Annotated in this window: 46 protein-coding genes and 15 pseudogenes (1 of these 61 running past the window's edge); 35 read left to right on the top strand and 26 right to left on the bottom strand. The window is 59.6% G+C overall.

Going from position 1 to position 57,671, the window contains the following annotated elements:
- From JZM24_RS13430 to JZM24_RS13405, 5 genes and pseudogenes are all read right to left on the bottom strand, one after another.
- Positions 1 to 129, bottom strand: the 5' portion of a protein-coding gene (locus JZM24_RS13430; protein WP_215670275.1) for a PTS sugar transporter subunit IIB. Its footprint begins 189 nt before the window's first position; the window shows 129 of its 318 coding nt (coding positions 1–129); its start codon is at positions 127 to 129; its stop codon lies off the left edge, out of view.
- A gap of 283 nt (positions 130 to 412) precedes the next feature.
- Complete coding sequence (locus JZM24_RS13425) at positions 413 to 670, bottom strand: HPr family phosphocarrier protein (protein ID WP_215670273.1); 258 nt, start codon at positions 668 to 670, stop codon at positions 413 to 415.
- Between the two features lie 71 nt (positions 671 to 741).
- Positions 742 to 1,095: a PTS lactose/cellobiose transporter subunit IIA gene (locus JZM24_RS13420; RefSeq protein ID WP_215670271.1), complete on the bottom strand. Its 354-nt coding sequence runs from the start codon at positions 1,093 to 1,095 to the stop codon at positions 742 to 744.
- A 765-nt stretch (positions 1,096 to 1,860) separates the two neighbouring features.
- Positions 1,861 to 3,190, bottom strand: a pseudogene (locus JZM24_RS18765) (GH1 family beta-glucosidase).
- Between the two features lie 29 nt (positions 3,191 to 3,219).
- Positions 3,220 to 4,593 (bottom strand): annotated as a pseudogene (locus JZM24_RS13405) (ABC transporter substrate-binding protein).
- Positions 4,594 to 5,472: 879 nt separating this feature from the next.
- On the opposite strand from JZM24_RS13405, the pseudogene JZM24_RS13390 reads away from it, so the two are divergent.
- The 16 genes and pseudogenes from JZM24_RS13390 to JZM24_RS13315 all read left to right on the top strand — a co-directional run bounded on the left by JZM24_RS13390 (position 5,473) and on the right by JZM24_RS13315 (position 17,379).
- Positions 5,473 to 7,008 (top strand): annotated as a pseudogene (locus JZM24_RS13390) (ABC transporter substrate-binding protein).
- Between the two features lie 50 nt (positions 7,009 to 7,058).
- Positions 7,059 to 8,003 carry an ABC transporter permease gene (locus JZM24_RS13385; RefSeq protein WP_215670260.1) on the top strand — a complete coding sequence of 315 codons (945 nt, stop codon included), beginning with the start codon at positions 7,059 to 7,061 and terminating at the stop codon, positions 8,001 to 8,003.
- Positions 8,000 to 8,854, top strand: a complete 855-nt coding sequence (locus tag JZM24_RS13380) for an ABC transporter permease (RefSeq protein WP_215670258.1) — start codon at positions 8,000 to 8,002, stop codon at positions 8,852 to 8,854. Before JZM24_RS13385 ends, JZM24_RS13380 begins: the two co-directional genes overlap by 4 nt.
- Positions 8,854 to 10,047 carry an amidohydrolase/deacetylase family metallohydrolase gene (locus JZM24_RS13375; RefSeq protein ID WP_215670256.1) on the top strand — a complete coding sequence of 398 codons (1,194 nt, stop codon included), beginning with the start codon at positions 8,854 to 8,856 and terminating at the stop codon, positions 10,045 to 10,047. The genes JZM24_RS13380 and JZM24_RS13375 overlap by 1 nt, the downstream gene beginning before the upstream one ends.
- Complete coding sequence (locus JZM24_RS13370) at positions 10,044 to 11,063, top strand: ABC transporter ATP-binding protein (RefSeq protein ID WP_215670254.1); 1,020 nt, start codon at positions 10,044 to 10,046, stop codon at positions 11,061 to 11,063. Before JZM24_RS13375 ends, JZM24_RS13370 begins: the two co-directional genes overlap by 4 nt.
- Positions 11,060 to 12,034 carry an ABC transporter ATP-binding protein gene (locus tag JZM24_RS13365; RefSeq protein WP_246580060.1) on the top strand — a complete coding sequence of 325 codons (975 nt, stop codon included), beginning with the start codon at positions 11,060 to 11,062 and terminating at the stop codon, positions 12,032 to 12,034. Before JZM24_RS13370 ends, JZM24_RS13365 begins: the two co-directional genes overlap by 4 nt.
- Complete coding sequence (locus tag JZM24_RS13360) at positions 12,031 to 12,522, top strand: RidA family protein (RefSeq protein ID WP_215670252.1); 492 nt, start codon at positions 12,031 to 12,033, stop codon at positions 12,520 to 12,522. Before JZM24_RS13365 ends, JZM24_RS13360 begins: the two co-directional genes overlap by 4 nt.
- 110 nt (positions 12,523 to 12,632) lie before the next feature.
- Positions 12,633 to 12,788: a hypothetical protein gene (locus JZM24_RS13355; RefSeq protein ID WP_215670250.1), complete on the top strand. Its 156-nt coding sequence runs from the start codon at positions 12,633 to 12,635 to the stop codon at positions 12,786 to 12,788.
- A 15-nt stretch (positions 12,789 to 12,803) separates the two neighbouring features.
- Positions 12,804 to 13,403: an aminotransferase class V-fold PLP-dependent enzyme gene (locus tag JZM24_RS13350; protein ID WP_215670248.1), complete on the top strand. Its 600-nt coding sequence runs from the start codon at positions 12,804 to 12,806 to the stop codon at positions 13,401 to 13,403.
- Between the two features lie 2 nt (positions 13,404 to 13,405).
- Entirely contained in the window at positions 13,406 to 13,630 is a 225-nt protein-coding gene (locus JZM24_RS13345) for a hypothetical protein (protein WP_215670246.1), read from the top strand.
- A gap of 35 nt (positions 13,631 to 13,665) precedes the next feature.
- Positions 13,666 to 14,292, top strand: a complete 627-nt coding sequence (locus tag JZM24_RS13340) for an IclR family transcriptional regulator (RefSeq protein WP_215670244.1) — start codon at positions 13,666 to 13,668, stop codon at positions 14,290 to 14,292.
- A gap of 61 nt (positions 14,293 to 14,353) precedes the next feature.
- On the top strand, positions 14,354 to 14,515 hold the full coding sequence (locus JZM24_RS13335) for a hypothetical protein (protein WP_215670242.1): 162 nt from the start codon (positions 14,354 to 14,356) through the stop codon (positions 14,513 to 14,515).
- A 166-nt stretch (positions 14,516 to 14,681) separates the two neighbouring features.
- Entirely contained in the window at positions 14,682 to 15,476 is a 795-nt protein-coding gene (locus JZM24_RS13330) for a MipA/OmpV family protein (RefSeq protein ID WP_215670240.1), read from the top strand.
- Between the two features lie 4 nt (positions 15,477 to 15,480).
- Positions 15,481 to 16,173, top strand: coding sequence for a response regulator transcription factor (locus JZM24_RS13325; protein ID WP_215670238.1), 693 nt, complete (start codon positions 15,481 to 15,483; stop codon positions 16,171 to 16,173).
- 185 nt (positions 16,174 to 16,358) lie between these two features.
- Positions 16,359 to 16,610, top strand: coding sequence for a hypothetical protein (locus tag JZM24_RS13320; RefSeq protein ID WP_215670236.1), 252 nt, complete (start codon positions 16,359 to 16,361; stop codon positions 16,608 to 16,610).
- Positions 16,594 to 17,379: a sensor histidine kinase gene (locus tag JZM24_RS13315; RefSeq protein ID WP_215670234.1), complete on the top strand. Its 786-nt coding sequence runs from the start codon at positions 16,594 to 16,596 to the stop codon at positions 17,377 to 17,379. The genes JZM24_RS13320 and JZM24_RS13315 overlap by 17 nt, the downstream gene beginning before the upstream one ends.
- Before the next feature lie 364 nt (positions 17,380 to 17,743).
- Here the strand turns inward: JZM24_RS13315 and JZM24_RS13310 are convergent, their stop codons facing one another.
- From JZM24_RS13310 to JZM24_RS18745, 6 genes and pseudogenes are all read right to left on the bottom strand, one after another.
- A complete protein-coding gene (locus tag JZM24_RS13310) occupies positions 17,744 to 18,604 on the bottom strand; it encodes a ketose-bisphosphate aldolase (RefSeq protein WP_215670232.1) in 861 nt (286 codons plus the stop codon).
- A gap of 5 nt (positions 18,605 to 18,609) precedes the next feature.
- Positions 18,610 to 19,631: pseudogene (locus JZM24_RS19475) on the bottom strand (PTS fructose transporter subunit IIC); the annotation flags it as partial.
- 95 nt (positions 19,632 to 19,726) lie between these two features.
- A pseudogene (locus tag JZM24_RS19775) lies at positions 19,727 to 20,015 on the bottom strand (PTS fructose transporter subunit IIB); the annotation flags it as partial.
- Between the two features lie 174 nt (positions 20,016 to 20,189).
- Positions 20,190 to 20,663 (bottom strand): PTS sugar transporter subunit IIA, encoded by a 474-nt coding sequence (locus JZM24_RS13300; protein ID WP_215670230.1) that lies wholly within the window; start codon positions 20,661 to 20,663, stop codon positions 20,190 to 20,192.
- Positions 20,660 to 21,325, bottom strand: a complete 666-nt coding sequence (locus tag JZM24_RS18750; RefSeq protein WP_312885015.1) for a BglG family transcription antiterminator — start codon at positions 21,323 to 21,325, stop codon at positions 20,660 to 20,662. The genes JZM24_RS13300 and JZM24_RS18750 overlap by 4 nt, the downstream gene beginning before the upstream one ends.
- 18 nt (positions 21,326 to 21,343) lie before the next feature.
- A complete protein-coding gene (locus JZM24_RS18745) occupies positions 21,344 to 22,192 on the bottom strand; it encodes a BglG family transcription antiterminator (protein ID WP_246580057.1) in 849 nt (282 codons plus the stop codon).
- Positions 22,193 to 22,989: 797 nt separating this feature from the next.
- Here JZM24_RS18745 and rikA point away from each other — a divergent pair.
- From rikA to JZM24_RS13250, 9 genes and pseudogenes are all read left to right on the top strand, one after another.
- Positions 22,990 to 24,207: pseudogene (gene rikA, locus JZM24_RS13290) on the top strand (putative transcription factor/ribokinase fusion protein RikA).
- Between the two features lie 555 nt (positions 24,208 to 24,762).
- On the top strand, positions 24,763 to 25,716 hold the full coding sequence (locus JZM24_RS13285; RefSeq protein WP_215670229.1) for a siderophore ABC transporter substrate-binding protein: 954 nt from the start codon (positions 24,763 to 24,765) through the stop codon (positions 25,714 to 25,716).
- 6 nt (positions 25,717 to 25,722) lie between these two features.
- A pseudogene (locus JZM24_RS13280) lies at positions 25,723 to 26,688 on the top strand (ABC transporter permease).
- Positions 26,678 to 27,655: pseudogene (locus tag JZM24_RS13275) on the top strand (iron chelate uptake ABC transporter family permease subunit). The pseudogenes JZM24_RS13280 and JZM24_RS13275 overlap by 11 nt, the downstream one beginning before the upstream one ends.
- Positions 27,652 to 28,410, top strand: a complete 759-nt coding sequence (locus JZM24_RS13270) for an iron ABC transporter ATP-binding protein (RefSeq protein WP_215670228.1) — start codon at positions 27,652 to 27,654, stop codon at positions 28,408 to 28,410. Before JZM24_RS13275 ends, JZM24_RS13270 begins: the two are co-directional and overlap by 4 nt.
- Before the next feature lie 296 nt (positions 28,411 to 28,706).
- Entirely contained in the window at positions 28,707 to 29,498 is a 792-nt protein-coding gene (locus JZM24_RS13265; RefSeq protein ID WP_215670227.1) for an ArnT family glycosyltransferase, read from the top strand.
- Positions 29,499 to 29,618: 120 nt separating this feature from the next.
- Positions 29,619 to 30,047: a hypothetical protein gene (locus JZM24_RS13260; RefSeq protein ID WP_215670226.1), complete on the top strand. Its 429-nt coding sequence runs from the start codon at positions 29,619 to 29,621 to the stop codon at positions 30,045 to 30,047.
- Positions 30,048 to 30,089: 42 nt separating this feature from the next.
- Complete coding sequence (locus tag JZM24_RS13255; protein WP_215670225.1) at positions 30,090 to 30,566, top strand: hypothetical protein; 477 nt, start codon at positions 30,090 to 30,092, stop codon at positions 30,564 to 30,566.
- A pseudogene (locus JZM24_RS13250) lies at positions 30,520 to 30,816 on the top strand (Rdx family protein). Before JZM24_RS13255 ends, JZM24_RS13250 begins: the two are co-directional and overlap by 47 nt.
- 164 nt (positions 30,817 to 30,980) lie before the next feature.
- Here the strand turns inward: JZM24_RS13250 and JZM24_RS13245 are convergent.
- From JZM24_RS13245 to JZM24_RS13225, 5 genes and pseudogenes are all read right to left on the bottom strand, one after another.
- Complete coding sequence (locus tag JZM24_RS13245; RefSeq protein WP_215670223.1) at positions 30,981 to 32,303, bottom strand: MFS transporter; 1,323 nt, start codon at positions 32,301 to 32,303, stop codon at positions 30,981 to 30,983.
- A gap of 51 nt (positions 32,304 to 32,354) precedes the next feature.
- On the bottom strand, positions 32,355 to 33,551 hold the full coding sequence (locus JZM24_RS13240) for an MFS transporter (RefSeq protein WP_215670221.1): 1,197 nt from the start codon (positions 33,549 to 33,551) through the stop codon (positions 32,355 to 32,357).
- Between the two features lie 55 nt (positions 33,552 to 33,606).
- Positions 33,607 to 34,779: an FAD-dependent oxidoreductase gene (locus JZM24_RS13235; RefSeq protein WP_312885014.1), complete on the bottom strand. Its 1,173-nt coding sequence runs from the start codon at positions 34,777 to 34,779 to the stop codon at positions 33,607 to 33,609.
- A pseudogene (locus JZM24_RS19215) lies at positions 34,779 to 34,991 on the bottom strand (FAD-dependent oxidoreductase); the annotation flags it as partial. The pseudogene JZM24_RS19215 and the gene JZM24_RS13235, both read right to left, overlap by 1 nt.
- Before the next feature lie 11 nt (positions 34,992 to 35,002).
- Entirely contained in the window at positions 35,003 to 35,545 is a 543-nt protein-coding gene (locus tag JZM24_RS13225) for an MFS transporter (protein ID WP_215670215.1), read from the bottom strand.
- 1 nt (position 35,546) lies between these two features.
- Between JZM24_RS13225 and JZM24_RS13220 the strand changes: the two genes are divergently transcribed.
- The 4 genes and pseudogenes from JZM24_RS13220 to JZM24_RS13205 all read left to right on the top strand — a co-directional run bounded on the left by JZM24_RS13220 (position 35,547) and on the right by JZM24_RS13205 (position 39,650).
- A complete protein-coding gene (locus JZM24_RS13220; protein WP_246580056.1) occupies positions 35,547 to 36,176 on the top strand; it encodes an ABC transporter ATP-binding protein in 630 nt (209 codons plus the stop codon).
- A gap of 21 nt (positions 36,177 to 36,197) precedes the next feature.
- A pseudogene (locus JZM24_RS13215) lies at positions 36,198 to 37,155 on the top strand (ABC transporter substrate-binding protein).
- Complete coding sequence (locus JZM24_RS13210) at positions 37,152 to 38,165, top strand: FecCD family ABC transporter permease (RefSeq protein ID WP_215670213.1); 1,014 nt, start codon at positions 37,152 to 37,154, stop codon at positions 38,163 to 38,165. Before JZM24_RS13215 ends, JZM24_RS13210 begins: the two are co-directional and overlap by 4 nt.
- Before the next feature lie 39 nt (positions 38,166 to 38,204).
- A pseudogene (locus JZM24_RS13205) lies at positions 38,205 to 39,650 on the top strand (EmmdR/YeeO family multidrug/toxin efflux MATE transporter).
- A 253-nt stretch (positions 39,651 to 39,903) separates the two neighbouring features.
- Here the strand turns inward: JZM24_RS13205 and JZM24_RS13200 are convergent.
- Complete coding sequence (locus JZM24_RS13200) at positions 39,904 to 40,542, bottom strand: transglycosylase SLT domain-containing protein (RefSeq protein ID WP_215670211.1); 639 nt, start codon at positions 40,540 to 40,542, stop codon at positions 39,904 to 39,906.
- A gap of 492 nt (positions 40,543 to 41,034) precedes the next feature.
- On the opposite strand from JZM24_RS13200, the gene JZM24_RS13195 reads away from it, so the two are divergent.
- A complete protein-coding gene (locus JZM24_RS13195; protein WP_215670209.1) occupies positions 41,035 to 41,787 on the top strand; it encodes a response regulator in 753 nt (250 codons plus the stop codon).
- On the opposite strand, the pseudogene JZM24_RS13190 reads toward JZM24_RS13195, so the two are convergent.
- From JZM24_RS13190 to JZM24_RS13175, 4 genes and pseudogenes are all read right to left on the bottom strand, one after another.
- Positions 41,719 to 42,330, bottom strand: a pseudogene (locus JZM24_RS13190) (PfkB family carbohydrate kinase); the annotation flags it as partial. The gene JZM24_RS13195 and the pseudogene JZM24_RS13190 overlap by 69 nt on opposite strands.
- Positions 42,331 to 42,515: 185 nt before the next feature.
- Positions 42,516 to 43,457: an ABC transporter substrate-binding protein gene (locus JZM24_RS13185; RefSeq protein ID WP_215670206.1), complete on the bottom strand. Its 942-nt coding sequence runs from the start codon at positions 43,455 to 43,457 to the stop codon at positions 42,516 to 42,518.
- A gap of 71 nt (positions 43,458 to 43,528) precedes the next feature.
- On the bottom strand, positions 43,529 to 44,518 hold the full coding sequence (locus JZM24_RS13180; protein WP_215670205.1) for an ABC transporter permease subunit: 990 nt from the start codon (positions 44,516 to 44,518) through the stop codon (positions 43,529 to 43,531).
- A 10-nt stretch (positions 44,519 to 44,528) separates the two neighbouring features.
- Positions 44,529 to 46,047 (bottom strand): annotated as a pseudogene (locus JZM24_RS13175) (sugar ABC transporter ATP-binding protein).
- A 157-nt stretch (positions 46,048 to 46,204) separates the two neighbouring features.
- On the opposite strand from JZM24_RS13175, the pseudogene JZM24_RS13170 reads away from it, so the two are divergent.
- Positions 46,205 to 48,689: pseudogene (locus JZM24_RS13170) on the top strand (ATP-binding protein).
- A gap of 92 nt (positions 48,690 to 48,781) precedes the next feature.
- Here the strand turns inward: JZM24_RS13170 and JZM24_RS13165 are convergent.
- A complete protein-coding gene (locus tag JZM24_RS13165; RefSeq protein ID WP_215670203.1) occupies positions 48,782 to 49,789 on the bottom strand; it encodes a PfkB family carbohydrate kinase in 1,008 nt (335 codons plus the stop codon).
- A 526-nt stretch (positions 49,790 to 50,315) separates the two neighbouring features.
- On the opposite strand from JZM24_RS13165, the gene JZM24_RS13160 reads away from it, so the two are divergent.
- Positions 50,316 to 51,593 carry a cupin domain-containing protein gene (locus JZM24_RS13160; RefSeq protein ID WP_312885044.1) on the top strand — a complete coding sequence of 426 codons (1,278 nt, stop codon included), beginning with the start codon at positions 50,316 to 50,318 and terminating at the stop codon, positions 51,591 to 51,593.
- Positions 51,594 to 51,936: 343 nt separating this feature from the next.
- Here JZM24_RS13160 and JZM24_RS13155 read toward each other — a convergent pair whose 3' ends face one another.
- Genes JZM24_RS13155 through JZM24_RS13145 form a run of 3 tightly spaced genes read right to left on the bottom strand, consistent with a single transcriptional unit; the run spans position 51,937 to position 53,997 of the window.
- On the bottom strand, positions 51,937 to 52,704 hold the full coding sequence (locus JZM24_RS13155; RefSeq protein WP_215670201.1) for a molybdopterin-dependent oxidoreductase: 768 nt from the start codon (positions 52,702 to 52,704) through the stop codon (positions 51,937 to 51,939).
- The gene (locus JZM24_RS13150; protein ID WP_215670199.1) at positions 52,691 to 53,323 is read right to left on the bottom strand and encodes a cytochrome b/b6 domain-containing protein; all 633 of its coding nucleotides are present in this window, start codon (positions 53,321 to 53,323) and stop codon (positions 52,691 to 52,693) included. The genes JZM24_RS13155 and JZM24_RS13150 overlap by 14 nt, the downstream gene beginning before the upstream one ends.
- Positions 53,324 to 53,382: 59 nt before the next feature.
- Positions 53,383 to 53,997 (bottom strand): hypothetical protein, encoded by a 615-nt coding sequence (locus JZM24_RS13145; protein ID WP_215670197.1) that lies wholly within the window; start codon positions 53,995 to 53,997, stop codon positions 53,383 to 53,385.
- Between the two features lie 206 nt (positions 53,998 to 54,203).
- Here JZM24_RS13145 and JZM24_RS13140 point away from each other — a divergent pair, with 206 nt between their 5' ends.
- The 3 genes from JZM24_RS13140 to JZM24_RS19465 all read left to right on the top strand — a co-directional run bounded on the left by JZM24_RS13140 (position 54,204) and on the right by JZM24_RS19465 (position 56,275).
- A complete protein-coding gene (locus JZM24_RS13140; RefSeq protein WP_215670195.1) occupies positions 54,204 to 54,875 on the top strand; it encodes a heavy metal response regulator transcription factor in 672 nt (223 codons plus the stop codon).
- Between the two features lie 222 nt (positions 54,876 to 55,097).
- Positions 55,098 to 55,658, top strand: a complete 561-nt coding sequence (locus JZM24_RS19470) for a hypothetical protein (RefSeq protein WP_312885013.1) — start codon at positions 55,098 to 55,100, stop codon at positions 55,656 to 55,658.
- A complete protein-coding gene (locus tag JZM24_RS19465; protein ID WP_312885012.1) occupies positions 55,568 to 56,275 on the top strand; it encodes a heavy metal sensor histidine kinase in 708 nt (235 codons plus the stop codon). Before JZM24_RS19470 ends, JZM24_RS19465 begins: the two co-directional genes overlap by 91 nt.
- Positions 56,276 to 56,309: 34 nt before the next feature.
- On the opposite strand, the gene kdoO is transcribed toward JZM24_RS19465, so the two are convergent.
- Positions 56,310 to 57,209, bottom strand: a complete 900-nt coding sequence (gene kdoO / locus JZM24_RS13130) for a Kdo hydroxylase KdoO (protein ID WP_215670194.1) — start codon at positions 57,207 to 57,209, stop codon at positions 56,310 to 56,312.
- Positions 57,210 to 57,671: the final 462 nt, after the last annotated feature.

Here is a 57,671-nt window from a genome sequence, read left to right as displayed (position 1 = left end):
TTCGGCCTCGCTACGGGCAACGATATTACAGTCAAGCTGCCGCTTTGCCGCCTCTTTGCTGATATTTGCGGCGAGAAACCCGCTGGATGCGCCTGAACCACAAATCAATAATATGTTTAATTTTTTCATAGCGTCCTGGACCTTTGAATAAAATGACCTCGGTAAGGTAGTTTATTGTGACTCACCTGCCTTTACGTACAAATACCCCGTTTCACCTCCGCAGTGAAAATATTTACTCTTGGCCCGGCCAATCCCAATACGTCTATTACCCCAGGCGTGCTTTTTCAATTCGGGTCGAGCTGTTGTGTTTTTTTTGGGCGGTAACCCGCACGCCGACGCCTGTAAACAGGAGGCCGGCTCGGTCCGAACAGCTATTCCTGTCGCTATCTGCATCAGAGTTTTCTCCCGGGCGTTAAAGGTGTTGCCGGAAAAAGGCGTGCAGCGCGGCGATAGCCTGGTGCTTATCCTCACCGTTGGCGGATACCGTCACCGTATCGCCGCATTTCACATTTAGCCCCATGACGGTGAAGATCTTCTTAAGGCTCACGTCATCGTCATTTTTGGCAATAAGCAACGCCGAACGAAAGCTCAATGCGAGACGAACCAGCAGGCCGGCAGGACGGGCGTGGATCCCGAGGTCGTCTTGGATAGTGTATTGAAACTGTTGCATATATTTTTCCTATTGCGGGTAATCCGGCAGGTAACGGGTTGTTGGCGCCAGCCTGGTGGTGGCGGCGACGATCAGGGTAATTTCTGCAGCGTCAGCCCGCTTATGCGTTTATCCAGGGCGCGGAAAATCTTGAGCAGATGCCGACTCATCAGCAATTCACTGTTAATGGTCATCAACGTATCTTGCGCATGGGTAAAGAGCAGCGAGGCCGGAAATAATTCACCGTGTATTTCGCGTTGCACAATATCCGTCTGGTTGCCGTGGGCGGATTTTACTTTTTGCTGCGCCTGGTGGATTTTTTCTTCAGCAAGGCTGAACTGGTTGTTTTCAATGGCTAAAAGGGCATCGGTAATCAATGCTCGCGCATCGCCGGCATCCATAATAATAGCCATCGCCACGCCGTTTATTTTTTCAATTTGATCCATATATTGTCCTATGCAGTTAATTTCGCCGCTGTCCTGAAGCCAACGATGCGCTATTCGCGACGAAAAGTAACACTAATTAAGTGCTGCTATGCAGTTCATTACAGAGCATCGCGGCGTAACAAATAAATAATTTCCCCCCTGTGGGGAAACCATTTACTCAGGCCATTTTCCAGCGGATAAAGATATTACTAACCACCTGATTGTATTAATCTTTTTGTTTATCATATTTTTTGGTTATGATTAAATACGCTGGCTAATCCCTGATATTTTCTCCGCTCCACTTATTTCCTCGTTTTGCAATGTGACGTAATTCACAACAATGTCTTCGATTATTGGCGTTGTCGTATCACCCATAGGTCGCGAGGACAGAGATGCGGGGATGACGTTATGTTGCGGACGCCATACAACCTTATTGGCGGTGGCCGATACAGGACCACACAATGAAGCGAAAGCGTGAGGAAGACGGGGGTATTAGAGGCAGTGCCGCGGCGAACCGGGGTTTGGCATAGCGCCAGGGCGTGAAGGGTCTATCACGGGCAACGCCACAGGCGGGGCAAATGCGCGAGCGTCCCCCTTTCTGTTTGCGACCTGCTTTGACAATAAAGGGAGCGCACCTTGACGCTTTTCCTTTAGGCGCTTTTCCGCCCGCTAAGCGCTATTCCTCCCGGGACCTTGCTGTCCAGCGTTTATTCAGCGTCACGCCTTCCCTGGAGGGCGTTTGTACCGGGGATTGTTCAGCTCAGCACCTTTCAAGCGTATGGCGCTTTAGCGCAAGGCGTTTTGCTTAATTACCTGCTGCAACCAATAATAGGATTGTTTGTGAATGCGTTGCAGGGTGGGATAATCGGTATACACCAGCCCGAAACGCTTGCTGTAGCCGCGCCACCATTCAAAATTATCCATCAGCGACCAGGCGAAATAGTCCCGGACGTCGCAGCCATCGGCTATTGCCTGGTGCATCGCCGCCAGATACCCCTCAAAGTAGCGAATGCGGTCGGTATCCACCACGCGGCGATCGGGAGGCAGCGCGTCGGGGAAGGCGGCGCCGTTTTCAGTGATATACATCGGCGGATTGCCGTAGCGCCGGGCGGTATCCTGAATTTGTTCCAAAAACGCCGAGGGATCGATGAACCAGTTGACGTCGGTTAACGGCAGGCCGGGCGGCGGCGCGGTTTCCGCCACGCCCCAGCTGGCGTTGGCGTTGGGGCAGACGTAAACCCGGTTGTAATGATTAAGGCCGAAGAAATCCATTTTCTGGTGAATGCAGGCCATATCCCCCGGGCTTAACCAAGGGCGCCAGCTGGCTGGCCAGCGGCTCAGGATAACGGCCGAGCCACAACGGATCCACCATCAACCGCCGCCACAGGCACTCCCCCAGCACCTGCGCCTCACGGTGAGGCCCGTCGTCGTTCTGGGGATGTACCGGCCAGAGGGAAATAATGCTACCGATGTGCGCGCCGGACACTTCGGCGCGCAGGGCTCTGACGGTCATGCAGTGGGCCAGATTCAGGTGATGCACCGCGCGCAGGCACGCGTCACGGTTTTGCCGCCCCGGCGCATGCCGTCCCAGGTTATAGGCCACCCAGGGAATGACATTGGGCTCGTTAATCGGCGCATAAAACTTCACCCGATCGGCGAAATGACGCGCCACTACCGCGGCGTAATCGGCAAAAACGGCGGCGGTGTCCCGCGTGCGCCAGCCGCCCGTCGCTTCGACCGCCACCGGCATATCCCAATGGTGCAGGCAAATCCACGGCGCGATACCCTCATGCAACAGCAAATCGATAACCCGGTCATAAAAATCCAGCCCCAATGGATTAACCTTTCCCCGGCCCTCGGGCAAAATACGCGGCCAGGCAATGGAGAGGCGGTACGCCTTTACCACCAGTTGCCGCATCAGGGCAATATCTTCCGGATACCGGTGATAATGATCGCAGGCAATATCGGCGGTGTCGCCGTTAACCGTATTGCCCGGGGTGTCGCTGTATTCATCCCACACGCTCTGCCCGCGGCCGTCCTCGCGCGTGGCCCCTTCGGTCTGAAAGGCGGATGCCGCGACGCCCCAGAGAAAATCCGGCGGAAATGGCTTACTCATGGCCCGTGTTCTCGTTTAATAATAAAAGGTTATGGTTGCCGGGTGTCGACGTCCCAAAAAAACGGCCACGGCGAAGGCGTGAAGTGTTGCAAGGTGCGTGCTTTGGCGGACAGGGTATTGAAATTGCCTACCTTGTAGACCGGCGCCTGTTCATAGAACAGCTGTTGAATCGCGACAAACAACGCCAGGCGCTTTTGTGCGTCCGGCTCGCTGATATAGGCTTCTACCGCCCGCTTTTTCTCAGGCGTCGCCCACCAGCCGGGATAATCATCGGACATCCAGCTGTTGAGAATAGGCTCAGGCGGAAACGGGCCGTGGGTGACAAACATATCCCACAGGCCGGGGTCGGCGCGCCGGGTGGTCAAGGTGGCCCAGTCGTAGATATCCAGCTTGACCTTCATGCCGGCGGCCTTGAGATATTCCGCCGCCACCAGCGCCATTTTATAGTGAAATTCATACTGACGGCTGGTCAGGATACGCACCGTCTCGCCACGATAACCGCCTTTTTTCAGCAAGGCCGCCGCCTCAGACGGCGACGCGGCATTGTAGCGTGCGACCCCCTGCTCGCTGTGCCAGACGTAGTTCGCTGGATACAGCGCCCCTTCGGCGCTGAAAAACGCCGGCGTGCCGAACGCCGCCATCAGCATATCCTGCGGGTTCAGCGCCGCCTGCACCGCCTGACGGATCCATTGATTGGCCATCACGCCTTGGCGCGTGTTCATCACCATCACCGCCAGGCCGAACGGCTGTTGGAATACTGGCTCCGCTTTGGCGGCATTTTTCAGGCTGGGGTAATTTTCCGGCGGTAGCGAATCGGCGTAGTCGAATTGCCCTGAGAGGATGCCGTTCAAGCGGGTGTTCTCATCCACTATCGGCACGAAGCGGATCTCACGCAGCAGCGGATGGCGCGCGCCGCTAAAGCCGTCCGGCGCCTCGCTGCGCGGTTGATAACCCTCAAATCGCACCAATTGGATATACTGATCGGGCCGATGTTACTTTAGACGATAAGGCCCGGTGCCAATAAAGTGCGTCAGCGGACTGGACAATTGCGCCGCTGGCATGGTAGCTGCGGCGGAGTTGTTGAACGCCAGTAGGGACAGTAGCGGCGAATAAGGGCGATGGAGGGTGATACGCACGCCGTGCTCGCCGTGGGCGGTGACGGCGGCAATAAAGGGCGCGACCTGTTTTCCGCGCGAAGCGATGTGCAACCAGCGCTCCAGGGACGCCACCACATCCGCCGGCGTCATTAGCTTACCATTATGAAAATGAATATTGGCGCACAGCGGAATATCATAGTTTTTGCCGTCGGCGGAAACGGTCGGCAGCGATTGTGCCAGCAATGGCACCACCTCCCATTTTGCGTTGAAGGTGTAAAGGGTTTCAAACAGATGCTGAGAAATCATCGCCACCAAATCCGTGGTAGTCGCCATCGGATCGAGCGTGGGCGGCTCGCCGATAGTGGCAACATTTATTACGCCGTTGCCGGTGTCTGCCGCCTGTAATGGATTTACACTTAGCGCCAATAACACCGTTCGGGTTAATTTTTTCATTGCGCCCATTTCATCTGCAATAATGGAATAGCCTAAAATAAGTGACTCGCGCCAGACGGATTAATATATCTCTGTTAATGCAGCAGCAAAAAGATGTCAGCCGCGCGGCCGGCATGCGTTCTGTAATTATGGAATGGGATAATGAAATCTTATATTTAACCCATCGCCTTGAATAACGGGCGCGGCAGCGAAACCGCGAGAGAACAGCCATGAATGGGCACTATTTTCAATACATTACCTATAACCTCTAAACTGGCAGCGCTGGTGTTACCCTACTTTCATCCTATGCGGCATAAAACTTTTTTGTCAACCCGCAATATTCTCAGGTTTGCCATTTTCGCCATATTCTTCTTCCACTCCAGCGGCGAGGCATCTTCTTTATTGGAAATAAACGTAACGGCAAAACGTTAATTTTATGCCGCTGCAAAATTAATTATCGCAGCCTGGCTGGACCACTGATGCTTAATTTGTGATGAAACCCTGGTTTTCCCCTCCCTGCCAGTGCCACATTATGATTTTCCCCTTTTATCTTGCCCGATAATAACGAAAAGCGTGCAAAAAAAGAACGTATCGCCGGAAAAATAAAGTGGAACCTGTGAGAAAGGCGGCAAAAACCGATGCTGAAAAACAAAGAGGGTTGACGATTAATTGCCGCTGTGTCATTACAAAAAAAGCAATCACTTAGTTACGTCATATATTCCATTATAATGTAATACTGAATGAGGCAAAATAATGTCGAAGCTGTTGCGAACGATTTTGTTGGCCTGTTTGACGGTGGGCGCTTTCAGTAACGGTGCCCTGGCAGCGGCGTCAAAAGGCGGCGTTATTGATGTCGCCACTATCGGCGAGCCCCCCACGCTCGATCCCATGGTCTCAAGCGCCGATTTGGTCGGCACGATTTCCCAGCATATTTTTGAAACTCTTTACACTTTCGACAGCCAATGGGGACTGGTGCCACTGCTGGCGCAAAGCATGCCCACGATTTCCCCCGATGGTAAAACCTATTTGATCCCCCTGCGCCACGGGGTGAAATTCCATGATGGCAGCGCGATGACCGCCCGGGATGTGCAGGCTTCGCTCGAGCGCTGGATGCGCATCGCCAACCGCGGTCGGCAAACCGCCAACGTCGTCGACAGTCTGAGCGTCCCCGATGATTTCAGTATCAAGATAACCCTTAAGCAGCCTTACGCGCCCTTGCTCGCTCTGCTGGCGCTGAACAACTCGGCGGCGGTTGTCCTGCCCGCGCGTCTGACCACCCAGGATCCGCTGCGCGAGTTCATCGGTACCGGGCCCTATCGGCTGCAGGCGCACGTCACCGACCAGTATATCTAACTGGCGCGCTTCGACGGTTACACCTCGCGCACCGAGGCGCCCAACGGCTATGGCGGCGCGCGCCATCAGTATCTTGACGAGATCCGTTTTGTGCCGGTCCCTGACGCCAACACCCGCGTGGAAGGCGCGGTTTCAGGACCATTCGCTTATATCGATTCGCTGCCGGTACAGTCCCTGGCGCGCATTCAGCAGGGCAAAAGCAAGCCGGTTATTTTGAAACCGTTCGGCTGGCCGGTGTTGATGATGAATATGCGCCAGGGGGAAATGGCCAACCTCGCCTCGCGCCGGGCGGTACAGGCGGCGCTGGCGCCGCAGGATATGCTGATGGCCGCCTTCGGCACGGCGGATTTCTTCACCGTGGACGGTGCCATGTATCAACCGGGTTTTGTCTGGCATACCACGGCCGGCACCGAGCCTTATAAACCGATGGGCGATAACGCCAAGGCCAGCTCTCTACTGAAGCAGGCAGGCTATGACGGCAAGCCGATTCGTATTTTGACCAGCCGCCAGTATGAGTTTCACTACAAAATGGCCCAGGTGGCACAAGCCTATCTAGAAGCGGCCGGCTTCAAAGTGCAACTGGACGTGGTGGAATGGGCGACGCTGACCCAAAACCGCGCCGATCCGGCCAAATGGGACATTTTTATTACCCATAGCCCTTTCCTGCCGGAACCGTCGCTGACGGGGATGTTGTCCGACGACTCGCCGGGCTGGTGGAGTAGCGAAACCAAACACGCCGCGGTCGATGCGTTTAATCGCGAGGCAGACCCGAAAAAACGCGTCGCGCTGTGGGCCTTGGTACAACAGGCTATCTACAACGAGGTACCGGCGTTCAAAGTGGGCGACTTTAATAGCCTTATCGCCCAATCGCCGACGCTGGCGGCGGTCGTGCCCTCCCCCTGGCCCTATTTCTGGAATGCGTATTTGGAGAAGTAATTCACCCTGGGCGGCATCCGGCGACGGTTGCCCAAGACGGAGGATCCGCCGTGTTTCGTTCAACACTGAAGCGCATTATTGGCATGCTGGTGGTAATGGCGCTGGTGGTGACGATTGTCTTTATCATCGTCCGCGTCACCCCCGGCGATCCGGCCGCAGTCATGCTGGGCCCCGACGCCAATGCCGCCGACATCGCCGCGCTGCGCGAGCGGCTCGGCCTTAATGCCCCGTTGCCGGTGCAGTTTATGCATTACCTCGCCGGCATCGCGCAGGGGGACCTGGGCCAGTCGATCTTCTTAAATATTCCGGTCACCGAAGCGTTAACCCAACGCGCAGAGCCGACGTTTTTTCTCACGCTGTTCGCGCTCGTTATTGCCTCGTGCATCGCGCTGCCTATCGGCGTGCTCTCCGCTTATTACCGGGGCAGTTGGTTCGACCAGGTTACCACTACGGTGTCGATGTTGACCGCCAGCATCCCGTCATTCTGGCTGGGCCTGCTGTTAATCCAGTTTTTCGCCGTCAGGCTCGGCTGGTTCGATACCTCTGGCTATGGCGGCCCGGGCGCCGGTTTCGGCACGCGTCTGCACCATCTGGTGCTGCCGGCGCTGTCGCTGGACGCCGTGAGCTCGGCGCTTATTCTGCGCTTCACCCGCGCCAGTATGCTGGATGTCCTTAACGATGATTACGTGCGCACCGCGCGCGCCAAAGGGATGAGCGAGTGGCGGGTCGTCATCCGCCACGCCTTCAAAAACGCCTTGATCCCGGTATTGACCGTGCTCGGTCTGACCGCCGCGCTGCTGGTGTCCGGCTCCATTGTGACCGAAACGGTTTTCGGGCTGCCGGGCGTCGGCAGCCTGATGGTATCGGCGGTGCTGCGCCGGGATTATCCGGTCATTCAGGGTACGCTGCTGGTGATTTCCGGGCTATATGTCCTTATCAATTTTCTCATCGACATGCTTTATCTGTGGGTGGACCCGAGGGTGCGCTTCTCATGACGTTAACCGTTTCCACCGCCGCCAGACGGGACAATTTTTTCTGGCAACTGCTCAACCGGCCCGCCTGCGCCGCCGCGCTGGTGCTGTTGCTTTTGATCATGGCGACGTCGCTGGCCGCCCCTTGGCTTGCGCCATACCCGCCGGCCAAGCTGTCCATCATGAGCCGGCTGTCGGCGCCGGGGCTAAGTCACTTCTTCGGCAGCGATGAGCTGGGGCGGGATGTGTTCACCCGCATGTTGTATGCCGGCCAAACCTCGGTCATGGTCGGGGCGGCGGTGGTAGTTTTTGCCACCCTGGCGGGTATTGTGCTCGGCCTGGCCGCCGGCTACTTCCGCCGGCTGGATACCCCTGTTTCGCGCCTTATCGACGCCATGATGTCCTTCCCCGATATCCTGCTCGCGATTGCTTTGGTGGCGGCGCTGGGGCCGACCGCCGTGAATGTCATCATTGCACTCGGCACGGTCTACATGGCGCGGGTGGTGCGCGCCTCGACGCTGGTGGTGCGCGAGCTGCCCTATGTGGAGGCGGCCAAAGCGCTCGGCGTCCCCACGCCGATGATCCTGCTGCGGCATATCCTGCGCAATATCGCCTCGCCACTGCTGGTGCAGGCTACGTTCATCTTCGCCAACGCCATTCTGGCCGAAGCCGGATTGTCTTTTCTCGGCGTCGGCATTTCGCCAGATATTCCCACCTGGGGCACCATGATTAGCCAGGGGCGGCAATATATGGATGATGCGCCCTGGATAATGCTGTTTCCCGGCCTGGCTATCTTGCTGACGGTGATCTCCCTGCAATTGCTGGGCGACGCGCTGCGCGATTGTCTCGATCCCCGATTGTCAAAAGGTGCCTGATGACTGTCTTCGCTAATGCTCCCCTTACGCCATTACTGCTGCGCGCAGTCCGACCCATCGGCTTTGACCGTGCCGCAACGCCCGCCAATGCCCAGATGGATATCCTTATCGGCGCCGACGGTTGTGTTGAGGCGTGCGCGCCGCGGCTTGACACCGTCGCGGCGCAGACGCGGATCATTGACGGCGACGGCGCCTGGATTTCCCCCGGTTGGACCGATCTGCATACCCATGTGTGGTACGGCGGCACCGATATTTCCATCAAGCCGACGCTGGTGGACGCCGGTTCGGCGGGTGAAGCCAATTTTCACGGGCTGCGAGAGTGGATCATCGACCGGGCCGATGAAGAAATTTACGCGTTTTTGAATATCGGTTCCATCGGACTGGTGGCCTGCAACCGCATCAGCGAGCTGTCGACGATGAACGACATTGACGTCGACCGCATCGCCGCCACCGTTGAGGCCAATCGCGACCGTATCGTCGGGTTGAAAGTGCGCGCCAGCGGCGTTATCAGCAAAGGCTGGGATCTGGCGCCGCTGAAACTCGGCAAGAAACTTGGCCGGGTGCTTAAGCTGCCGGTCATGGTTCACGTGGGCGAACCGCTGCCGCTGTATGACGACGTGCTGAGCCTGTTGGGCGAGGGGGACATCATCACCCACTGCTTTAATGGAAAAATCGGCGGCTTCATTCTGGAGGATGAGGATCTGTTCCGGCTGGTCGAGCAGGCGCGCGACCGCTGGATTGTCCTCGATGTCGGACACGGCGGCGCGTCCTTCTCTTTTGAGGTAGCGCGCGCGGCGCTCAGCCGCCAGCTGTTGCCGCAGACCATTTCCACCGATATTCATGGGCATTCTATCGACGGCTCGGTGTGGGATTTTCCCACCACCCTGTCCAAACTGCTGGCGCTTGGCATGCCGTTGGAGCAAGTGATTATCGCCGCCAGCACCGCGCCGCGCCGGGCCATCAACCGTCCCTACGGCGAGCTGCTGGCCGTCGGCAGCCGCGCCAATTTTACCCTGTTCCATTTGCTTGACGATACGCTGCGGGTGAAGGATTCCAAAGGGGTGGAAAGCGTATTGCATCAGGTGTTCGACCCGCGCTATGCGGTCATCGGCGCCCGCGCTTGGCCGTCCAGCCGCTATCGGCCGCAGGTAAAAGCGCATGCCGCCTGCCCTCATTGCGGATGGAAGGCATGAGCACCGGTCTGGCCGCCGATACCCTGCTCGCCGTCAGGGATCTGCGCACCCTCTTCAGCACCCGCCATGAGACGGTGACGCCGGTCGATGGCGTCACCTTCAGCCTTAAACGCGGGCAAACGCTGGCGGTGGTGGGGGAATCCGGCTCTGGCAAATCCGTCACCAGCCTGTCCATTATGGGGCTACTGGGGCGCAACGGCCGCGTCAGCGGCGGCGAGATACTGTATCGCGACCGCCAACAGCAGGTACACAACCTGCGCACACTAACCCATGCGGCCTATCGGCGTATCCGCGGCGCCGAAATTGCCATGATTTTCCAGGAGCCGATGACCAGCCTGAATCCGCTGTTTACCGTAGGGGATCAAATAGCGGAAATGCTGCGCCTGCATCAGCCCATGGAGCGACGCCAGGCCCGTGAACGGGCGCGGCAAATGCTGGAACGCGTGGAAATCCCGGCCGCCAGCGCCCGGCTGGACGATTACCCGCATCATCTTTCCGGCGGCATGCGCCAGCGGGTGATGATCGCCATGGCGCTGGCCTGTAATCCGTCATTATTAATTACCGACGAACCCACCACCGCCCTGGACGTAACTATCCAGGCGCAGATTTTGGACTTACTGCGCCGGCTGCAGGCGGAGCTGGGCATGAGCATCGTTTTCATCACCCATAATCTGGGGGTGGTGGCGGAGATAGCCCATGATGTGGTGGTGATGTACGCCGGGCGCGTGGTAGAGCACGCCCCGGTGGAAAAGATTTTTCGCCATCAGCGCCACCCTTATACCCGCTGCCTGATGGCCTGCACCCCCAATCCGCGGCGCGATATCGGCGCCGACGTGCTACGCCGCCGGCTGGATGCCATTCCCGGCAGCGTGCCAACACTTAGCCAACTGCCCCCCGGCTGCGCCTTTGCCACGCGCTGCCCGTTGCGGCAAGCCGCCTGTCAGCAAGAAGTGCCGGCGCTATTGCCGGTAGGCGAGACCACCTTTTCCCGCTGCCTGCGAAGAGAGGAACTATGACCCGCGATGAACGGTGGATGGCCCCCGACCAGGATCCGGTCCTGCTTGAGGTCGACGGACTGTCTAAAACCTTCCCCACCCGCCACGGCGCCAAGGTATATGCGGTGCAGGATCTCTCGTTTAGCGTGCGCCGCGGCACCACCGTCGGGCGCAGCCTGCTGCGCCTGATTGAACCCAGCGGCGGCCGCATCCTATTTGATGGGGTGGATTTGCTGCGCCTCAGCCGGCGCCAAATGAACCGGTACCGGCGCGATATGCAGATTATTTTCCAGGATCCCTATTCCAACCTGAATCCGCGCCTGCGGGTAAGCGACATTCTCGGCGAGGCGCTCAATACGCGCGGGTTTCCCCGCGGTGCGCGCCTGGCGCAGCGGGTCGCGGAGCTTTTAACGCTGGTGGGCCTGCAGCCGGAACAGGCGAACCGTTTCTCCCACGAATTTTCCGGCGGCCAGCGCCAGCGCATCGGCATCGCCCGCGCGCTGGCGGTAGAGCCGAAATTTATCGTCGCCGACGAGCCGGTCTCGGCGCTGGATGTGTCGGTACAGGCGCAGGTGCTTAATTTATTGGGCGATCTGCAACGCGCCCTCGGCCTGACGGTACTGTTTATCGCCCACGATTTAAGCGTGGTGGAGTACTTGTGCGATGAGGTGATCGTCATGTATTTGGGTCGCATTATGGAAAGCGGCCCCTGTAGCGAGGTCTATGCACGGCCGCGCCATCCGTATACCCAGGCGCTGCTGTCCGCCGTGCCGGATCCGGCCGCCCGCCGGCAGCGTATCCCGCTTTCCGGCGATATTCCCAGTCCTGCCAACCCGCCAAGCGGCTGCGTTTTCCGTACCCGTTGCCCCCACGCCGAGGCGCGTTGCGCCGAAAATATGCCCCGGCCCGAAACGCTGGGCAACGGCCACCGGGTCAGTTGTCTTCGCCATAGGGAAATCAATCAGTCCGCTTTTTTGGAGCACGCGTTATGAATCAGGTTACCTCTTCCCTGCCGCCGGCAGTGACCCCTTATCAGCGCCTGGCGGCCAGGGGAATTACTTTGCCCGCCTCGCCGGCCCCCGTCGCCAATTTCGTCTCCCATGTCATCGTCGGCAACCTGCTGTTTTTATCCGGTCAGGGGCCCGTCGAGGCCGGCGGGGTGAAACACACCGGCAAAGTGGGGCACGACGTCAGCGTCGGCGATGCCTACCGGCATGCCCAGCTTACCGGCGTCAATCTCTTGGCGGTGATCCACGAGGCTCTTGGCGATCTGGGCCGCCTCACCCGGGTGGTGAAACTGTTCGGCATGGTGAACGCCGCCAGCGACTTTCATGCCCATCCGCAGGTGATCAATGGCTGCTCGGACCTGATGGTGGATGTGTTCGGCGGCACGGGCGTGCATGCCCGTTCCGCCGTGGGTTTTGCCTCTCTGCCCGATCAGATTACCGTCGAGATCGAGGCGATTATCGCTTTTGAATAAGCGGGCGGGCGTGAGCACACAGCCGATGTCAATAATGGGTCAGGCGTGAGCACACAGCCAATTTGAAGAATGGGTCGAGCGTTAGCACCCAGCAAAAAAAGGAGCGTTCCGTGAGCAGCAACGATAATCAGTCACCCCGTCCCTTGCGGCCGGCCATCAATGTCTCGGGCACCATGACGTCGCTGGGAGCATCTATCGTGGTCCCGGAGGCTATCGCAGCTATGACCCGCATTTTGCCGCAGTTCGTTGAAATGGCCGACCTGTAGCGCCACGCCAGCCAGGTGATTGCCCGGCTTACGGGCGCCGAGGCGGGCTTCATTACCGCCTCCTGCGCCTCGGGCATCTCGCTCGCGGTGGCCGGCTGCATGACCGGCGATGATCTGGCCGCCATCGAACGTCTGCCGCAGGCGCCGCTCGACAAAAACGAGGTGATCATCCAGGCCGGACATTTGGTGAATTACGGCGCGCCGGTGGCGCAGTCGATTTGCCTGACCGGCGCCAAAGTGGTCAGTATCGGCCAGGCCACCAGCGCCTATCCCTATCACCTGTCGGGGGCCATCAATGAACGCACCGCGGCGGCGGTGTATGTCGTCTCCCATCACGTGGTCGAATATGGCCAGATCCCGCTGGAGGTGTTTTGCCAGGTCGCTCATCAATACGGCGTGCCGGTGATTGTCGATGCTGCATCGGAATACGATCTGCAAAAATTTTTGCGTCAGGGCGCGGATATCGTGCTGTATTCCGGCCATAAATTTCTCGGCGGTCACACCTCGGGCATCGTGGCCGGCGACAAACAGAGAGTACGCAGCGCCTGGCTGCAAAATCGCGGCATAGGGCGTGGCATGAAGCGGATCCCACCGCCAATCCCCTGCATCGTCTGAAAGTGAGCATTGACCCCAGCGCCGCGCGCATCAGCGCCTGGGATCTGGCCGACGCGCTGGCGGCCGGCGCGCCGCCGGTCATTGTGCGCGATCACCTGGTCGAGCATGGGTTTTTCTACCTTGACCCCTGTAATTTGCACGATGATCAAGCGCAGCAAGTGCTGGCGCGGATCCAGGCGGAACTGACGTGGGCGCAGCAGGCGGCCATCACCCGCTGGCCAGATTGACCGCCGCGCAGACCCTTTCCCCACAGGAGGCCGCTATGAGTAAACCCGTACCGCTGTCCAATCTCGATGGCGCCAAGCGCCGCGTGCGCACCAGCGGCGTCGATCGTGCGCTGCAGATCCTCGATTGGCTACAGCGGCAACAGCACCCCGCCACCTCCTATGAAGTGGCGAAGGGCGTCGGCGCGCCGCTCTCCACCATTTATTCGGTGGTAGACGATCTGGTGGCAAAAAACCTGCTTGAGCGCCAGGAAAACGGCACCGTCTGGCTGGGCGCGCGCCTGTATCATTATGGCCTGACCTATGCCCGCAACCTCAATCTGCTGAGCGTCGCCACCGAGGAAATGCTGGCCCTGAGCGCCTTGTGCGGCGAAACCGTGCAAATTTGCGGTCGTGACGACGATAAAATGGTGGTGCTGGCGATGGCCGAAGGGCGCGATCATTTTCAGGTCAGTTCCCGCGTGGGTACCCGCATTCCGCTTAACTGGTCGGCGTCGGGCCGGCTGCTGGCAGGGCATTTGCCGCTGGCGTACCGTTTGGCGTTGTTCAAGCGATCGGCCCAGACGTTCGCCGACCGGCAGCGCCGAAACCAGCGCGGCGACGCTGGCAACAAGTGCGCCGAAGGCCCTGGCGAACCGGTTATCGGTGCAGTTCGGGGAGTCTGATTTCTCCGTCGCTTGCATCGCGTCGCTCATTTGCGATCCGGCCGGCGTTTGCCATGCCACTGTGTCAATCGTGGTGCCGGCCAATAAAGTAGCCCAGACGGAATTGGATTTGGCCAATCGCGTGTGCCGCAGCGCCCAACAGGTGAAAATTCGTCTCGTCTGGCGCCAGCCGGTCTGGGCCGACGGCCGACGGCGTATCTTGCCCTTCACGCCCGGCGGCTAACAACACGTCCAGTCCTCCGCCCCACCGGCTGACGACGCGTCTTGCCCTCACGCCCGGCGGCCGCGCGCCGGGCGTTTCTTATATTTACCTTTCCACTGCACTAGTAAGGAACCGGTAAGGAAAGCCACAGGATAATCGGCTTTTTGGAACAGGGAATGAGGACATCATGTTACTTTCTCGCGCAGATCCACGCCGCTGGATGGCCGTTATATTGCTTACCGGCACCGGCGTTTTGCCGGCCCATGCCGCCGACGCAAACGGCAGTCCGGCGGCGGCGGAAGACGAATCGCATTGGGGCCTGGGCCTGGGAAACAGTCTTAAGCGCAGCCCTTATCGCGGGGTCGGCACTGACGCCGGCGTGTTGCCGCTGCTGAGCTATGAAAACCGTTACCTGCGGTATTTCGGCACCACGCTGGACGCTAAACTCCCCTCCGCCGGACCGGTGGATTTCGCCGTGCGCGCGCAATATCGCCTGGGCGAGGGGTATAAAGCCTCGGACGCGGATTATCTTGACGGGATGGCGGAGCGAAAAGGCGGCCTCGCGCTGGGTTTGGCGACCACCTGGCACAACCCTTTCGCCGAAGTCTCGCTGGAATGGCTGCGCGCCACCGACAACAGCAAAGGCAACCGCGTAACGGTCGCGGTCGAGCGCACATTCGATTATGATAGTGACTTACACTTTACACCTTATATCGAAGTGCAACGCGCGGACCTCAAGGATGTTGATTACTACTTCGGCGTCAGGGACAGCGAAAGCCGGCCCGATCGCGCGACCTACGACGGTAAGGCCAGCACCAACATCAACGGTGGCCTGCGAATGGCTTACGCCCTCACCCGGCATCAGCATCTGTTACTCGACGTCGGTATCCGCTATTGGGGGTCCGGCGTCACCGACAGTCCTCTGGTCGATCACGATGCATCCCCTTCGCTGCGCCTGGGCTATCTCTATCGCTTTGAGTGAAATTATGTCAACCAATCGGGTGGCGCTGTTGGAAGATAATGCACGTATGGCGCTGCTCATAGGCCGGGCCCTGGCCCATGCCGGTATTCAGGCCGATGTGTTCGGCCGGATTGAACACGCCTGGCAGGCCATCACTCAGGGCGCCTATGCCGTAATCATTGTCGATCGCAGCGTGCCGGACGGTGACGGTCTGGATTTGGTCAAACGGCTGCGCACGCTGGGCGTTGCCGTTCCCTGCCTCATGGTGACGGCGCGTGACGCCCTTAATGATCGTATTGAAGGGTTGGAATCCGGCGCCGACGATTATCTGGCCAAACCCTTTTCTCTTGAAGAATGCGTGGCGCGGGTACGGGCGTTGATGCGCCGCCCGCGCGCGTTAACCAGCCTGACGCCGGCCTTTGCCGGCATCACCGTCCTGCCCGAACAGGGCTGCATGAAACAGGGTCAGGCGTCGGCGACGTTACCGCCGGCCGAGATGCAGATCCTGCTGGCGCTGGTTCAGGCGTCCGGCCAGGTCGTCAGCCGCGGTCGGCTGGAAGCCGCCGCCTGGGGGCTGGGCGAAGGCGTAACGCCCAACGCACTGGATGTCGCCGTGCACCGCCTGCGGCGCAAAATCGCCGCGGTCGGCGCCGTGGCGCAAATTGTCAACCTGCGCGGCCAGGGTTTTGCGCTGCAGGCCGGCCATGAAGGCCAATAGCCTTACCGCCCGGCTGTTGGTGGCAACCACCCTCGCGCTGATGGCGACCATGGCGTGCATCGCCCTGGTAACCTATGTCTTGATGACCCATTTTCCCCGGCTGCTACTGGAAGCCGATTTCCGCTCCAATGCGACGCACGTCAGCGATGGCTTATTGTATGATGCCGCGGGCAAGCCCATTGCGCTTGACCTGCCAACGGGGCTTGGGCAGCGCCTTCGCCGCCTTGAAACAAGACGTGCTGTATCGTGTCCTGAGCGCTCAAGGGGAGGTGCTGCTACCGGCGGAGCAGCAGGCGCAGGCCTTTACGCTGCCGGGGATGGCGTTCGATCCCACCCTGACCCGCTTTGATATCATGCAAGAGGGTCAGTTGCTGCACGTCGCCACCTTTCCTCTGACGCGGCCCCAGGGTGCACTATTATGTGCAAATTGCGCGTAGCGAGCGTTTCCAGCAGGCCCTGACCCATAACGACGGCGACAACGCACGCCAAGTGGCGCTGGCGACAACCTTTTTTGCGCTGGCGGTGTTTATCATCATTGTCTTTTATACCGTCAATCGCATACTGAAACCGTTACACGCCGCCTCGCAGGCCGCCGCGAGCATTACCCCCGGTAATTTGCATACCCGGCTATCGACTCGGGGAATGCCCAGCGAACTGCTGCCGATGATAAACGCCCTGAACGCGGCGCTGGAGCGACTCGCCGTCGGTTATCACGTGCAACAGGAATTTCTGGCGGCCGTGGCCCACGAGCTGAAAACACCGCTGGCGTTGATGCAGGGGACGATTGAGTTGGGTGATTCGCCAGATCGGGCGATGCTGATGGCCGATATCGACGGCATGTCCCGTCAGGTGCAGCAATTATTGCAACTGGCGGAATGCAGCGAGGCCCATAATTATACCATGGCGCCGACGGACGCCGCAGTCGTGGTGCGGGACGCTATCGCCAAACTTGCGCGTCTGGCGCAAAGCCGCGGCGTGACGTTCGCAACGCCGCAACTGACCTCGCCTTGCCCGATCCGGGCAGACCGCGGCGCGCTGTACATTTTGCTACGCAACCTGCTGGAAAATGCCATTCAGCACGCGCCCTGGGGCAGTCGGGTCGAGGTGGCGATGACGGCGTATGGGTTGTCGGTACGCGATCACGGTCCGGGCATTCGCGCGCAGGATCTGCCTATGCTGTTTCGCCGCTATTGGCGCGGTATATAGACCGAGGGCGGCGGAACGGGACTGGGGCTGGCGATTTGCCTGCAGATTGCCGGCACCCATGCCTGGACGCTCTCGGCGCAAAACGCCGATCCCGGCGCCCGGTTTCTGGTCGATTTCCACCCGGCAAGTCCGGCCGCCGGCCTGACGCCGCCTGCATCGGCGTAACGGGACACCCGCCCTGCCAGGGCCGGCCACCGCACGTTGCCGCACGCCGGTCCGATGCGGATTACCGGACCGCCCCATACCGCGCCGACACCGCTGAGGCCCCGGCGCTAACGTCGCAAGGCAACGAGTCGGTCTTGATCACCTGCCCGCAACGCCCCTCCCGTTGACGCGGATCCGCGACCGGATGCAGGCCTACACATTAGCGGTACAGCGCCGCCTTACCCACCGAGCCGAACAGCGTCATTTTCGCCGCCACCACCTCGCTCGCCGCCTGCATCGGCTTGAGGAACAGCGCGTTAGGCTCATGTCCCCCCTGTTTCAGCTCGTCTTCCAACGCCACGAAAAACGCTTTTTTCATATCGCTCGAAATATTAACCTTGCCGACGCCAAAACGAATCGCTTCAGCCACCTCGCTGTCCTTATTACCCGATCCGCCATGCAAGACCAGCGGGATCGTGACCGCCTGGCGAATTTGCCGCAAACGCGCAATATCCAGTTGCGGCTGCTTGCCGCGCGGGTACAGCCCGTGCGACGTGCCAATCGCCACCGCCAGCGTATCCGCGCCGGTCTCACGTACGAAAATCGCCGCCTCCTGCGGATCGGTATACAGAATTTCTTCTCTGCCCCCCTCCGCGCTGCCGGTCATCATTCCGATGGTTCCCAGCTCTGCTTCCACCGAAATATTCAGCGTATGGGCAATCTCCACAATCTTGCGGGTCAGCGCAATATTCTGTTCAAACGGCTGCGCGGAGGCATCCATCATGACCGAGGTAAACCCGGCATAAATCGCTTTCATCACCTCTTCCAGCGTACGGCCGTGATCCAAATGGATAACGACCGGCACGCGCGCCTGAATGGCCAACGTACGCAGATAGCCGATAAATTCCGGCCCGGTAAAGGCCATTTCATCCGGGTGGATCTCAAGAATTAACGGCGACGCCAGTTTTTCCGCCGTGGCCACCGCCAGACGGCCGAATTCAGCGCTGGCGATATTGAACGCGTCCACGCCGAATTTGTGCTCTTGGGCAACCTTGAGTAAGTCTGTCATGTTGTAAAGCATCGGTATTATCCTTGTTTAACGGGAATGGAAACGTCTTTTTTGATGCACAGCAGAATCAGCGCGGTCAAAACACTGCCGGCGGCGATGGCCAACAGATAGCCGGCAACATGGGTGATGACGTTAGGAATGAAAATGACGAAGATGCCGCCGTGCGGCGCCCGGGAGGCGCAGCCGAGCATCATCGACAATGCGCCCGCCAATCCCGACCCGGCAACAATGGCCGGGATCACCCGCAGGGGATCGGCGACGGCGTAGGGGATTGCGCCTTCGGTAATAAACGACAGGCCGAGGATATAGGTGACCTTGCCGGTTTCGCGCTCCTGCTCGGTGAATTTGCGGCGAAACAGCGTGGTGGCCAGCGCAATGCCGAGCGGCGGCACCATGCCTGCCGCCATGCAAGCGGCAATCGGTCCGTAGATACCGCTCGACATCAGGCCAATGGCAAACATGCAAACCGTCTTATTAAGCGGCCCGCCCATATCAAATGCCACCATCATGCCGAACAGCAAACCGAGAATGGCGGAATTGGTATTGCCTAGCGAGTTAAGAAATTCGGTCAGCCAGCCCAGCATAACTTTGATAGGCTCGCCGATCAAAAGCGCCATCAGCGCGCCGGTCAATAGCACGCTCAACAGCGGTACGATTAAAATCGGTTTTAAGCCGGCCACGGCTTTCGGCAACGTGACATAATCGACGATAAGTTTGGTGATGTAGCCCGCCAGAAATCCGGCGATAAGCGCCCCGAGGAAACCGGAGCCGGTATGAATCGCCATCATGCCGCCCACTGCTCCCGCCACCATGCCCATTTTGCCGCTTATCGACTGGCTTATTCCCAGCGATAAAATGGGCAGCACCAGCGCAAAGGCCGAACCGCCGCCGATATCGGACAGCATTTTGGCTATTGGGCTAAAATGTGCGTCGCCGCCGTGATACCAAAGGAAAAACTCAGCGCAATAAGAATGCCGCCGGCGATGACAAACGGGATCATTAAATTGACCACGGTAATCAAATGCACATAGATTTCAGCAATGGCAGAGCGCGGTGGGGCGTCATCGCTCCTGGCCTCCGTCCGGCCGCCGTCCTGGGCGGTCGGCAGCAGGTGCGGCGTCAGCTCGCCGGCGATAATCGCGTTTAATAGCCCTTCGGCGTCTTTGGCCGCACGGGTCACCGAGACGTCGATGACCTGTTTATTGACAAAGCGCGACATATCGATTTTTTTGTCGGCGGCGACCAATACAATGTCAGCCTGTCGAATATCCTCCAGGGTGAAAATATAGTCTCTTTCCACGGCCCCTCGTGTTTCCATCAATAGCGACAATCCCAATTTCGATGCTGCTTTCTTCAGATTACTTTCGGCTAAATAGGTGTGGGCGACACCCGTCGGACAGGCGGTAATAGCAATGATGTTCATATACGTTCTCCAATAATAAGGAAACGATTTTATTTATATTTATTTGGCGGCACAGCGTTGGCGAACACGCGTGCGTACGCCTGCTACTTTACCGGTTGTGATCGGTGCGCGGGCTAAACCGCGACCTTTTTTCACCTTTGTTAACAACGTTTCAGGTTTATGAGTTATTGCGCGTCACGCGCCCGAGTGGGCGAGCAATAACGCAAACATCTCCTCGCGGCGCTTGACGTTTAGCAATTTCTCCACCACCTCTTCATCCCCTAACGAAATGGATATTTTGGCCAAAATTTTAATATGCCCGGCATTTTTGTCCGTTTCTTTCACCGCAAATAGAATTACCAGACGCACTTGGGTACCGTAGATGGTTTCCCAGGTAATATTTTGCCGCAATCGCCCCACGGCAATGCGGGTTTTCGCCACCGCGACGGATTTCCCGTGCGGGATGGCAATATGATTTTCGAATCCGGTAGAGCCTTGTTCCTCGCGCAAATAGACATCTTTGAGAAACACCTCTTTATTGGTGATGGCGCCGCTGCGGCACAATAGATCGGTCAACGCCGAAATAATTTGCTCTTTGCTCTGGCAATCGGCATCGAGAATAATACAATCTTCCTGCAGCACGTCATCAATGGCGACAGTGGTATTCATAGGTCTTCTCCCTTCTCGGTAATGGTTGAATCGGATACCAGGCATTCGGTGACCCGCGCGATATCTTTCGCCGAAAATAGCGCCGACACGTACACCACCGGTTTTTCCAGAGGCTCCAGCCGGATGGTGGAGATCACCACATCGCACTCGTGGCGCTGTAAGGATTCGGCGATATTCTTCCCTGGCACGATATCGATAATTTTCCAGTCCGGGAACGCGCGGATGATGCGTCCAGACAGCAATTGCGAGGTGCCCAGGCCGCTTGAGCACACCAGTAATACGCGTTTGACCTTAATACTGTTTTCAATTGCCGCCTGAAGATGCACCGTAAGATAGGCCACTTCGTCGTCGTTTATTTCGTCCAGCGCCTCTTCCTGGCATAGCTGGTTGATGACGGTCTTCACGGCGGCAAAAACACTGCCCAATTCCGTTTTGATCTCATGCAACAGCGGATTTTTGATGCGGATATGGTAAGTCAACCGGTTAAGCATCGGTTTGATGTGCGACGACAAGGAACGCAGCAGGTCCTCGTCGAGCGTAATCGCCACTTTGATGCGCCGGGACACGCGATCGACCAGCGCTCGCGCGAACACCGTTTCACGCTCAGAGACGGGCCGGTCGGCGTGTGGCGAAATGTCCCCTCCCGCTTTGCCCGACGACACCAGATATTGATAAATCGATTAGGACTCTTCCGCCACCAGCGTCGTATGGTAGGCCTCTTCGATGCGTTCGATGACCGCCAGGGAAACGCGCCAGGCGTGTGGGTCGTGCACCTTGACCCGTACCGGGCGCGCATCGGTCCGCGGCGGCGGCGACTGGCTACGGTGAATTAGCACCAGGATGTGGGTAAACAGATTGATATAATAAGGATCGCTGATAATGTAATTCAGCTGCTGTTCAATAAAACTTATCAGTTGCAGGGTAAAATGGACAGCCTGCTCGCCAAACTTGGCCGAAAGTTCGCGAAGTGTGGCCTCGTCCAACCGACTTTCCATCGTATCCTGGTGTGCATAAATTGACTTCAGTACCAATGCTTTCATGGCGACGCGAATATTATAATCTGTGCCTTTAATACTGGTCCCCGCTCTGCTTTTGATTAATTTCAGGTCAAATTGCTGCAGCCAGGACTCCAGTGATTTGAAATCATTCACAATAGACGCCCGGCTGATAAAATATTTATCTGCCAGTTCACTAATCGAGCTACTGTGCGGAGACAACATTAACAGATCGGAGGCAATTTTTAACGTTCGTACATTACTGTGGAAATCGTCGTTTTCGCTAAAAAACAGACGCCGCGCGGAAATCTCCGACTCGACATCGGCAAATTTAATTGTGATCCCGCGCCCATTTTTACCCACCACCTGAATGCCCTGCGCTTGCATTTTATCATTCATGTCGGCAATGTCCCGCCGGAGAGTCCGTGTGGGAATTGCGGTTTTTGCCGAAAGACGGTTAAGGCTCAGATAGCTATTATGGGAGATCAGCTGTTTTAAAATGGTGTATTGCCGCTCAGTCAGAGCTTTCATCATGGTTAGGTTCCGTTCATTGCCAGGGGGACGACGGGTTAGGCTCATCTAAACAAAGCACCGTCTTGCTGTAAATATTAAAAAGTGGCCACATGGTGGCGCGAATGTTGACCATCAGCAGCCGCCATCAAGCTCAAAATTGATCCCCCTCGCGCATATAGGGATGGCCGCGCGGTATAGGTTGAGGAAGATAAAACAAACAGACCTTCTTCGGTAAACTAATCTGCGCTGATGCCTATCGCCGCCGGCAAATCTAATTACCGCGCATTTCCCGATGGCCTCTCTATGTCGCGTGGCGATGCCACCCCGCCCCCGCCGTTGGTCTTACACCGCCAGCCGTCTGACGCCATGCTTCTTCAGGCATTCGCGCCCTGGCGCAACCCTGCCCGCCGTCACGCGCAGCCACCCCCGCCGTTGGTCTTACACCGCCTCAGCCGTCTGACGCCGTGCTTCTTCAGGCATTCGCGCCCTGGTGCAACCCGGCCAGCCGTCACGCGCAGCCACTCCCGTCGATCGACTCAAACGGCCTCAGCAGGCTGAGGTCCGGGACGCGGCCAGAGCCGCTAGTGGATTCAGCATGATCCGGTGGGCGCAGCAGGTGGTGCCCTCTGGCCCCGGTCGACACGGCGGCGGGGGGAGGCCTTGCCTGCGCCACCCGCCCTCAGGACCGTTTGTGCCGCTGGGCATAGGCTTTCGTGCCCTGGAGAAATTTTTGTTTTTTTGTTTCCCGCCGCCTAAGTTGTGGCGGTTCACAGTTTTTTTACTGTTCATTGCGGATACTGTCTGTACTGGAGATAACGATGATTAATAAAGCAGCGCGACACGAAAAAATGTATAGATTTCTTCGGAAGAACGGCCGGGCGACGGTGAATTTTTTGGCATCCTATCTTAATGTGACCCGCGAAACCGTTCGTAGTGATTTAACCTCCCTGGAACAGGAAGGGCTTAGTATTCGCTTCCACGGCGGCGCCCGGCTTTCACCTATTACCGCCAAAGAGAATGTCAGTGCTTCGGCAAGAAGAAATATTAGCGCATTATTGAGAACGCTTAATCGCGAGCAGGAATGGATTATGAGCGATACGCAAAATCATACCGGCCGGGGTAAGGTATGCATACTCGGCTCCTTTAATGTGGATATTGTGGCGCGGGTCGAGCGTTTTCCCAAAAGCGGCGAAACGCTTATCGCCAGGGAAAATACTTTAGGCCCGGGCGGTAAAGGCTGCAATCAGGCTATGGCGGCCTTCAATGACGACGCCAAAGTGCATTTTGTCGCCAAAGTGGGTACCGATCAATTCAGCCAGTTTGCCCGTAATCATGTCAAGTCGTCAGGCATAGAATCCTATACGCCATATCAGACCGCGGAACATCCAACCGGCAGCGCGGTGATTTATGTGTCGGAGCAGGACGGTGAAAACATGATATCCAGCGCTCCCGGCGCCAATCAAACAATTACCCCCGAGTAAATTAACGAATTATTACCGGAGCTGGACAGCGCCACCGTGTTATTAGTACAGCTTGAAAATAATATTGACGCGGTCGGTAATATAATCACTCTGGCACATACGTTACATAAAACGGTGATCCTCAACCCCGCACCGTATTCCCCGGACATTATTCCTTATTTGCCGAAAGTAGATATTCTGACGCCAAATGAAACAGAAGCCAGCCTGCTGGCAAACAGTGAAGTGACCGATATCAACAGCGCCACGCGTGCGGCGAAAATTATTTTAACCCTTGGGGTAAAAAACGTCTTGATAACGCTAGGCAGTCAGGGCGTGTTGTTGGCCGAAAACGGCAAATTTACCCACCTGCCGGCGATACCCGCCGTCGTGGTCGATACCACCGTGGCAGGCGACTCGTTCAATGGCGCGTTGGCCGCCTCTTTGGCCAACGGCAAAGATCTCCTGCAGGCCGCGCACTATGCCGCCGCTTTCGCCTCTCTGGCCGTGGAGCACGAGGGCGCGGCGAATATGCCGAGCCATCAGGCGGCGCTGCAGCGCCTGGCGCAACAGCGCTGAGGCGGCGCTTTCCATTCATTTTTTTATGAGGTAATTGATTCACAACCGCCGCTGGCGCTGAACCCGTTTATCGCCGTGATGCCGATGAGCATGTGGCGCTAAGATGACCACCAAAGTGCACCGCACGCCAGCGCAATCGAGGCCAACATGCAAGGCCACCCATCGCCATCAACACACAGAGAAACAACCGCCGCCGGTATTCTATGCCCTGTTGCCACCATGCCAATGTTTTTGCTGTTTACACTGTCGGCACTCTCAACACATTCGGCACTGTCGGCAGGAATTCTTCCGGTACGCCTGCGCTTTCTGATCGATAGCGTGTCCGCGCAGCTGTTTTAGTACGCGCAGTGGTTACTGGTCAATTTTCTCCTCACCTGACTCGCCTGCGGCCCCATAATGCCATTGCCAGGGCGCGGTAAGTATTTTTCCCTGCTTTGGCAGGCAAGGTTGGCTGGTCTTCGCGGCGCAATCCCGGTATGATTTGCGGATCGATGCTAATGCGAATTATTAACATTATTAACCGTAACCGGAGTAACTGTTTTCCCAGGAGAGAAAATGCGTTTATTTGTCGTTTTTGCTTCAACGTTGCTGGGCGCGCTGCTAACACTGACCGGCTGTGACAACGGCCCCGCCGACAAGCCTCACACCGCCACCCTGACCATCGACCATGCGCAAGGCAGCACCACGGTACCGCTTAATCCGCAAAAGGTGATTATTCTAAAACCGATGATGCTGGATAATGCCGATGCACTGGGCATTCCCGTGGCGGGGGTGCCTCAGACCAGCAGCCACTTGCCGCCGTTTCTGGCGAAATATACCGGCCATGACTATCTTAATGCCGGCACGCTGTTTGAGCCGGATTATGAAGCCCTGAGCAACGCCCGGCCAGACCTGATTATCGCCGGCGGGCGCGCCCATGACGCCTATGACAAACTCAGCGAAATCGCCCCGACCATTATCCTCGATATCGATCCCGAGCATTTCATGGCCAGTATGAGCCAGCGCGTGCAGCAATTGGCGTCAATCTTCGGCAAACAACAGCAAGCGACAACACTGCTGAATAACTTCCAGGACCGCATTAAGCAAATCAAAGCCCAGGCGGCGCAGGCCGGCAACGCGATGGTGGTGATGGTCAGCGGCGGCAAAATGTCCGCCTATTCCCCCGGTTCACGTTTTGGTTTTCTGTTTGACGAGTTAGGCTTCCAGCCCGCGACGGCGTTTACCGAGACCGGGCCGCACGGGCGCATCGTGACGGCGGAATTTATCTCACAGGCGGATCCCGCCTGGCTGTTCGTTCTCGATCGCGATAACGCTATCGGCCGCGCCGAGTGGCAGTCGGCGCAGCAGGTGCTGGATAATGCGCTTATCCACCGCACCCGGGCCTGGCGCGATAAACACGTCGTCTATTTTGACGCCGCGTCGCTGTATATCGCCGGCGGGCTGCAGAGCTATGACCAATTGCTGGACAAGATCAGCGCAACGCTGGCACAGCCGCAGGCGGGGCAGTAATTGACGCTGGCTAAACCCCTTACCGTCTTTACGGGCCTGGCGGTGCTGCTGGGCCTTATCGCCGTCAGTCTGTTTGTCGGGGTCGGGCACGTTTTGCCGGCGACGCTGTTTAGCTGTCCCGCCGCGCGCGAGATCTTTTTGCTCAGCCGCGTGCCGCGCACGCTGGCCCTGTTGCTGGCGGGTAGCGCCATGAGCGTCGCCGGGCTCATCATGCAAATGTTGACGCAAAACCGCTTCGTGGAGCCGACTATCGCCGGCGGCACCACACAATCGGCAAGCCTGGGGCTGCTGCTGGTGATGATCGTCGCACCGGGCGCCCCGCTGAGCGTCAAAATGGGCATCGCCACGCTGTTCGCCCTCGGCGGCACGGCGCTGTTTATGCTGCTGTTGGGGAGCATGCGCATGAAATCGCCGCTGATGGTGCCCCTCACCGGCATTATGCTGGGCGCGGTATTCGGCGCTGTCACCACCTTTTTAGCCATGGAGTTCGACCTGCTGCAATCCCTGGCGGGCTGGTAATCCGGCGATTTTTCCGGCGTCATTCAGGGGCGCTATGAACTGCTGTGGATCGTCGGGGTACTGACCGTGCTGGCCAGCCTCATCGCCGATCGCTTCACGGTGGCGGGGCTGGGGGTGGACGTCTCTACTAACGTCGGTCTGAACTACCGCCGGGTCATGCTCACCGGTATGGCGCTCATTGCGGTGGTCAGCGGTGTGGTGGTGGTGGTTGTCGGCGTGCTGCCGTTTCTCGGGCTGATTGTGCCCAACGTCGCCAGTATCGCGCTGGGCGATAATCTGCGGCGCACGCTGCCCTGGGTCAGCCTTGGCGGCAGCGCGCTGGTGGTGTTGTGCGACACGCTGGGTCGCCTAATAAATTATCCGTTTGAAATCCCCGCCAGCGTCATTCTGGGGGTGATCGGCGCCGGGGTGTTTCTGTTGCTTATCATGAGGAGCGATCATCATGTACGCTGAGCCGTCCTTGTCGTCGCGGACCGCTTTCCCGGGCCGGTGGCGTCTTCTGAGCCTGCCGGCGCGACGCCTGTTGCTGCTGGCCCTGGCGTTTATCCTGTTATTTATGACCGTCAATCTGCACGGCAATATCCGCTACATCCTGGTTCACCGCGCGCAGATACTGGCGACCTTGCTGTTGGTGGCCTTCGCCGGCGGGATTGCTACCCTGCTGTTTCAAACGGTCACCCATAACCGCATTTTGACGCCCCCGGTCATGGGCCTGGAAGCGTTGTTTATTCTATTGCAGACGGCGATGGTGTTTTTCGTCAACGTGCAAGGGCTAGCGTTGCTGGGCGCCGCCGGCAAATTTGCGGTGGAGACGCTGTTGCTGGTCGGCTTTTCGTCGTTATTATTTCGTTGGTTGCTCGGCGGCGTCGGCGTCAATTTGCATCGGGTGCTACTGGTCGGTCTGGTTTGCGGCACCCTGTTTCGCAGTCTGGCGACGCTGTTACAGCGTCTGCTGTCGCCGGGGGAATTTGCCATTTTCAAAGCCGCCTGTTCGCCACTTTCACCCGTGCGACGCCGGAGATTTTGTCGGTAGCCGCCGTGATTATCTTCATCGTGGCGGTGGTGGTCTGGCGTATGCGCTTTGAGTTGGACGCCATACCGCTCTTAATCTCGGCATCGCCTATCGCCCGCGGGTGACGCTGATTTTATTGCTGGTGGCGCTGCTGGTGGCGGCCTCCACCGCCCTGGTAGGACCATTGACCTTTTTTGGTCTGCTGGTCGCCAATCTGTCCTACTCGCTGATAGGGTCAGCCACCGCTATCTCCTGCCCGGCGTAGTCCTGCTGGGTACGGTGATGCTGGTGGCGTGACAGCTGATTCTTGAGCGCCTGTTGCATATGGCCGGTACGCTTTCCGTGGTGATTGAATTTGTCGGCGGCGCGCTTTTCCTTTATTTGCTGATTAAAAAGGCAGCGGTGTGATAAAAATCGATAAGGTGGTGAAAAACTACCGCCATGTGTCCGTTCTTAACCAGATTACCGCCACCTTACCCCGCGGCGGGATTACCGCCATCATTGGCGCCAACGGCGCCGGGAAATCCACGTTACTGTCGGTCATGGGGCGGCTACTGACGCCGGAGGGCGGCAGCGTTAGCGTTGACGGCCACGATGTGGCGAAAACACCGGGCGCAACCCTTGCGACGCTACTGTCCATCCTGCGCCAGGAGAATCATTTCACCAGCCGCATGACGGTATATGATCTGGTCGGTTTCGGCCGCTATCCCTACTCGCACGGCCGTCTTACTGCGGACGACCGCCGTCATATTGCCGCCGCGTTGGCGTTTTTGCAGCTCACGCCGCTGCAGGACCGCTATCTGGATGAGCTCTCGGGCGGTCAGCGTCAGCGGGCCTATATCGCCATGGTACTGTGTCAGGACACCGACTATGTTCTGCTGGATGAACCGCTAAACAATCTGGATATGAAACACAGCGTGGCTATGATGAAACAACTGCGCCAGGCCGCGGATACGCTCGGTAAAACCGTGGTGCTGGTGATCCACGATATCAATTTTGCCTCCGCCTATGCAGACCATATCATCGCGATGAAAGATGGCGCCATTGTGCATCGCGGGCCGCCGGCGGCAGTCATGACGCCGGCGGTCATCGCCGACATTTTCGATACCCAAGTCCATATCGAGCATATCCAAGGACAATACGTCGCGGTGTATTATCGCTGACGGCGCACTTGGTGCCGGGGCTGGCTGACCTCGCCGTCGGGCAGTATGCCCGGGTGCGGGTTCCGGCACTATCCCTTTAGCATACTGCGCGGTCCAATCGTCTGGCTTCCCGGCCGTCGGCTGGCGTTTATACCGTCATCGGCGGCGTTGTGAGGTTTTGTTCAGAAGCGACGCGCTAGACTCCCCCCCTTTCCGTCCCCGGCGGAACAGCCAGGCAGCATGGCCGCCCCCCTTGCGACAACATCTTTCCACGGTTGCCAGCGTTGCGGGCTATAACGATAAGTCACGACATAGCCATGAAATTTCCTCGTTTCACACTGCCGCTACACCTTCGTTTATCGCGGTCCGTTCGCCTTGCGCCGTCGACAGGCGCGCCGTGGCGGCCAGCGGCGTTTCGCGCCAGCTTCTACCTCCTGTTTGCCGCTTATGTGCTGGCGGGGACCTTCGGCCGCTTTCCCTGGAAGGAGGATGAAACTTATTCCTTCGCCATCGTCTGGAACGCCGTGAACCACGATCGCTGGCTTATCCCCTACATCGGCGACGATCCGTTTATGGAAAAACCGCCGCTAGTTTTCTGGCTTGGCGCACTGTGCGTACGGCTGTTTCCATGGTTGGCGCCCCATGAGGCATCACGGTTGGCGGTACTGGTCTGTCTGGCGGTCACGCTCTGGGGGTTTTGCCGCGCATTAAAGACGCTGTACGCTGAAATCCCGCAGCCGCGGCTTTCGGCGCAGGCCTGGCGCTTTTTCGGCATTGCCCTGCTGGTGGCCAATCTCGGTCTGGCCGAGCACATCCATAAATTCACCGCCGACCTCGGGCAGCTCGCGGGCGCCATGGTGGCGCTGGCGGCACTAATGGGCGCCGCCTCGACCGTGCAGACGCCGTCTAATGGCCGAACGCTACGACAAGGCGCCGCGTTTGGCGCAGGCTGCGGCATAGCGCTGTTGTCCAAAGGGTTGCTGATGCCAGGCGTCCTGTTAGCCACATGGGCCTGCTGCCTGCCGTGGCAGCCGACGCTGCGCGGGCGACGCGGCGTGCTGTTTCTCCTGTGCGCCGTCCTGGCGCTGCTGCCCTTTGCAGTGCCATGACCACTGGCGCTGTACGCCTCGGCGCCGGAGCTGTTTTATGAATGGTTCTGGGTCAACAATGTCGGGCGGCTTGTCGGCTTTACCTCGCTGTGCGGCCATGATAACCCGCTGCTGGACAGAGTGTTTGCTGTCGTGCTGGCCGGCGCGCCCGCCTCATTGCTGCTGGCAAAAGGGGGAATAAGCGGCGTGGTCGCGATGGCCCGCCGAGCACTGTCGCACCGCCGCTGGGAGTGCCAGCCGGGCGCGGACTTACGGCGCTACCCTGCGCGGTGCGTGGCAGGGATCTACGTTGTGGTCGGCCTGACGACGCTACTGTCATCGGGCGCCATGCGCGACATCTATCTGATGCCGTTCCTGCCCGCCATGGCGCTGCTGGCACTACCGCTGCTGCCGGCCCAGCGGCGGGCGGCCCGCGCGCTGGACGGGGTGTTTCTGCTGCTGTTGCTGGTTATCGTCGTCACCGCGTTAGAGCTTATCTACACCGGTTCGCCGCGGTTGCTGCACGGGATGTGGCCCGGCATTGACCACCACCTGCCCGGCAGGTTTTAGCTGCAACCCGGTGGCGTTAGCGTCTGGCTTGCCTGTCTGGCGTTGGCGCTGTGGGCGGGCATCACCTGCCACCGGCGGCCGGATCTGCTGCGTTCCTGGGCCGCCGGCATGACGGCGGTCTGGAGCGTAGCGCTGCTGCTGTTGCTGCCGTGGCTGGACGCCGCGCGCAGTTATCATCAGCCTTTCGTGCAGCTGCGGCCGCTGCTGGCGGCACCGAACTGCTTGGCGACCGACGGTCTGGGTGAATCGGAGCTCGGCATGCTGCATTATTTGACCGGGGTGGCAGGTCGGCGCATTTATGCCGGCCATTCGGGTGAGGGCGAGCCGGGCCACATGAATGCGGCTGCGATTATCTGCTGGTGCAGCAGGGGCTGGAAGAAAACGGCGTACCGCCGGCGCCGTCCTGGCGGCGGATTTGGGGCGGCCGGCGCATCAATGATGGAGCAGGTTTCCATTATGAGGTTGTACGCTTATGCATCCGCCCTTTGTCGTGACTATCCACTATTGTTCACAGTGTAACTGGCTGCTGCGCGCCGCCTGGATGGCCCAGTAACTGCTGCAGACCTTCAGCACCGACCTGGCCTCGGTGAATTTGTTGCCGGGTACGGGCGGCATCTACCAAATCGCCGTCAATGATGATCTGCTGTGGGATCGTAAGCGCGATGGCGGTTTCCCGGACACGGCCAAGATGAAAAAACGCCTGCACGATCGGTGTTTCCCCGACCGCGACCTGGGCCACAGCGACCGCCACGCTCACCGTCCGATCTGAAGAGGCTCGCGGCCGCGTGGCGAGATTTTTGCAGTAGGCAAGACCGCCACAACCGCGCGACCACAGACTGCAATGCTCAAGGCGCCCGCGCGGGCACAGGCTGATTTTCTGCCGCGTCGCCGCCAAGCCAATCCGTTATTCTTCGCCACACCCGCCAGGACCCATTACAGCCGGTCCGTGGGGGCGTTGTCCTCGCGCAGCCGCAGCGCGCACAGAGCTGATATCACCGCCATTAACGCCATATACCCAGCGATAAGCCCGTTGTTGTGCCAACCGACCAGCAATGCCGTGGCAATCATCGGCGACAGACCGCCGCCCAATATGGGGCCAATTTGCTGTACCAGGGATAACCCGCTGTAGCGTATCCGCGCCGGAAACAGGCCGGAGAAAAAGGCGCCCTGCGCGCCAAACGTCGAACCGTGGCCCAGCTCCAGGCCAAGCGCGATCGCCAAATATATCAAACCTAAATGCCCGCTGGCCAACATCAGCATAAACGGCCATGCCAGCAGCACTTGGCCTATCATACCGGCAAGATAGACGCGCTTTTTACCGTAGCGGTCGGCCAGATGGCCAAACAGCGGCAGCGTAAAGCACTCCAGCAGACAGGCCAGCAAAATCCCGTACAGAATGACCTGGCTCGACAGCGACAGCACATTGACGCAGTAGCTGATGGCGAACACGGCGTAAATATTGAACAGTCCGCTTTCGGCAATCTTGGCGCCGATACCCAGCAAAATGGTGGTGAGATGGTGACGCAACGCCTCCAGCACCGGCACGCTGGCCTGACTCCCTTCGCGCTGGATTTTTTTAAAGGCGGGGGGTTCGCTTATTTGGCTACGGATAAACAGCCCCACCCCCAACAGCACCACGCTGAACAAAAACGGCATACGCCAGCCCCAGGATAGGAAGGTCTGTTGATCCATGAAGGCATTCAGCAAGGTGATAGCGATGATCGGTAATAGAAAACCGGCGGGCACACCAATATGCATCAGCGCACTGTAAAATCCGCTACGTCCGGGCGGCGAGTGTTCCACCACCATGGTCATCCCGCCGCCATATTCGCCGCCGATGCCGATGCCCTGCAGGCAGCGCAGCAGCACCAGTGCCACCGGCGCCCAAACGCCAATTTGCGCATACGGCGGAATTAAACCAATCAACAGCGTACCGATGCCCATGATCATCAGCGTTATCATCAGCGTGATTTTGCGGCCGACGCGATCGCCAAAATGGCCAAACAACACGCCTCCGAGCGGCCGGGCGCAATAGCCGACAAAATAGGTGGCAAAGGCCGCCAGGGAGCCGATTAACGGTGATTCTCCCGGAAAGAAAATCTTGTTGAACACCAGCGCGGTGGCCGTGGTGTAAAGGGTAAAATCATAATATTCGATGATGGTCCCCATTACGCTTGCGGTCACCACCTTACGTATTTCATGGTTTGAAATAGCCTGTTCAGCCAGCGTGTCTGGCATAGTTTCCCTGACGTTCATAACCGATTCTCCTGTAGAGCAGGGTTATTTGGCGTAAAGATGTTCGGGCATTTAATGGTCATCCAGCGAACATCCCCGGGTTTCGGGTCCATAGCACAGCGCCACGACGGTAATGACGCTCAACGCGACCATATACCAGGCGACCGCGGCATAATTGCCGTTCGACCATAGCAGCAGACTGCTGGCGATCATGGCGCTGATAATCAGCAGTGGATTGCCGGTATTCAGCAGCCAGAAATAGGGGAACATTCCCACGCCGAACAATACCGCTCCGCCAATATAAACCGGCTTACGCCCAATCCTATCCGACAATGCGCCGAACAGGGGGATGGTGATACAGCCGATGCCGGAGCCCAGCAGTACGCCCGTGACCGGCACAACGTTGGGCACATGCAGCGTTTGCGTCACGTAGGACAACGTCCAGACCTGCAGGAAGAAGCCTGCCGTTTTTTCCGCCATACGCGATCCCAGCGCGACGAAAAAGTGGCGGCGCTGGGTCTGCCAAACGGTGATAAACGGCGCCCGGGCCAGCTTGTGTCTCTTTTCCAATTTATTGAAAACCGGCGATTCCGTGACATACAGACGGATGGCGCCACCGACCACCACGGCCAAGATGCTGAGTAAAAACGGGATACGCCATCCCCAGGCGAGAAAACTGGCCTGCGGCAGCTGCTGCGCGAGGGCGAAGGCCGAGGCGGACAACAGCACCCCGCAGCCGATGCCTACGCCGGACCAGCTGGCATAATATCCCCGCCGATGCGCCGGCGCTTTCTCAGCGTTCAACGTGATGGCCGAGCTAAACTCCGCCCCGGCGCCAAAAACCTGCAGCAAACGTAACAAGGTCAGCAATAGCGGGGCGGCAAAGCCGATACTGTCATACCCCGGCAGCAGTCCAATCGCCGTGGTGCTTATGCCCATAAGCACCAGCGTTCCGATTAATACCGGCCGCCGGCCGTACTTATCGCCGATATAACCCCAGAACAATCCGCCGATCGGCCGGACAAGAAAACCGACGCCATAGCTGGCGAAGGCCGCCAGCGTACCGCTGAGCGGCGACAGCTGGGGGAAGAACAAGTGATTAAAAATCAGCGCCGCCGCGGTGCCATACAAATAAAAGTCATACCATTCCAACGCGGTCCCGACCACGGAAGAAATCAGCGTCAGCCGCAACTGTCGCGCGGTCGTCACCGAGACTTCCGCCGGCGCGTTGCCGCGGGCGGCATCACTCTGAGCGTGTGAATCAACCATAACCCCTCATCCTGTCGTTGACGGTCAGGCGTGACCTGACCTGCCCCGCGCCCCATCAGGCGCAGGCGCTGTCCAAACTGATAATGGCGCCGCGTTGTAACAACCGCTCACGCAATGCCGCCGCCGGGAGGAGCTGCGCCGGCAGACAGCCCCGGCCTACCGCCAACGCCGCCGCGACCCCTGCCGCTTCGCTAGTGGCGAAACAGGTGGCGGTGATACGCAGCGATCCATTGGCAGCATGGTCCGACGACAAACAGCGGCCGGCCACCAGCAGATTGTGTGGCGTAAGCGGCAACAGGCTGCGGTAAGCTATCTCGAAACCCCGTACGACGGCATCGGTATGGGATAATCCTGGCTCGAGGGAGGAGTGGATATCGACAGGAAAACCGCCGCAGGCGATGCTGTCATCAAAGCAGGCCCCCTGCTTCACATCCCGCTGCGTCAGGGTGTAATGCCCCTGCACGCGCCGCGATTCGCGCACCCCGACCTGATTGCCGATGGCGGCGACGTACGCGCGGGCGCAGCCCGGCACCGACTGACGAAACCAGCCGGCAAACGCCATCACCTGCCGGCATAGCGCCAGCCAGGCGTCGCCGGTTTGCTCGGCATCCGGTCTGCCTTCGCTGGCGTGCCGGGTGACATTCACCACCAGTTCGCCACGCGGCAGCCAGCCGGCAATGTGCATTTCATTTCGCAGCAGCTTCAGACGACCGTCGCGATGTCCCTGCTGCAGTAGCGAGGTGTAGCCCCACAAATTGACATGTTCGTCGGCCGCGTCGGGAAAGACACTGCCCGGACGGAACTCTTCCGGGTGGCGGCGGGCATAATCCATCAGCGGCCGGAAATCGACGCCGGCCAGCTTAAACAGCAGCGACACCGGCTGACAGGCGTCGGCGCTGTCCGGCTGAAAAGCCGATTGCGCCAGGTGCGCGACCACCGCATCGCCGCTGGTATCGACCACGACCTGCGGCGTCACGCGCCAGGGGCCGGCGGGGGTGGCGAACTCGCACGTCAGGATCCGATCCTCGCGCGCTTGCACCGCAGTCAGCGGCGCCTGCAGCCACAGGCCGACGCCCGCCTCCTGCAAAAACTGCGCTTCGGTCAGCATCAATTCGGTATGATTAACCGGCGTGCGCGTGGCGGTGTAGCCGACATTATCCGGCACATGACCGGGCGACGCGCCGTTTTGCTTAAGACGGTCGACCAGGCGCTGAGCGAACCCTGCCACCACCTGATGCCCTTCCCGATTGTGGAAGCCGGCGCTGTGTTCCAGTAATTGCCCCGACAGAGCGTACCGCCGAAGCTGCCCGCCGCGTCCACCAGCAGCGTACGGGCGCCTTCCTCCGCCGCGCTCACCGCCGCAGCGACGCCGGCCGATCCCGCGCCCACCACCAACACATCGATAGCCACCGGCTGGCGGGAGTGAAGAGACTGTGTCATTGGTTTCTCCTTTATACCGGCAGGCGCCGGCGCAGCGCGATGTTATACATCACCGCCGAGATCATCGCCATCGCACCCGCCACCACGATCGCCGGCACAAAGCCGCCAAAGCGGTCGATAACGATACCGGTGACGATCGGGGCGCAGGCCCCACCGAGGAAGCCGCCAAAGTTTTGTATACTGCCCACCGAGGCGACCAGGCGTTTCGAGGTAACGGCCTCGGCGGCCAGCGTCCAGTAATTACCGGAAGACAGGCTATAAGTGAACATTCCGAGCGCCAGCAGGGCTACCGCCAGCGCCGGCCCGGTAGAAGCGGCGGTGATAAACATCGCCAGGGCGGTCATCACCGCGGCGCCGGCGATGGTATCGCGCCGCGCCTTGAACGGATCTACGCCGCGCACCACCAGGCGGTATGAGAAACGGCCGCCGATCAGCACCGCTACACCGCCGGCGATATAAGGCAACGCCGAGAGCAGGCCGCTGCTCAACGCTATCGCCTTGGCCGCGGGAGAGCGGCTGGCGGTCATCGGCCCGAACGGTTGTGGTAAATCCACCTTGCTGAAAACCTTGATCGGAGAACGACGGCTGACCAGCGGCAAAATCTGGCTGGCGGGACAACCGCTATCGGCCTATAGCCGCCATCAGCGGGCGCATCGCATCGCGTATCTTGCCCAGCACGATGAGGCCGACCCGGGATTGCGGGTTGAAGACTATGTCGCGCTCGGCCGTCTGCCGCATCAGGGGCATACCACGGCGGCGCAGGACAGCGCCATTACCATCGCCGATGTCGGTCTTGCCAGACAAACGCACGCACGCATCGGCACGTTATCCGGCGGCGAGCGCCAGAGAGCCGCGCTGGCCCGCGCGCTGGCGCAAACGCCGCAACTGCTGTTATTGGATGAACCGACCAACCATCTGGATCACTTAGCGCGTCAGCGGTTACTGATGCTGGTACGACGTAAGGGTATCGCCACCATCGCCGTATTGCATGATTTGCCGTTGGTGAGTCCTTTCGCCGATCGGGTGCTGGTGCTGCGGTCGTGGCAGATGGTGATTTGCGCGCCGCCGGATGTGGCGCTGGCGCCGCACATCGTCATGGCCACATTTGGCTTGGAAAGCTATACCCTGCCCCATCCTTTGACCGGGCAACCGGTCCGCTTTTTTGCCGCGCCGTCCGGCGCCTAACCTCGTTGACAGGAAATCGTTATGAACAGCTTATTGCGCGCCGCTGTGCTTTTCGCCGCTGTGTTACCCGCAACCGAGCCAGCCTCAGGCTTTCCGGTGACCGTGATCCGTTGCAGCCAGCCTGTTACGTTTAACCAGGCCCCAAAGCGGGCGGTCATAAACGATGTGAACATGGCGGAGATGGCATTCGCGCTCCAGCTCCAGCCGGCGATTGTCGGTTTAACCGGCATCAGTGGCTGGTACAAAACGACGCCGGCTTTTCAGGCGCGGCGGGATCCCGGAACTGGCGCCCAAATACCCGACGCTGGAAAACCTGCTGGCGGTCCATCCCGATTTCTTCTTCGCCGGCTGGAATTACGGTATGAAAGTGGGCGGTGATGTCACACCGGCGACGCTTGCACGATACGGTATTAAAACGATGGTGCTAAGCGAAAGCTGTATCCATGTCAGTCCCCATCAGCCCCGGGCCAGTATGGATTTGCTGTACCGCGACATGCTCACGCTCGGCAGCATTTTCGGTAAGCGGGAGCTGGCGCAACATCAGGTCAATGCGTGGCAAGCGCAGCTTGCCGAGATCGCGCGCCGTATTGGTCCACAACCACCGCCGGGGGTGTTCGTCTATGATTCCGGCGAAGATAAGCCATTTACCAGCGGCAAATACGCGATGCCTACCGCCATCATCGCGGCCGCGGGCGGACGTAACATTCTCGACGATTTACCGATGAGCTGGGGAACCACCAGTTGGGAGACCGTGGCGGCGAGCCAACCGGCGTTCATCATCCTGCTGGATTATCAGGCCAGCGGCGGCGCGGCCACGCTCCGCCGTTTTCTGGAATCGCACCCCCTCATGCGTTTGACCCCTGCGGTCAGGCAGCACCGCTATCTGGCCTTGCCGTACCAGGCATTAACGCCGGGACCGGCCAATATCGACGCGGTGCAGTCGCTGGCGCGCGCGCTCTACCCGGATGCGTTCCCATGATTACCTCACGCCTGGGCTATACCGCACTACTTTGCCTGGTAGCGGTGCTGGTCGTCGGTCTGATGCTGTTGGGTATTATTGCCGGCACGGTCAGGCTGCCGCTGCCGCAGGTGATCGCCGCGCTCACGGGGCGGGCCACCGGGATACCGGAAATGGTGGCGCGTATCGTCATCGACCTGCGGGTGCCGCGCAGCGTGCTGGCCGCTGCCGCCGGTGCCGAGTTGGCGATGGTGGGGGCCTATTTGCAGACGGCGACCCGTAACGCGTTGGCGGACCCTTTTTTGTTCGGCCTTTCCTCCGGCGCCTCGGCGGGCGCGGTGCTTATCATCACCCGTTTAGGCGACAGCCTCGGTCAGTGGTCGCTGCCCCTGGCGGTATTTGCCGGCGGCATCACCTCGGCGCTGGCGGTTATCGTGCTGTTTTTACTGCCAACGACGCGCGGCGCGGACCGGCTGGTCGTTTGTGGCCTGGCCATCTCATTTTTGTTCAGCGCGGTCACGCATTACCTGGTCTTCTCCGGCGATCAGCGCGCCGCTGGCGCTTTGCTATTCTGGACTCTGGGCGGACTGGGGCTGGCACGCTGGGATAATCTGGCGTTCGCCCTGTTGCCGTTGCTGTTGCTGTTTGGCCTGCTTTGCCTGCGCTGGCGCTCGCTGGATGCCCTGCTGGCCGGCGAAGCCGTGGAGCGATCGCTGGGTGTGGCGGTGGTCCGGCTACGGGTGGAAATTTTTCTGGTCTGCGCGCTGGCCACATCCTTGCTGGTGGCGCTTACCGGCGTAATAGGCTTTGTCGGGCTGATGATCCCCCATTTGGCCAGGCCATTGTGCGGCATACGGCACCGACGCATGCTGCCCTTGTGCGATCTGCTGGGGGCCGCGTTGCTGAGCGGCGGCGATCTGCTCAGCCGGCTGCTGATAGCGCCCCAGGAACTGCCGATCGGCATTATCACCGCCGGTCTGGGCGGCTTTTTCGTGCTCAGCCTGCTAATTCGTCGAGATCGGGCGGAATAAACGGGCTACGCACGGTCAGCCATAACCCACTGAAACTCTGTGCTGCACGCCATCCAGCGTACGCCATGGTATGCCAAACGGCGTTCTTATCTGGTGCTGTTCTGGCGTGAAATTACGCCGCTGGCGGTGCCGATTTTTTTCGAGAACATGTGCGTGCTGCTGATGGGGGTATTGAGCACCTTCCTGGTCAGCTGGTTAGGCAAAGAAGCGATGGCCGGCGTCGGGCTGGCGGACAGTTTCAATATAGTGATCATCGCCTTCTTCGCCGCAGTGGATTTGGGCACCACGGTGGTGGTGGCCTTCAGTTTGTGCAAGCGCAACCCGGAGCGGGCCCGCGCCGCCGCCCGCCAATCGCTGGCGCTGATGACTGTGCTGTCGGTAGTGTTGGCGGTGGTCATTCAGTTTTGCGGCCACCACATTATCAATGTCATTGCCGGTAACGCCACGCCGGAAGTCAAGGCGCTGGCCCTAAGTTATTTGCATATCAGCGTTTGGAGCTATCCCGCCGCCGCCATCGCGCTTATCGGCAGCGGTGCGCTGCGCGGCGCCGGTAATACCAAAATACCGATGCTTATCAACGGCGGCATGAATATTCTCAATATCATGATTACGTAGGTGCTGATTTACGGGGTGTTTTCCTGGCAGGGATTGGGGTTTATCGGCGCCGGACTGGGCCTGACCATTTCGCGCTATATCGGCGCGGCGGCGGTGATCTATGTGCTGATGACGGGCTTCAACCCGGCGCTGAAAATCTCCTTGAAGAGCTATTTCAGCCGGATGAATAGCGGTATTTTGATGGAGGTGCTGGGCATTGGCATTCCCGCCAGTATCGAGTCGGTGCTGTTCAACGGCGGCAAGCTGCTGACCCAGGTGTTTGTCGCCGGGATAGGCACCAACGTGATCGCCGGTAACTTTATCGCCTTTTCCATCGTTTCACTTATCAATCTGCCCGGCAACGCGCTTGTCTCAGCATCAACCATCATCGTCGGCACCCGGCTCGGGAAACGGCAGATCGGTCAGGCAGAACGCCAGCTGAAACATATATTCTGGCTCGCCACATTGGGGTTATGCGCGCTGGCGCTGTTGTCGGCGCCTTTTGCCGGGCTGCTGGCCGCGTTCTATACCAACGAAGAGGATGTTATCTCAGTGGTAAAAATGCTGGTGTGGCTCAACGCGGCGTTTATGCCGCTTTGGGCGGCGTCATGGGTGCTGCCCGCCGGGTTGAAGGGCGCGCGCGATGCGCGTTACACCATGTGGGTTTCGCTGCTGGGGATGTGGGGCTGCCGTATCGTCGCCGGCTACGCGTTGGGCATCATGCTGGGCATGGGCGTAGCGGGGATCTGGCTCGGCATGTTTTTGGACTGGCTAGTCCGCTGACTGCTGTTTAATTGGCGTCTGACCAGCGGCCGCTGGCTGAAAAAGTACCCCAGGATCCGAATGACACCCGCCGACAGCGCCTCCGTTGCGCCTACCCGGCAGGCATAGCGGCGGCAGGCTCATCGGCGCTACCGTGGTGGGCAGCGGGAAATGTCGCACCGCGATCGCCCATAAGTCTCGCCCTCGCCGACGTCTTAAGGCCTGCGCCTCGCTCAGGACGCAGGTTTCTGCAACTCGCTAAACACAACTAAGCCGCGCCCTCGCCGACTGCTTGAGGCCTGCGCCTCGCGACCGCACGTAGGCCTCACCCTCGCTAACCAGGCGAATGCCTGCAGCCGGTGAGGCGCTTTCCCCGCGCGCGTCAGCGCATCGCCAGGTAGGCGGTGTTCACTTTCCATAGATAGCGCGGCGCCTGCGGCGCGGGATGCTTGCGCTGTACATGTTGATAGAATTGTTCCGGCGTCATCCGGTTGATCTGGGCAACGGCGTCGTCGCGGTTAGCGGAAAAAGTGCGCAACAGGGCGCCGGCGCCGTTAACATACGCCACCGTAAGCGCATAGCACCGGGTTTCTGGATTAATGATTCCCGCCAGTTGTTTCTGCAGCAAGGATAAGTACGCGGTGCCGAGATCAATATTGGTGGCGGCGTCTTTGGGTTCATGGCTGCTGGGCTGACCGTGTCGCCCTTTCAGCCGGTAGGCATCGCGCCCTGCGGTTGACGCTTTTAATTGCATAAGCCCGATGACGTTGGATTTGCTGACCACCGACGGATTGTATCCCGATTCGACCTGAATAATGGCCTTCACCAGCGTCTCATCGACGCCATAAATATTGGCTGAATCGTGGATGTAATCGCTATACAACCCCGCGGGCGGCGTTACCGGCATCAACAGTTTCGATCCAGGATGGGTGGTCAACGCCTGCCTGGGCGGCTCAGGACTTTGCCGAGCACAGCCGGTCAGCAGCAGAGCGACAATGAGACAAATAGAATATCGTTTCACCGTTCCTCTCTTGGTAGGACTGCACCTGCTGGCCTGACGGGCGGGGGCGCCGCGACGGGCCGTCTGTTTGCCAGCGAAAAAATGGCTTCACTTTTTTGGCATGTCGGGCGAGTGAAGTCAATCATTTCACGGCGTTTTTAGCCTGTCGAGGGTCAAAAATGCGCAGTATTCCGAAATTTTGGTGCCGAAGGGGCAGATTGGGTTCCCCTAACCTGTCCTGCGCCCCTTTAATACTTAACATTGCCGGGGACGCTATACGGCGGCGTCCACGCGCCGGCAACCTCGCGGTGGCGGTGCGTGGCCCTGTGCGGCGGCGTCCCTCCCGGCGCCAGTAAAAAGCCCGCCTGCTGCGGCTCGCCTCACGGGCTGACCCGGCTCACAAAACCACCCACGCAGCGACAGTCCTCACATTTCCGGTTGTCGGTCCCCTTGCCACGAGTTGCATCGGGTACACTGTTTTGTAACGTGTTCACAATATTTAAGGTTACCGAGATGAAACCCGCCATACTGGTAATAGACGACGATGTGGCCATCTGTGCGCTGCTCAACGATGTGTTAAGTGAACACGTTTTCACCGTCTATACCTGCCATCAAGGCTATGAAGGGTTGTCGTTGCTGCATCAGCATCCTGACATCGCGCTGGTGCTGCTGGATTTAGTGCTGCCCGATACCAACGGCCTGCTGGTGCTCCAGCAACTGCAGCGGCTGCGTCCCGACTTACTGGTCATCATGTTAAGCGGCCTGGGTGCGGAGTCGGACATCGTCGTCGGTCTGGAAATGGGCGCCGATGATTACATCGCCAAGCCGTTCACGCCCCGGGTCGTGGTGGCGCGCGCCAAGGCGGTGCTTCGCCGCAGCGGCGCGATGGGTCTGGATTACCGCGCCGGCGCCGAGGGTGTCGGCTGGCTGTTTAACGGCTGGCGGCTGAATGAGCAGCGCTGTACGCTGTTTAACCCCCAGCGCCAGGAGGTGCTGCTGACCCAAGGCGAGTACCAACTGCTGCTGGCGATGGTGCGCCACGCGCGCACCGTCCTGACCCGCGATCAACTGCTGGAATTGACCCACAGTGAAACGCTGGACGTCTTTGACCGCACTGTGGATGTGCTCATCATGCGCTTACGGCGCAAAATTGAGGCCAATCCTCATCAGCCCATGCTGATTCGCACCATACGCCGGCTAGGCTATGTTTTCGCAGCCGACGTCACCCGGCCCGGCGCGGCGCTCCTCACAAGCCGTATCGCCTGACGCCCCGCGGGCCATTTCCGCCTGCATCACCGCCAGCGGGCGGATGCCTTCAATCGCATTGGCGGCGCGCAGGCAGAAATTGGCGCATGTATGGCCCAATTGGAGCGTTTCCGCCAGCGGCCAGCGCTGATGGCTGGCATACAGTACACCGGCGCAAAAAGCATCCCCCGCGCCGACGCTGCCGACAATCTGTTGCGCGCTGAGGCGCCATGAGGGCAGCCACAGACCGGGCTGGCCGGGCTCTTGTCCCCACGCGCCTTCCGGTGCATGGATGACCACTCGCCGCCGCACGCCGAGCCGCTGCAGCTGGCCGGCGGCTTCGGCGACGACAGCATTAACCAACCGTCCTTGCCCGTCGCGTAGCGCAAGACCCGTGAACTCTCCCGCTTCCAGTTCGTTGATGATCAGGTAATCCAGCCAGCACAGTGCTGGGAGTACGCGATCGCGGTAATGCGGATCCCCCTGCCGCGACACCAGATCCAGCGACGTCAGATACCCCTGACGCTGCAGAGTCGCCAGCAGCCGTGCGCTGCGGGTGCCATAACCCGCGCCAGTTTCGCCGCGGCGTCCAGGGCGTCCTGCCTGACAAAATCCAGGCAACTTCCCCGCCGCAAAAAAAACGCTACAAGAACAGCCAGTACGGGCTGAGAGCCGGTGGGAGAAACCGGGGCGGCCCACCGACCATAACCCCGGGACTACGTTGCCTGTCGGGAAACCGGCAAGCAGCGCTATTTTACGGTCCAGCCCTTATATTGGCCGACGCTGTTGCGGTCAATGAGCGTTACCGGGATGAGTACCGGCTGTTTTGGCGCCGGTTTACCCTGCAGAGTGTCATAGCCTATTTCCACCGCTTTCGACGCCATTACCTGCGGGTCCTGCGCCGGGGTAGCCACGAACAGCGAATTTTTGCGTTTCAACGCTTCTTCAGCGTCCGGCGATCCATCGACGCCGACGATAAAGAATTCTTTGCGTTGCGCCTGTTTGGCGGCCAGATCGGCGCCGATGGCGGTGGGATCGTTAATGGCAAATATACCGTCGATATGGTGATTAGCCGACAGCAGCGAGGTCATCACTTCCAAACCGCCTTCGCGGCTGCCTTTGGCGTTCTGGTTATAGGACAGCAACTTGATTGTCGGGTATTTTTTTAGCTCGGTCATACAACCTTCCACCCGGTTTTGTACCGCCGAGACCGGCGGTCCGTTGATAATCACCACATTGCCTTTTTGTTTCAGACGATCGGCAATGTAATGACAGGCCATGGCGCCGGCCTGGGTATTGTCGGAGGTAATGGTGGCATCCGCACCCTCGGCGGCCACGTCTACCGCCACCACCACGATACCGGCATCACGCGCGCGTTTCACCGCCGGGCCAATCCCCTGGGAATCGGCGGCGTTAAGGATAATCATGTCCACTTTCGCGGCAATAAAATTATCGATTTGCGCCACCTGCTGCCCGAGATCATAGCCGCTGGACACCAGCGTCACATTGACTTTATCGCCGGACAGCTCCCGCGCTTTGCGCTCCGCCCCTTTGGTTATCTGCACGAAAAACGGATTGGCCAAGTCCCCCACCGTTACGCCTATCGATTTTAATTCTTTGCCCTGCGCCAGCGGCGCTGCCATCAGCGTCGCGGCGATCAATATACTGCCCATTATCGCATTGAAACGCATCGTTATTCTCCTAAAGAGAGCTCAGTTTTCGCCGACAGCGCAACGGCGTACCCGTGACGTGTTACCTGCCGTTAACCGGTCTGGTGGTTGCGGGTGCGGTATTTATCAATCAACACCGCAATGATAATGACCGCGCCCTTAATCACCAGTTGCCAGAAATAGGAGACGCCCATCAGCGTCATACCGTTGTTGAGCGTGGCGATAATCAACGCCCCCACCAAGGTGCCGGTGATGGTACCGATACCGCCGACGAAGCTGGTACCGCCGAGTATCACCGCGGCGATGGCGTCCAACTCATAGCCGACGCCCAGATTGCCGTTGGCGCTGTAAAGGCGCGAGGCGCTCATCAGGCCGGCCAGCCCGGACAGCAGGCCGCTGGCGGCGTAGACGAATAACAACACCGCGCCGACCTTGATGCCGGTCAGCCGCGCCGCTTGCATATTGCCGCCCACCGCGTAGATATGGATCCCAAGCGTGGTGCGACGCAGAATAAAACAGCACAGCGCGATGACCGCAAACGCCAAAATAATCAGCCAGGGCAGCGGACCGAGATAGCCGTTACCGATCCACTCGAAATTGATATCGGCATTAATGACGGTAGTCCCGTCCGCCAGCAGATAGGCGGCGCCGCGCAGGGCGGTGTAGGTGCCGAGGGTTACGATAAACGGCGGCAGTCCCGCCCAGGCCACCAGCACGCCGTTGAAAAGCCCCATCAGTAAGCCGGCGGCCAGCGCGGCAGGAATGGTCAATCCCGCCCAGGTGGGGTTAAGCGACACCAGCATAGCGACCACCGCCGTGGTGCCCAGCATGGATCCCACCGACAGATCGATGCCGCCGGTCAAAATAATGAACGTCATGCCCGCGGCCAGCACGATATTGATCGACGCCTGGCGGGTGATATTAAGCAGATTGGCGTCGGTAAAGAAATTCGGCGTCACGACGCCGAACACCGCGACAATAACAATCAGCATCGGCAGGATGCCGACGCTTTGCATGATATCGCTCCATAAAGCGCGTTTAGGCCGGGAAGTAGCGCCTGGTGATGATTCTGTCGCTGGCATGCCTAACTCCTCAAGCGTTGGCGGTTAAGGGAAGATCAACGCCGGTGGCCAGCGTCATAATGTGCTCCTGACTAATCTCGTCGCCGCGTAATTCCCCCGCGATGGCGCCTTCGCGCATGACATACACCCGGTCGCTCATACCGACGACTTCGGGCAGCTCGCTGGAAATCATCAAGATGGCCACCCCCTGGCTCGCCATCTCATCATTCATCATGCGATAGATTTCGCTTTTGGCACCGACGTCGACGCCGCGGGTGGGTTCGTCCAGCAGCAGGATACGCGGGCGGATAGCAACCCAACGCGACACCAGCAGTTTTTGCTGATTGCCGCCGGACAGGCCGCCGGCGCTGACTTGCGCGTGGGGCACGCGGATCTGAAGCGCGTCAATGGCGCCCGAAGAAATATGCCTGGCCTTGGCGCGGTTGATAAGGCCAAAGCGCGCGTCGCGCGTAAGCGTCGGCATGACGATGTTTTCATGGGCCGCCAGTTCGAGAAACAGCCCCTGCTCTTTACAGTTCTCGGTGAGAAAAACGATACCGAGCGCAATGGCCGCCCGCGGCGAATCAATGTTAACCGGCCGGCCGTCGAGCCAGATCTGCCCGCTGGTATGGGCGCGTACGCCGAAAATCAATTGCGCCAGCTCCGAACGCCCCGCGCCGACCAGACCGGCCAGCCCGACGATTTCCCCGGCGCGGACCTCCAGACTGCACGGCTGGACTTTGCCGCCGTCGGTCAGCGCCTCGACCGTCAAACGGGGCGCGCCGCCGGGCGTCACCGGCGGTTTATTGAATAAATCGCTCAGCGGTATCCCTCCCGACCATCATCCGCACCAGCTCGCTGGCGGAGGGTTGCTCGCGCGTCAAGGCACCGACGTAACGGCCGTCGCGCAGGACGCTGACGCGATCGGACAAGGCGTACACCTCCGCCATGCGATGGCTGATGTAAATAATCGCCATTCCCTCCTGCCGCAGACGCTTAATCAAGGCGAACAGTTGCTCGGTTTCCCGCGTCGACAGCGCGGCGGTCGGCTCGTACATCACCAAAATCCGGATCTGGCGATGCAGCGCGCGAGCAATTTCCACCTGCTGTTGTTCGGCAATGCTCAGCCCCATCACCCGGTCGCTGGCGCGAAAGCGCGCGCCCAGTCGGTCAAGCACTTGCTGCGCCGTCTGCACCATCTGCCGGCGATGGACCATGCCGGCGCGGTGAATTTCGCTGCCGAGGAATATGTTTTCCGCGACGGTTAAATTCGGCGCTAGGTTAAACTCCTGATAAATCAAGGTGATACCCGCCGACAGGGCATCTTTCGGCCCTTTCATCAACAGCGGACGACACTCTATCAGGATCTCGCCGCCGGTGGCCGGATAAGCGCCGGCGAGGATTTTCATCAGCGTACTTTTGCCGGCGCCGTTTTCACCCATCAGCGCATGCACTTCCCCGGCATACACTGTCAGGTTAACGTCTTGTAGCGCATAGAAATGGCCAAAGCGGCGCGATATGGCTTTCATCTGCAGTAGCGGTGTGGTCATGCTGCCCTCGCCCGAGTGGGGGATAGAGGCAGTAGAGCACCGTGACATAAATGTAAAATGTCAAACGCCATTCATCTTTGTCATAGTCCGGCGGCGACGCCCGCTTATACTGCCTTTCTCAACGCCTGTGCGGAGCGGAATAATGGCCCTTGCAGCAATGCCTCCCCGATTACTCGCCGGCGCGCGCGGCCGCCTGCTGATGTTCAATCTTCTGGTGGTGGCGGTAACGCTGATGGTGAGCAGCGTGGCGATTATCGGCTTTCATCACGCCGGGACGATTCAAGAGCAGGCGCAGGAACGCACGCTGGATGATATGACCGGCAGCCTGGCGCTGGCGCGCGATACGGCCAATGTGGCCCACCGCGGCGGTCCGTTTGTCGCAGGTAATAGGCGCGCTGGAATACCGCAGCGAAGCCGACCGGCTACGGCAAACCCAGTTGGCGTTGCAACATTCGCTGTCAATTGTCGCCGTTTCGCCGCTGGCCCGCAGCGAGCCGGAGCTGGTGCGCCTGATTACCGAGCGCAGCCTCACCCTGGAGCAAAGTATCGGCCAACTGCTTACCCTGAGCCATATCCGCCATTTGCAGCGCAACCAGCTCCTGAGCGCGCTGTATCAGTGCCAGTTAACGCTCGCCCACATTGATGAAATGCTGCGCCTCCAGGGGCGCCGTCAACCCACAGCAAGGCTGCGGCGCGAAATTGATCAATTGCTGACTATCGCCATCGACACCCCCTCCCCACATGCGGTGATGTTTCAGCTCGATCGCGTAATGCGCGACTGGCCCATGTTGCCGGACGACGCAAGCGTACTGAACGCCAAAATGCAACAGTTCCGCGACGGCCAGCGGCGGCTGACGCCTATCGCGCAAGCGCTGGACCAAAGCGATCTGGCGATTGCCTTTTATACCTATCAAATCAAAGCGCTGGTGGCGATGCTCAATCTGGACATCACCCACTATGTCGCCAAGGTGGCGCAGTCCACTGAATACCGCACCGAGGCGACCCATCGCGAACTAAACTCGGTCATCGCTTTTATCGGTCTGTTCGCCCTAATAGCCTTGGTGATAACCGGCTTTGCCGGGCTTTATATTTATCGCAATCTCGGCTCCAATCTCACCGCCATCGCCAACGCGATGACCCGGCTGGCGAGCGGCGAGCGGGAGGTCAGCGTGCCGGCGCTCACCCGGCGCGACGAGCTGGGGGATTTGGCGCGGGCTTTCAATGTGTTTGCCCGCAACACCGACTCCCTTGAACAAACCTCGCGACTGCTTAGGGAGAAAAGCACTCAGTTGGAAACTACTTTTATTGCCATGCGCGACGGCTTCGCGCTGTTCGATCGTGACGGTAAGCTGGTGGTGTGGAATCCGCAATATCCGCTGTTGCTGGGGCTGCCCAACGAGCGGTTACAGCGAGGGGAGTAGGCGCTGGCGGACCTGCGCCAGGCCTTGCCGCAGCCACAGGAGCTGCGGCTGGCGGACGGACGGGTGATTGAGCTGCGTTTCAGCCCGGTGCCCGGACACGGCATGGTCAATACCGTGCTGGAACGCACCGAACGACGGGCGCTGGAAGAAGCGTTGGTGCACAGCCAGAAAATGAAGGCGGTGGGCCAGCTGACCGGCGGACTGGCGCACGATTTCAACAATTTGCTGGCGGTTATTATCGGCAGCCTGGAGCTCTCCGCCGGTCAGCCCGCCGATGCCGCCGCCGGCCGGCGAATCGCGCGCGCATTAAAAGCCGCCGAGCGCGCGGCGCAGCTCACCCAGCGGTTGCTGGCCTTTTCGCGCAAGCAATCCCTGTTGCCGGGGCAATCTCTGGTCATAGACGCCCAGCCCGGCGTCTGGCATGCCTGGATCGATCCCGGCCAGTTGGAAAATGCGCTGATAAACCTGGTGGTCAATGCACGCGACGCCATGCAGGGACGCGACGGGGATATCCACCTGTGTATTGTCAATGAACGCGTTGCGCGCAGCAGCGGCAAGCAGCAGGAAATGGTAACCCTTGAGGTCATCGATCGGGGCTGCGGCATGACGCCCGAGGTGCGCGCGCAGGTGTTTGAGCCGTTTTTTACCACCAAGGCGGTCGGCAGCGGCCTTGGCCTCTCCATGGTATATGGTTTTATTCGCCAATCCGGCGGCAAAGTAGAGCTGGACACGGCGCCGGGACAGGGGACGCGGGGACGGCTGCAGCTGCCGCGCGCGCCGGCACGGGCGCTGGCCCCGCCTCAGACCCTGCCGATTGTGACCGCCAGCGAGGCGGAACGCCTGGTGCTGGTGTTGGAGGATGAAGAGGACGTGCGCCAGACGCTGTGCGAATATTTGCATCAGTTGGGGTATTTGACCATTGAGTGCGCCGGGGGCGAGCAGGCGCTGCGCCTGCTGCGCCAAACGCCGGAAATCAATCTGCTGCTAAGCGACCTGATGCTGCCGGGCACGCTTAATGGAGCCGATGTTATACGTCAGGCCATGCAGCAGGACACCGCGCTGGCGGTGCTGCTGGTCAGCGGCCAGGATTTGCGTCATCAAGTCGACGGCGCGCTGCCGTTTTGTGAGCGGCTGGCGAAGCCGTTTAGCCAGCAGCAGCTGGCGCAGGCACTGCGCCGCGCCTGGCAACGCAGCGTCACTACACGCCGCCGCAACGGGTAACGGCGCGGTGTGGTGTGGTTATGCCCGCAGCGTCAGCGTTTTATTCCCCACTGGTCTGTATTCACCCACGTGCCTTGCGCGGCCGGAAGCTTTCACCCTTGACCGCACGCCCCCGGTTGCCAGCCACCGGCGGGCTTATTCTTGTCGGTGCGTGTCACTGTTGCCGGTGGCGCCTCCCGTCCACGACCGCCAGCGGCCCCTCCTCGCCGGGGCGTCTTAACGTTGCCTGATGGGCCGCATTGCGGGCCACCTGCGGGCTTAGCTTTGTCGGCGCGTGTCACTTTGCCGGTGGCGCCGCCCACGTAGTAGGGACGCGGCCCACGCTGATAACCTGTGAGTCGGTCGCTTAGCGCGTCGACCCGGTCACGACCGGCATCCCCCGCGCCGACGGTATCAGTCGTCGCCACCTGCTGTCCCGGGCGTTCATCACGGTCATCGCCGCGCAGCAGCAAGCTTCCGCGCTCGCCGCGGGTATACATCAGCATCTCCAGACGCGCCGTGCGGCGCAACTGTTGATAAAAGCCGTCCGCATCGCGCGGCAGACTGAACATGTCGGCAATCAGCGGCAGCTCTTCGTCGTTCAATTTGAGAAACTGGGCGTTGCGCAGGCAAAATGCAATCACTTCCGGCGTGTAATGGCCATGACGCAAATTGATATCCACCACCACTTTGCCCGTCGGCGGTAGCAGCATCACCAGCATCTGCAACAGTCGTTGATTCGGCGGGTGACGCTGCACCAGACTACCGAAATACAGAACATCCGCCGCCCGCACACCCGCCACCAGCGTGACATCAGGCTGGATAACGTCCCAGGCCACCGGCGAGACAATCTCATACTCGGGTACGCCGCGCGCCTTCAGCATCACCTCGACCTTGCCGGTGGGGTAGCTGTCATTGCGCTGTACATGGCAGGCCACGCCACGCCGGGCCAATTCAGCCAGCAAATCATCGCCGGCGGCATCGCGCCCGACAGCCGATATCAGACGCGACTGTGCCCCCGCCTGCATGGCATGATAGATAAAATTCCCCGCCGCGCCGCCGATCTGGCGGCCGCCAGGATAACAGTCCCACAACAACTCACCCACCGCGATAATGTTCATAAGCCCTTCATCCGGGTTAACGACTCGATGATTACTATAATCATCCTGACGCCAGAGATCTGCGGAATCGGTCTCAGCAATATCATTTGTCGCCACGGGCGCGGCGCGTGCCGCTTTGCGCCTGACAGCGGCTGCGGTCATTTCCCGCATGTTACGTGGCCGGTCTGCGCAATCAGCCCGGCTGGCGGTGGGCGGCTGAAGTCTGGCAGCGGCAGTAGGCAGTGTCACAATCCGAAGCTCAAATCATTAAACCGAGAATAATTCTCAAATAAATATTTGAATATCAATTAGTTAAATACACCATAAACAAGCGGCCGATATATATGAACACCTTCAATTAACTTATTAACTTTCATCAATTTCCCACTTATTATCAGCCAAGTAATGTCAGCGTATACGCGCATCCCCCCGTCCGGGTTTGTTCCTCTGGTTGTGCCCTGCCGGCAGATTGAGCCGGTGCGCCACGCTCTTCCCGCGGCCGTCGGCGGTTTGCGTCTTCTCTAGCATCAACAAGGGAGTGCAAATGATCAATCATCTCACGCGTCGGGATTTTATGTCGCTTACGTTGTCAGGTACCGTGGCTCTGGCCGCGGGTAAAGCGCATTCCCATAGCGCGTCCCTTCCCCAGCCCCAGCGCGGCGACGGCAACGGCGGTACCGACCCGGGCCCGAGGGATGCGCTGCGCGACGCGGAGAATCCCGCTATCCTCAACCCGCCGGCCAGCGACCATGGCACGCTGCCCAATCTCCGTTTCTCCTTCGCCGATGCCCACGTGCGCCAAAGCAGCGGCGGCTGGACGCGTCAGGTCACCGAGCGTGAACTGGGCGTGGCAAAAACCATTGCCGGCGTGGACATGCGACTCAACGCCGGCGGGGTCCGCGAGCTACACTGGCACAAAGAGAGAGAATGGGGCTATATGCTCTATGGTCACGCCCGGGTGTGCGCGGTAGACGCCGATGGCCGCTGGTTCGTGGACGATGTCGAAACCGGCGATCTGTGGTATTTCCCTTCTGGGATCCCACATGCTATCCAAGGCATCGGCGCAGACGGTTGCGAATTTTTGCTGGCGTTCGACAATGGCGGTTTCGACGAAGAAAGCACGTTCCTGCTGAGCGACTGGTTTAAACATATCCCGCCGGAGGTGCTGGCAAAAAACTTCAGCATGCCGGCTGAAACCTTTAGCCGGTCGCCCGAGCCGGACGATGAATACATTTTCGCCGCCACCCCACCGGGTCCGCTCGCACAGGATCGCATTAATGGTACGCCGTCCGTCCCCAACCCGTTTACCTACCGTCTACTCAAGCAAAGACCCATCAGCCTGCCCGGCGGCAGCGTGCGCATCGTAGACGCCAGCCAGTTCAAGGTTTCCACCACCATCGCCGCGGCGCTGGTGGAACTGGAGCCGGGAGCGCTGCGGGAGCTGCACTGGCACCCTAATAATGATGAATGGCAATATTATCTGGAAGGTGAAGGCAGGATGGGGGTATTCGCCGCTTCGGGTCAGGCGCGAACCTTCAATTATCGCGCGGGAGACGTGGGCTATGTGCCTTTTGCCGCCGGGCACTACATTGAAAATACCGGCACCCGGCCGCTGCGCTTTCTGGAACTGTTCAGAAGCGACTACTATGCGGATATTTCGCTGAAACAATGGCTGGCGCTGACGCCGCCCACCTTGGTCAAACAGCATCTCCAGATGGGTGACGCATTCATCCATGCGCTTAACAAGACTAAGACGCCCATTATTCCAGGCCAACCACCCGCCGCCGGCGCTGGCGAGTCAACCTCAGCGCCCGCCGCCGGTTGACCCGCCTTGCCCCGAACCGACCCGCGCCGACAGGCGAGCTCACCGTCGGATCTGGCGGGATCCCTGCCGCGGCAGCAAGGGGGTGGCCGCGCCGTTCGCCTTGTCGTCGGCGCTGACATCGCTCCCCATACCCGCGCCGTTTCCTCCACTCATCCGCCAGTGCCGCACCGGGCGCCGAAGGGGTGTGCGCCGCGTCGTTCGCCTTGTCGTCGGCGCTGACATCGCCCCCCATAGCCGCGCCGTTTCCTCCACTCACCCGCCAGTGCCGCAACGGGACGTGGCCGCCACCCGCGCGGGCCACGGCGTAGGCCGGCGGCCGTGTCGCTTCTGCCACCCGGACGGTTTAAATGCCGCTGAACCAGTTATAGCCCTGATCCTCCCAGTAACCGCCGGGGTAATCGTTGGTCACCGCAATGGACACAATGTGTTTGGCGTTTTTAAAACCCAGTTTGGTCGGCACACGCAGACGCAGCGGAAAACCGTATTCATCGGGCAACGTTTGCCCGGCGAAATCCAGCGCCAGGGTAGTCTGCGGATGCAGAGCGGTGGCCATATCCAGGCTGCTGTAATAGCGATCGGCGCAGCGAAACGCCACGAAGGCGGCGCGCATATCCGCACCGACACGTTCGAGAAATGTTTTGAGCGGCACGCCGCGCCAGGAGCCAATAGCGCTCCAGACCTCAATGCAAATCAAACGGGTAATTTGCTCCTGCTGAGGCAGCGCGCGCAGCCGATCCAGCGTCCAAGGGGACTTATCCGCCACCCGCCCGGACACCGCCAGCCGATAATCCGCGATGTCCACCGCCGGCACGTTATATTGTGAATAAAACGCATTGAGCGGAAACGGCCGGGTCATCTGCTCCGGCCGATAAGTTTGCGCCATCCGCTGGCCGCTGAACAACCAGGACTGTACCCTGTCGTTAAAACGCGACATCGCCCAGAGGGCTTTGTCCACCTCATCGCCGTCTTGTAAGTTGCACCCGGTCAATAGGGTCAGCGCGCCGAGGGACAAACCAGAGCGCAGCAGCAAACGGCGTTGCAGACGGTGGAGAATTTTACGTTGCGCCGGCGCCAGGATCGGCGGCACCGGTTTACGGTCATTGTTCATCATGCTGTTTCCGTGACGTGCCGGTTAACATAGGCAGCAGCGTTGAAGGCACCAGGACGACCATCGCAACATGGATGATAACGAACAGGCCAATGCTTCTCATGGCGAGGAAATGCACCCGGCGCGCGAAATCAAAACCGCCGAACAGCGCCACCAGCCAGGAGAGCTGTACCGGTTTCCATATGGACAGCCCGGACAACACCAGCAGCGCGCCGCACAGCAGCACGCCCCAATACATCGCTTTTTGTACCGCATTGTAGTGGCCAAGCCGGTGCGTCAGCAGAAAGGTGACGGCCTGCTTCATTTCCCTGAGTACGGCGCCGGGAGTGAGCGGCAGAAAATCGCGGCGAAAATGGCCGCTGCCCACACCCCAAAGCAGATACAGTAAACCGTTGGCCGCCAGCGCCCACATCACCGCCAAGTGCCAGGCGATGGAGCCGCCCCACCAGCCGCCGATGGTCATGGCGTCGGGAAAGGTAAAAGCGAACAGAGGCGAGGCGTTATAGATCCCCCAGCCACTCATGAACATACCGGCCATGATGGGTACATTGAGCCAGTGCATCAGCCGAACCGGCGCGCGGTGCAACAGGGTCAGGGATGTATAAGTCGCTCGTTTTATCATGTTGCGTCCTCCCGTTGTCATGCAGACCCGCGCCGCGCCGGGCTGGCCGGGGGGTGGAGTTACATGGGCGGAACGATGCCGTTGACACCGGCAACGATGTTCCCGGCGACCAGGTGGTTGGCGTCACTTTGCGCGGCGGGAAACAGTACGATATGCACCCCCGGTTTGATGAGCGAACGATCCACCGGCGCAAGCGCGACCACCGGCACATCTTCGGGGACCACGACTTTCTTCTCGCCGTTTTGGTATTTAACGGTCATGGTACGGCCATTGGCGTTCACCAGCGTGCCGTTGGTCATGGTGCCGGTTTTACCGTCGGCGCCCTGCCACAGGCGGAAACCCTCACCCGAGCCGCGCAGCGACGGATCAAACACATGCACTTCCAGCGCTTTCAAGCTGCCATCCGGCTGCGGCGACGCTGCGGTGCCGATAAAACTGTTCGGCTTGATATCGTTAATATTGCCCTGGGAGACGGCCGCGACTTTGGTGTCGGCGGTCAACTCGGCCGTTAACTTTTCCCCTCGTCTGTCGGTCAGCTGCAGCTGATCGCCATTGACCTGCGTTACCGTGCCGCGCAGCGGCATCACCGGTTTTTCTTGCGGATTCGCGGCGAATACCGCCGTCGCGCCAAGCGTCAGCGCCACCAGTCCTGTTAATACGGTATGCTTAGCCATTTATCTCTCCTGTCATTATGCATTGGCCTCTGGGGGCCACGAAGGTACTGCACGCCACTCGCGCGGCGGTTCAAGCCGGGTACGGGATTGAGTCTGGCAAAACCACCCGGTCAGGCAGATGACCGTTCCATGACAATAATGAATGTCATCAAAACGCCCGTGGCAAGCTGCTACAATGGCGACCGGTTGAGTGAGGGCGGGCGGGTATGCGTATATTGATAGTAGAAGACGACATCAGCACCGGCGCCTATTTACGCAAGGGTCTGACCGAGGCTGGCTACCGGGTGGATATCGCGCCCACCGGCACCGAGGGTCTGTTTCTGGCGCTGGAATATGTGTACGACATTATCCTGCTGGACGTCATGCTGCCGGGGCTTGACGGCTGGCAGCTCATGGAAATCATCCGCAAGAAAAGCGATATCCCGGTGCTGTTTCTGACCGCTCGCGACCGGGTAGAAGATCGCATCCACGGTCTGGAGCTGGGCGCCGACGATTATCTGGTCAAGCCGTTCTCGTTTACCGAACTGGTACTGCGCGTGCGTACCCTGTTGCGCCGCGGTGTGGCGCGCGAAGAAACCGACTACCATCTGGCGGATCTGCATCTGGATATGCTGCGCCGGCGGGTCGAGCGCCAGGAAAGCCAGATTGTTCTGACCAACAAAGAGTTTGCTTTGCTGGCGCTGTTTGTCCGCCGGCAGGGAGAAGTATTGTCGCGTACCCTGATTGCATCCCAGGTGTGGGATATGAATTTTGACAGCGACACTAATGTGGTGGACGTGGCCGTCAAGCGCCTGCGGGCGAAAGTCGACCGCCCGTTCGAGGTGAAACTGATTCACACCGTGCGCGGTATCTGCTATGTTTGCGAGCCGCGCTCGTGAACCGCCGTTTCCGCTGGTTCGCGCTGTCGCTGACTCTGCGTTCGGCGCTGCTGGCGGCCCTGGTGGTGAGCGCCGTCGGCGTCTATCTGTATTCGGATATGGCGCGCGCTGCGCCAACAGGCGGGCTTTCAGACCTCTGGTCGGGTAGAGTATTTCCGCCATCTGCTGAGCGGTCGCTTCCCCCTGGCGCGTCTGAGCGAAAATCCGCGCCTGTTTGAAAACATGCTGGGTAATGAAAATGACATCCTCATGTTTCAACGCCCCTGGCAACCGCCGCTTATCAATGTCAATCCCCGCCACTACATCCTGCCGGCGGTGGTGCCGGTGGCGGTCAGCGCGCCGTTGACGCTGGCGACGGTCCATGACGCGGTAACGCCGGAGGGCGTGCCGATACGTTATGTCACGGCGCAGGCGGCGGTCGCCGGCCAGGGGGCGGTGACCATCACCGCCGGCCATGTGATGACCAACGAAACCCGTATGCTGGCGCGCTATCGCCAGCGCATCATTCTGGCGGTGGCCGGCGCGTTCGCGCTGCTGGCGCTGATGGGGTATGTGGTGATGCGCCGCGGTCTGGCGCCACTGCGGCGCATGGCGGAGCAGGCGGAGGTAATCCATCCCGCAACCCTCACCACCCGGCTCTCGGAGCAGGATGCGCCGGCCGAGCTGCATCAGGTGATCCGCCTTTTAATCAAATGCTCGATCGGTTGGCCGACGGCTATCAACGCCTCAGCCGTTTTTCCGCCGATTTGGCCCATGAGATCCGCACGCCGGTCAATGCGCTGATGGGCCATTGTCAGGTGACGCTCTACCAGCGTCGATCGGTGGAGGAATATGAAAGTGTGCTGGCCCGTAATACCGAGGAGCTGGAGCGCATTTCGCTAATGATGGAAAATATTTTGTTTCTCGCCCGTGCCAGTCAGGCACAATCGGTCATTAAGCCAGTGACGTTGTCACTGGACGCCGAGCTGCAGCGCATTGCCGATTACTTCGAGGGTCTGGCGGAAGAGCGCAACCTAACGCTGTGCGCTTCCGGCGCTGGCCAGGTCTGCGCCGATCCCATGCTGTTGCGGCGCGCGCTAAGCAATCTGGTGGATAACACCATCCGCTATGCCCACGCCGGTGGTGAAATCCATCTGCGCGGCCACAGGCAAGCCCAGGGCTGGCAAATAGAGGTTATCAATCAGGGCGAACCGGTGGCCGCCCGGCATCTGGATAAGTTGTTCGATCGTTTCTACCGCGCCGATGATGCACGCACCAGCAGCGGCAACGCCAGCGGACTGGGGCTGTCCATCGTGAAAGCCATTATGACATTGCATCAAGGCGACGCCAGCGTTCACTGCGCTGCGAACGGTGAGATTCACTTTAGCCTGTTTTTCCCCGACCGGACGGCCGCCGGTTGAGGGACACCCGCTGCCCAATGCTTTCGCAGCAACGTTACGTCAGTGCCGTGCGGGTTAATTTTTCCAGAATTTTCAGCGGTGCCCGTTCAGGGTGCTTCATGCCGCTGACCGGGAGTAATAGCGTCTGTTCCAGCACAAACTGCCCCGCCATGGCGGCATGGGGCGTTTGATCGGAAAAACAGATCCAACTGCTGCCGGCGGGAAAATCCAGCGTGACCTGCGGACCGCCCTGTTGATACACCGGATCGCCCTTCATGGCATCATGCATTTCCAGCATGAGATGATCGTAATGGGTGCGGTAACTTTGGGTCATGCCCACGGCCTTTTGCAGCCAGCTGCTCGAAGAGGAAAAACGGCCCAGGCGCGGCAAAAACCGCTGCGCCAACTTCTCGAACGTCTCCCCCACCCGCCACGAGCGGCTCTGCCCGCAAGGGTTAATGTTGGTGAAAATACGCAAGATACGTTCGCCGCGATTGGGGGTGGAGGGGAACACATCCACATGCAGGCGGCTGTCATCCCGGCGCCAAAAGGCGGTTTGGCGCCAGGCATCGGCCGGATGCAGGCGCAGGGTATTGATGGGGCTGTGCAGCATTTGCTGATATTCCGGCAGCACCTCCGCCACCAGACGATAGCAGGCCAGATGATGGCGCAACAGCAGCTGGCGCGCCAACGGCTGTTTTTCTGCCCGGACGATACCGCAGAGCCCATCTTCTTGCGGGCGGAATGTGATATGCTCCCGTTTGGGCGCCGCCAGTGCGGGGGGCAACAGCGTCAACTCTTCCGACGTTAGCGTAAACGCCAGATGCGGGAAGAAGACCACCCGCCCTTGTTCCAGCGCATCCACCGCCGACACCGGCGCTTCACCGGCGTTTCCCCACCGCGAATGGGGTAGCGTGGTCACCGCCCGCTCGCGAGTCAATCGGATTTCAGACATGATGCATCCTTACTTGTTGTCGAAGATGATTGCTTGGCAGATGCGTGCCGCCACGGGTGTGGAGATTGAGGCTGACGGACCTCTGCCGGCTGGCGTTCATTCGCAGATCGTTCTATACGGGCTCTATTATAGACGGTTCACCGGCCAGGAATTAAACACAGCGTCAACATTAGCCCAATGGTGGGGGGGTTAGCCTGCGCCGCCACTCTGCCCGGCGAAAATCAACCGCGGCAGAAAATGAAAATAAATCTCATCTAATACAGTCAGTTAGATTATACCGGTTACGACTGCCGCCCGGAGGCCCCAGGCTGTACCGGCGCGCCGGGGTGGCGCGGCGTCGTGCCCGGCCCAGACCGGAACATCATGTTGCCGTCCCGTTGATATCCGCTGCGGATCTATCCCTTGCCGCGGCCAAGGTGCAGGTCGCGGAGCGCCACTGCCGCCCGCGGCGGGCGGCGAGGT

Origin of the sequence: Candidatus Sodalis endolongispinus, from assembly GCF_018777395.1 — a bacterium.
In the GTDB taxonomy this organism is placed as follows: Bacteria; Pseudomonadota; Gammaproteobacteria; order Enterobacterales; family Enterobacteriaceae; genus Sodalis_B; species Sodalis_B endolongispinus.
This window is presented reverse-complemented; position numbering and strand designations above follow the sequence as displayed.

What these genes read in the sequence shown, in the direction of transcription:
- JZM24_RS13425 (WP_215670273.1), bottom strand. Translation starts at nt 670, where the DNA reads ATGCAACAGTTTCAATACACTATCCAAGACGACCTCGGGATCCACGCC.
- JZM24_RS13420 (WP_215670271.1), bottom strand. Translation starts at nt 1,095, where the DNA reads ATGGATCAAATTGAAAAAATAAACGGCGTGGCGATGGCTATTATTATG.
- JZM24_RS13380 (WP_215670258.1), top strand. Translation starts at nt 8,000, where the DNA reads ATGACGTTAACCGTTTCCACCGCCGCCAGACGGGACAATTTTTTCTGG.
- JZM24_RS13375 (WP_215670256.1), top strand. Translation starts at nt 8,854, where the DNA reads ATGACTGTCTTCGCTAATGCTCCCCTTACGCCATTACTGCTGCGCGCA.
- JZM24_RS13370 (WP_215670254.1), top strand. Translation starts at nt 10,044, where the DNA reads ATGAGCACCGGTCTGGCCGCCGATACCCTGCTCGCCGTCAGGGATCTG.
- JZM24_RS13365 (WP_246580060.1), top strand. Translation starts at nt 11,060, where the DNA reads ATGACCCGCGATGAACGGTGGATGGCCCCCGACCAGGATCCGGTCCTG.
- JZM24_RS13360 (WP_215670252.1), top strand. Translation starts at nt 12,031, where the DNA reads ATGAATCAGGTTACCTCTTCCCTGCCGCCGGCAGTGACCCCTTATCAG.
- JZM24_RS13340 (WP_215670244.1), top strand. Translation starts at nt 13,666, where the DNA reads ATGAGTAAACCCGTACCGCTGTCCAATCTCGATGGCGCCAAGCGCCGC.
- JZM24_RS13330 (WP_215670240.1), top strand. Translation starts at nt 14,682, where the DNA reads ATGTTACTTTCTCGCGCAGATCCACGCCGCTGGATGGCCGTTATATTG.
- JZM24_RS13325 (WP_215670238.1), top strand. Translation starts at nt 15,481, where the DNA reads ATGTCAACCAATCGGGTGGCGCTGTTGGAAGATAATGCACGTATGGCG.
- JZM24_RS13310 (WP_215670232.1), bottom strand. Translation starts at nt 18,604, where the DNA reads ATGCTTTACAACATGACAGACTTACTCAAGGTTGCCCAAGAGCACAAA.
- JZM24_RS13300 (WP_215670230.1), bottom strand. Translation starts at nt 20,663, where the DNA reads ATGAATACCACTGTCGCCATTGATGACGTGCTGCAGGAAGATTGTATT.
- JZM24_RS18745 (WP_246580057.1), bottom strand. Translation starts at nt 22,192, where the DNA reads ATGATGAAAGCTCTGACTGAGCGGCAATACACCATTTTAAAACAGCTG.
- JZM24_RS13285 (WP_215670229.1), top strand. Translation starts at nt 24,763, where the DNA reads ATGCGTTTATTTGTCGTTTTTGCTTCAACGTTGCTGGGCGCGCTGCTA.
- JZM24_RS13265 (WP_215670227.1), top strand. Translation starts at nt 28,707, where the DNA reads ATGAAATTTCCTCGTTTCACACTGCCGCTACACCTTCGTTTATCGCGG.
- JZM24_RS13245 (WP_215670223.1), bottom strand. Translation starts at nt 32,303, where the DNA reads ATGAACGTCAGGGAAACTATGCCAGACACGCTGGCTGAACAGGCTATT.
- JZM24_RS13240 (WP_215670221.1), bottom strand. Translation starts at nt 33,551, where the DNA reads ATGGTTGATTCACACGCTCAGAGTGATGCCGCCCGCGGCAACGCGCCG.
- JZM24_RS13210 (WP_215670213.1), top strand. Translation starts at nt 37,152, where the DNA reads ATGATTACCTCACGCCTGGGCTATACCGCACTACTTTGCCTGGTAGCG.
- JZM24_RS13195 (WP_215670209.1), top strand. Translation starts at nt 41,035, where the DNA reads ATGAAACCCGCCATACTGGTAATAGACGACGATGTGGCCATCTGTGCG.
- JZM24_RS13185 (WP_215670206.1), bottom strand. Translation starts at nt 43,457, where the DNA reads ATGCGTTTCAATGCGATAATGGGCAGTATATTGATCGCCGCGACGCTG.
- JZM24_RS13180 (WP_215670205.1), bottom strand. Translation starts at nt 44,518, where the DNA reads ATGCCAGCGACAGAATCATCACCAGGCGCTACTTCCCGGCCTAAACGC.
- JZM24_RS13165 (WP_215670203.1), bottom strand. Translation starts at nt 49,789, where the DNA reads ATGAACATTATCGCGGTGGGTGAGTTGTTGTGGGACTGTTATCCTGGC.
- JZM24_RS13155 (WP_215670201.1), bottom strand. Translation starts at nt 52,704, where the DNA reads ATGATGAACAATGACCGTAAACCGGTGCCGCCGATCCTGGCGCCGGCG.
- JZM24_RS13150 (WP_215670199.1), bottom strand. Translation starts at nt 53,323, where the DNA reads ATGATAAAACGAGCGACTTATACATCCCTGACCCTGTTGCACCGCGCG.
- JZM24_RS13145 (WP_215670197.1), bottom strand. Translation starts at nt 53,997, where the DNA reads ATGGCTAAGCATACCGTATTAACAGGACTGGTGGCGCTGACGCTTGGC.
- JZM24_RS13140 (WP_215670195.1), top strand. Translation starts at nt 54,204, where the DNA reads ATGCGTATATTGATAGTAGAAGACGACATCAGCACCGGCGCCTATTTA.
- JZM24_RS19470 (WP_312885013.1), top strand. Translation starts at nt 55,098, where the DNA reads ATGCTGGGTAATGAAAATGACATCCTCATGTTTCAACGCCCCTGGCAA.
- JZM24_RS19465 (WP_312885012.1), top strand. Translation starts at nt 55,568, where the DNA reads ATGCTCGATCGGTTGGCCGACGGCTATCAACGCCTCAGCCGTTTTTCC.
- kdoO (WP_215670194.1), bottom strand. Translation starts at nt 57,209, where the DNA reads ATGTCTGAAATCCGATTGACTCGCGAGCGGGCGGTGACCACGCTACCC.